The sequence below is a fragment of the Mariniluteicoccus endophyticus genome (assembly GCF_054780035.1).
The window spans coordinates 55672-111452 of record NZ_BAAGXC010000020.1; the positions used below are offsets into that span (position 1 = coordinate 55672).

Sequence of the window (55781 nt, forward strand, 5' to 3'; positions counted from 1 at the left end):
GATGCCCCGGCTCGACGGCATCGCGGCCACCCGGCGCATCGCCGCCGAGCAGAGCAGCCGCGTCATCATTCTCACCACCTTCGACGACGAGGACTACGTCACCGAGGGGCTGGCGGCCGGCGCCTCCGGGTTCCTGCTCAAGGACACCCCGCCCGAGCAGCTGCTGGCGGCGATCCGCACCGTGCACGAGGGAGACGCGGTGATCTCGCCGCGCTCCACGGCCCGTCTGCTCGAGCGCGTACGCCCGGCCCTCGGTGGGGGCGCCGCCGCGGCGGCGGGCGCCCAGCCCGGGCTCTCCCCCGCCGACCGGCGCGTGCTGGCCGAGCTGACCCCGCGGGAGCAGGAGATCCTCGTGGCCGTGGCCCGCGGCTGGACCAACCTCGAGATCGCCGAGCGTCTGTTCATCTCGATGCCGACGGTCAAGACCCACGTCTCCCACGTGCTGGCCAAGACGGGATCCCGCGACCGTGTGCAGGCCGTGCTGTTCGCCTTCCGCACGGGCCTCGTCGCGCCCGCCGATCTGCTCGCGGCTCATCCCGAGGGCTGAGGCCGCAGACCATCCCCGCGCACGATGCCCGGCGTACGCACCGACCGAGAGGCTCGGGGCATGGACATCATCACGACCTCCGGCCTGACCAAGGCGTACGGGAGCACGCGCGTGGTCGACGCGCTCGACCTGCGCGTGCCCGAGGGCTGCGTCTACGGGTTCCTCGGCCCCAACGGTTCCGGCAAGTCGACCACCATGAAGATGCTGCTGTCGCTCGTGCAGCCCACCGCGGGCGAGGCGCATGTGCTCGGCGAGCCCATGACGCGGGCGACCCGTCGGCGCCTGCTCACGCACATCGGTTCGCTGATCGAGGCGCCCTCGGTGTACGGCCACCTGACCGGCACCGAGAACCTGCGCATCGCGCAGCTGCAGCAGGGCCTGTCCGACGACGACGTCGCCGCCGCCCTGCGTACGGTGCGGCTCGAGCAGCACGCCGACAAGCTCGTGAAGAACTACTCGCTCGGCATGAAGCAGCGCCTGGGCATCGCGCTGGCGCTGGCCGCCAGACCCCGTCTGCTGATCCTCGACGAGCCCACCAACGGCCTCGACCCGGCAGGCATCGACGAGATCCGCGAGCTGATCGTCGGGCTGGCCGGAGCCGGCGTGACCGTCATGGTCTCGTCCCACCAGCTCGCCGAGATCGAGAAGATGGCCCAGGTCATGGGGGTCATCGATCGCGGGCGTCTGGTGTTCCAGGGCACCCGCGACGAGCTGTTCGCCCGGGCCACCCCCGCCCTGCTCATCGACTCCCCGCAGGCCGAGCGCGCCCTGGGCCTGCTCGGCACCATGCCCGCCGAGCGGCGGGGCACCACCCTGCAGCTGGCCGGTCTCGACGGCGACGCGACCGCCGACGTGGTGGCCCACCTGGTCCGCCACGACGTGCCAATCCACGGCGTACGCCGCCAGCAGCAGAGCCTCGAGGACGTGTTCCTCGAGCTCACCGGTCGCGGGGGTGCGCTGTGACAGCCCTGCGCGTGGAGATGCTCAAGCTGCGCCGCCTGCGGGTCTGGCTCATCGCGGGCGTCGTCTCGCTGGCCACGGTGCTGTTCAGCTCGATCCAGCTGTTCGACAAGGAATACCGGGCCCACATCAACGACCCGCAGCGCTTCCACTGGGCCGGCATCCTCCTCGGCTACGCGATGATCAAGAGCATGCTCGCCCCGGTCTTCGCGGCCGTGGTGGCCTCCCGCGTGGTCGATGTCGAGCACCAGGGCAACGGCTGGTCGCGCTCCGCGCTCTCGGGGCTGCGTACGGGAGGGCTCTGCGGGGTGAAGCTCGCCGTCCTTATCCCCCTGCTGGTCGCGGTGAGCCTGGCCGAGCTGCTGGTGCTGTACGCCGGGTCCCGCGCCGCGGGGGCGACGACCCCGCTGCCGGCCGGGCCCTGGGCCTGGTTCGCCGCGGCATCCGTCGCGATCACCGTGCTGCTCGTCGCGGGCCACCTGTGGCTGGCGGCGCGCGTCGACAGCCAGCTGGTCGTGCTCGGCGTGGGCGTGCTGGGCGGATTCATCGGGGTCTTCGCCATGCTGATGCCCCCGTTGGTCGCGCGGCTCACCCCGTGGGGCCAGTACGCCGCCGCGCTCCCCTTCACGATGACCGCCGGCGCCGACAACAGCTACGGGTACGCGGCGCTGCCGATCCCCTGGGCCACGACGCTGGCCTTCCTGCTCGTCGCCGGCGTCCTCGTGTACGCCGGGCTCCGCCACCTCGACCACACGGAGGTCTGACCCATGAACGTCATCCGAGCCGAGATCCTCAAGCTGCGCCGCGCCTCGTCGTGGGTCGTCGTGGTGGTGATCCCCCTGCTCACCGTCGTCACGGGCACGACGAACACCGTCCTGAACCTCGGCCAGCTGTCGCGCGGGTGGGAGTCGCTGTGGGGGCAGATCACCCTGTTCTACGGGTTGATCTTCCTGGCCGCGGGCATCGCCGTGCTGTCCTCGAGCGCGTGGCGCATGGAGCACCGCGGCAACTGGCACCGGCTCGCGGCCGGGCCGGTGGCCTCGTGGCAGATGTTCGGCGCGAAGGTGGTGTCGGTGTGGCTGCTGGTGGCGGCCATGCAGGCCGTGCTGCTGGCGGCCACCTGGGCCTCTGGCGTGCTCGTCGTGGGGCTGCCCGCCGTGCCCCCGGCGGAGGTCACCGGCGGCGCCGCCGTGACCGCGCTGGCCGCGGTGGGGGTCGTGGCGCTGCACTGCCTGCTGTCGATGGTCATCCGCTCGCACGCGGCCCCCGTCGCGCTGGCCCTGCTGGGCTGCGTGGGCTCGGTCGGGCTGATGCTCGCCGGGCAGGTGACCCTGTGGCGCCTGCAGCCCTACGGCGCGCTGCAGCGGGCGGCCAGCATCGGCGGCAGCGCCCTGGAGGGCTCGCCCGCGCTCAGCTGGTCCGGGGTGGCCGAGCTGGTCGTGCCCGCGGCCGTGCTCGCCGTGGCCGCGGGCGCGGTGGCGGTGGCGTACCTGGAGAAGCGCGACGTCCGGGCCTGAGTCAGGCCGTCCGGCACCACTCCAGGAGCCGGTCGACAGGCCAGGTGTTGATCACCCGCTCGGCCGGCACGCCGAGGCGTACGGCGCGTTCGCACCCGTACTGCTGGAAGTCCAGCTGTCCGGGTGCGTGCGCGTCGGTGTCGATCGAGAAGTGGCAGCCCGACTCGATCGCCAGCTCGATGAGCTCGTCGGGCGGGTCGCAGCGCTCGGGGCGCGAGTTGATCTCGACCGCCACCTGGAACTGCGCGCAGGCGGCGAACACCACCTCGGCGTCGAACACCGACTGCGGGCGCGTACCCCGCTCGCCCTCCACGAGGCGCCCGGTGCAGTGGCCGAGCACGTTCACCGCGGGGTTGGCGATGGCGGTGACCATGCGATGGGTCATCGACTCGGAGTCCATGCGCAGCTTGGAGTGGACGGAGGCCACGACGACGTCGAGCGAGGCGAGCAGGTCGGCGTCCTGGTCGAGCGCACCCGTGTCGAGGATGTCGACCTCGATGCCCTTGAGCACGCGGAACCCCGGCATGACCGCGTTCAGGTCGCCCACGTACTGCATCTGCTCCATGAGCCGCTCGGCACTCAGGCCGCGCGCGACCTTCAGGCGCGGCGAGTGGTCGGTGATCGCGCAGTACTCGTGGCCGAGCTGCTGGGCGGTCAGCATCATCTCCTCCAGCGGCGAGCCGCCGTCGGACCACGTCGAGTGGCAGTGCAGGTCACCGCGGAGCTTCTCGCGCATCGCCTCGCCGCCGGTCGCCAGCGGCTGCTTCGCGGCCCGCAGCTCGGCCAGGTAGTCGGGTACGCGACCCTCCAGCGCCTGCGTCACCACCGCGATCGTCTTAGGGCCGAGCCCCGGCAAGGAGCTCCAGTCCCCGGCGCGCTGGTGGTCGTCGCGGATGCCGCACGTCATGCTCGACAGCTGGTCGGCCGCCCTGCGGTAGGCCTTGATCCGGTGGGTGTCGGCACGGGTGCGCTCGAGCAGGAAGGCGATCTCACGGAGGGCGTTGACGGGATCCACAGCCGGATCCTAGCGGCGAAGTACGCTGAGCCCATGTCACCGGAGGTCCCCGGCCCACGCTCGCCGCACCTGTCGTCACGCCAGCGCGCCGCGATCACGAAGCGGCTGCGCGGTGTCGCGTCCCCGATGGCCACGGCGACCCTGGCCGAGATGGAGCGCCGCCACGACTGGTTCACCACGATGGACCCCGACAACCGCTCCTGGATCGGCGTCGTCGCCCGCGCCGGCATCGACGGGTTCGTCGGCTGGTTCGCCGACCCGGAGGCCGCCGCCGACGGCATCGACATCTTCGGCACCGCACCCCGCGCCCTCGCCCGCCACATCACCCTCCACCAGACCGTCGAGCTGGTGCGTACGACCATCGACGTGGTCGAGTCGAAGCTGCAGGAGCTCATGCCGCGTGGCGACCGGCCCATCCTGCAGGAGGCGATCCTCACCTATTCCCGCGAGGTCGCGTTCGCTGCGGCCGAGGTGTACGCCCGGGCCGCCGAGACCCGCGGCGCCTGGGACGCCCGCCTCGAGGCGCTCGTCGTCGACGCCATCGTGCGCGGCGAGACCGACGAAACCGTGCTCTCGCGCGCGTCGACGCTCGGCTGGACCACCGCGAGCGCCGTCGCCGTGATGGTCGGCACCGCTCCCCCGCAAGACGACCCCCGACTCGGCGAGACCCTGCGCCGACGGGCCCACAAGGTCGGCGTCGACCTCCTGTCCGCCGTCCAGGGCGACCGGCTCGTCGCCATCCTCGGTGGTGAGGCGCTGACCGAGGTCGATCCCCCTGCACTCGTCGCTCTGGCCGAGCACTTCGGTCCCGGCGCCGTCGTCGTCGGGCCCGTCGTCGACCACCTCGTCGACGCCGCCGGAAGCGCGCGCGCAGCCCTGTCCGGTGTGCGCGCCGCCGTCGCCTGGCCCGAGGCCCCGCGGCCCGTGTCCGCGTCCGACCTCCTGCCCGAACGTGCACTGTCCGGTGACGGACACGCCCGCCGCGAGCTCGCCCACGACGTGTACGGCCCGCTCGTCGACGCCGGTGGCGGCCTGCTCGAGACGCTGGTGTCGTTCCTCGACCACGGGTCTTCGGTCGAGGGCTCGGCACGCTCGCTGTTCGTGCACGCGAACACCGTGCGCTATCGCCTGCGCCGCATCCACGACGTCACGGGCTTCAACCCGTTCGACGCGCGCGACGCCTACGTCCTGCGCATCGCCCTCACTCTCGGGCGCCTCCTCGGCTCCCGCTGATCCCCGCCCCCGCCGCCGGTCTCCCAGCGAGGCCGCTGAAGGACCGACAGTGCGTGGACGGGACGACGGAGGGCGGCCGCCGTCTCACGCTGCGTCCGGTGCTCGAGACGGCATGGCCCCCGTCTCAGCCACGCAGAGGCCCCCACGGCGCAGATCCGGGTCGTACGACCACGTCACACGATTGTGGGAACCCCACAAATCCGCTGTTTTCTTTTCGTGATGTCCCGAAGCGAAACGGCGTCCGGAGCGCGGCAAGGTGGAGACGTGCTCGCAATCGTCTGCCCAGGTCAGGGCGCCCAGACCCCCGGTTTCCTCTCGCGCTGGTTGGAGGATCCCGTCCTGCGTGCCCGGCTCGAATGGCTGTCGGCTGTCGCCGGGATGGACCTCGTCAGGCACGGCACGGAGTCGGACGAGGACACCATCCGCGACACCGCCGTCGCCCAGCCGCTGCTGGTCGCTGCGGGTCTGGTGTCGGCGCTGGCGCTGTTCCCCCACCCGGCCGAGGCGTTCCGCATCGTCGGCGTGGGCGCGGGTCACTCGGTCGGCGAGATCACCGCGGCGGCGGCTGCGGGCGTGCTGAGCGCCGAGCAGGCGATGGTGCTGGTCCGCGAGCGCGGCAACCAGATGGCCGTGGCCTCGGCCGCGACGCCGACGTCGATGACGGCGGTCGTCGGCGGCGACCGCGACGAGGTGCTGGCCGCACTCGACAAGCACGGCCTCACCCCCGCCAACAACAACGGCTCCGGCCAGATCGTCGCCGCTGGCACGGTCGAACAGCTCGAGGCGCTGGCCGACGACGCACCGCGTCGCGCCCGCCTCTTCCCGCTGTCGGTCGCCGGCGCGTTCCACACCCACCACATGGCCCCGGCGGTCTCCCACCTGGAGCACCTGTCCCGTGCGATCAGCACGCACGACCCCCGCGTAAACCTCCTGTCGAACCGTGACGGCGTCGTCGTCCAGACCGGCCGCGACGTCCTCGACCGGATCGTCACCCAGGTCGCGAATCCGGTCCGCTGGGACCTGTGCATGGAGACGATGCTCGACCTCGGTGTGACGGGCCTGCTCGAGCTCCCGCCGGCGGGCACGCTCACCGGCATCGCGAAGCGGAACCTCAAGGGCGTCGAGACGTTCGCCCTCAAGACCCCCGACCAGCTCGACGAGGCCCGCGAGTTCGTCCGCACCCACGGGGAGCCGTCGACGCCCTCGGCGATGTACGCCACCCCCACGTGGCGCATGGTCGTCGCCCCGGGCAAGGGCCAGTTCACCCCCGCCGACGGCATCGAGACGGGCTCGGTCCTGGCCCCGGGTGCGGTCGTCGGCCACGTCGCGACGCTGCGCGACAGCCAGCCCGTCGCCACCCCGCACGGCGGCACCGTGATCGAGGTCCTCGTCTCCGCCGACGACCCTGTCTCCCCCGGCCAGCCGCTCGTGCGCCTCTATCCCGAGTCCGAGAACGCCCACGCCACGGAGGTGTCCCAGTGACGAAGTCCATCCAGGCGTCGACCGGCGCCCCGTTCAGCCGCGTCCTCGCGTTCGGCTCCCACCGTCCCGCACGGGTGGTGACCAACGAGGAGATGTGCACGATGATCGACTCCACCCCGGAGTGGATCGAGCAGCGCACCGGCATCGTCGAGCGCCGCTGGGCGACCGAAGGCGAGACGGGCACGACGATGGCACTGTCGGCCGCCCGCCAGGCACTCGGGCGCGCCGGCCTCGAAGCCTCCCAGATCGACACCGTCATCTGCGCGACCGTCACCCATCCCCGCGTCACCCCGGGCATGGCCCCCGTGCTCGCGAGCGAGCTGGGCGCGACGGGTGCGGCGGCGTACGACGTGTCGGCGGCCTGCGCCGGGTTCTCCTACGGGCTGGCCCAGGCCGACTCTCTCGTACGTACCGGCGCCTCCACCCATGTGCTGGTCATCGGCGTCGAGCACCTCACCCGCATCACCGACTTCACCGACCGCGGCACCGCCTTCCTGTTCGGCGACGGCGCCGGGGCGGCCGTCGTCGGCCCGTCCGACACCCCGGGCATCGGCCCGGTCGTGTGGGGCTCCGACGGCGAGGCCGCCGACGTGATCCACACGCCGCGCTACGACGAGTACGACGGCGAGGGCCTTCCGAAGCTGGTCATGGCCGGCCAGCCGGTGTTCAAGTGGGCGTCCACCTACGTGGCCCGCCAGACGATGACCATGCTCGAGCGCGCAGGACTGACCCCCGACGACCTCGACGTGTTCATCCCCCACCAGGCGAACAACCGCATCATCGACGCGATGATGCGTACGCTCCGCCTGCCCGAGACCGTGCTGGTCGCTCGCGACATCCGTCACCAGGGCAACACCTCGGCGGCCTCGATCCCGCTGGCCGTCGAACGCCTCCACGCCGACGGCTACGAGACCTCCGGGAAGATCGGCCTGGTCGTCGGCTTCGGCGCGGGCCTGGTCTTCGCTGGCCAGGTGCTCGTCCTGCCCTGAGCACCCTAGATCCCCCGAACACCCCTGAATCCCTACCAAAGAGAAAACAACACAAGGAGAATCCCATGGCCGCCACCGAAGAGATCCGCACCCAGCTCGCCGAGATCGTCCACGAGGTCTGCAACGTCCCGGTCGAGGACGTCCAGATGGACAAGTCCTTCATCGACGACCTCGACGCCGACTCGCTGGCCATGAGCGAGATCATCTACGCCGCCGAGGACAAGTTCGGCGTCTCCATCCCCGACGAGGAGGCCAAGAACCTCAAGACCGTCGGCGACGCCGTGGCCTTCATCGAGAACGCCCAGGGCTGAGCCACCCCCACACCCCACCAGCACCACGGCCCCGCCCGCCGGCGACACCGGCGGGCGGGTGCCGACCCACACCCACGAACCTGGAGCAGGACATGACCCGCACCGTTGTCATCACCGGTATCGGCGCCACGACGCCCCTCGGCGGCGACGCCGCCACCACCTGGGAGGGCCTGGCCGTTGGCCGGTCCGGCGTCGTCACCATCACCGAGGACTGGGCGGCCGACCTGCCCACCCGATTCGCCGCGCGCTGCCCCGCCGACCCGCAGGACGTCATCCCGCGCGTCGAGGCCCGCCGCATGGACCGTTCGTCGCAGCTCGCCGTCGTCGCCGCCCTCGAGGCCTGGTCCGACGCCGGCCTCCAGCTCGGTGACGACAACGACCTCGACCCCGACCGCACCGCCGTCTCGATCGGCACCGGCATCGGCGGTCTCAGCACCATCATCGACAACTGGGACACGCTCAAGGAGCGCGGCGTACGCCGGGTCTCCCCGTTCACCATCCCGATGCTGATGGCGAACGCCCCCGCGTCCAACGTGGGCCTGCGCATCGGCGCCCGCGCCGGCGTGCACACCCCTGTCTCGGCCTGCGCGTCCTCGAACGAGGCACTGGCCCAGGCGCTCGAGATCATCCGCGGCGGACGCGCCGACGTCGTCGTGGCCGGCGGAACCGAGGGTGTCGTCCACCCGCTGCCCATCGCCGCCTTCGGCCAGATGCAGGCGCTGTCGCGCCGCAACGACGAGCCCGAGCGCGCCTCCCGACCGTGGGACACCGGCCGTGACGGGTTCGTCCTCGGTGAGGGCGCGGCCTGCTTCGTGCTGGAGAGCCTCGAGCACGCCCGTGCCCGGGGCACCCGCATCTACGGAACGTTCGCCGGGGCCGGGCTGTCGGCCGACAGCCACGACATGGTCCAGCCCGACCCCTCGGGCCGTGGCCAGGCGTCGGCGATGCGCCGCTGCCTCGAGGACGCGGGCCTGTCGCCCGACCAGATCGACCACGTGAACGCGCACGCCACGTCGACCCCGCAGGGCGACATCACCGAGGCCGGCTCCATCCGCCAGGCCCTCGGCGACGCGCCTCGCGCCGTCGTCACCGGCACCAAGTCGATGACCGGCCACCTCCTCGGCGCGGCGGGCGCCATGGAATCGCTCGCCACGGTCCTCGCGCTCCACCACCGCTCGGCGCCGCCGACGATCAACCTCGACGACCCCGAGCCCGACCTCGGCATCGACATCGCCGCCAACACGGCCCGCCCGCTCGGTGAGGGTGACCTCGCCGCGCTGAACAACTCCTTCGGCTTCGGCGGCCCCAACGTCTGCCTCGCCTTCACCAACGCCAACGCCACCGAGGGGACCAAGTGACGGCCACCGCCTCCCGCCCCGACCAGGCCACCGACACGGCCAAGAAGGCGAAGCTCCCCCGCGAGCTCGACCCGCGCAACCCCAACACCCGGCTCGCCGCCCTCCTGGACGAGGGGTCGGTCGAGCTCATCACCGCCGACGACGGCTCGGGCATGCTCGCCGCCACGGGCACGATCGGCGGCAACCCGGTCGTCGCGTTCTGCTCCGACGCGACCGTCATGGGCGGCGCCATGGGCGTCGACGGCTGCGAGGTCGTCGTGCGGGCATACGAGAGGGCCCTGGCCGATGGCGTACCCGTGCTGGGCATCTGGCACTCCGGCGGCGCGCGCCTCGCCGAGGGCGTCCTGTCGCTCGACGGCGTCGGCAAGATCTTCAAGGTCATGACCGATACGTCGGGGAAGATCCCGCAGATCTCCATCGTGCTCGGCTTCGCCGCGGGTGGCGCCGCGTACGGTCCCGCACTGACCGACGTGGTGATCCTCGCCCCCGAGGGCCGCATCTTCGTCACCGGCCCCGACGTGGTGCGCTCGGTGACCGGCGAGGACGTCGACATGCTGCGTCTCGGCGGCCCCGACACCCATGGTCGCCGTTCCGGCGTGGTCCACCTCGTCGCCGACGACGAGGCCCAGGCCCTCACCCAGGGCCGCACGCTGGTGTCGCTGCTGTCCGACCAGGGGACCATCGGCGACGACGTCCCCGACGAGGACCTCGCGGCCTACCTGCCCACCTCACCCAAGCGGGCGTACGACGTCCACCCGCTGATCGAGGGCCTCCTCGACGACGGCTCGGTGCTCGAGCTCCACCAGCGGTGGGCACCGAACGTGACCGTCGCGCTGGGCCGCCTCGACGGTCGCACGGTCGGCGTCATCGCCAACAATCCGCTGCGCCTGGGTGGGTGCCTCGACTCGCTGTCGGCGGAGAAGGCCGCACGCTTCGTGCGCATGTGCGACACGTTCGGCGTGCCGCTGGTCGTGCTGGTGGACGTGCCGGGCTACCTCCCGGGCGTGGGCCAGGAGTGGGACGGGGTCGTACGCCGCGGAGCTAAGCTGCTGCACGCGTTCGCCGAGGCCGTCGTGCCGCGCGTGACGCTGGTGACCCGCAAGGCGTACGGCGGCGCGTACATCGCGATGAACTCGAAGTCGCTGGGCGCGACGCGGGTGCTGGCCTGGCCGGGCGCCGAGGTCGCCGTCATGGGGCCCGTCGCAGCGGTACGCATCCTCCACCGCCGCAAGCTGGCGGAGACGCCGGAGGACATCCGTCCGCAGGTGGAGGCCGACCTCGCCGCGGAGCACGAGCGCATCGCCGGCGGTGTCGAGAAAGCCGTGGAAATCGGTGTGGTCGACGAGATCGTCGCCCCCAACCGTACGCGGTCCGCGATCGCGCGGGCAGTCGCGGCGGCCGACCGCGGCGAGCGCGGGCGGCACACGAACATCCCGCTGTGACCCACGGCCGCGGAGGGAGGTCAGACGACCTCGTGCAGCCAGCGGACGGGTACGCCGTCCCCGGCGTGGCGGAACACCTCGAGCTCGCTGTCCCATGGGCGGCCCAGGAGCTCGTCGATGGAGTCTTCGACGGACCTGCCACCCATCGCAGCGCCGACGACCGCCGCCTTCAGCCGGTCCTCATGGACGACGATGTCGCCGTGGGGGCCGGTGTCGGCGTGGAAGACGCCCAGGCTCGGGGTGTAGGACCAGCGCGAGCCGAGCGATCCGGCGTGGGCGTCCTCGGTGACCTCAAAGCGGATGCGCTGCCAGTCCTTCAGTGCGGACGCCAGAGACGCCCCCGTGCCGGCCGCGCCGTTCCACGAGAGCTCGAGACGGTAGGCGCTGCGCTCGGCCGGCTGCGGGAGCCAGTCGAAGTTCGGGCGCATGCCAAGGACGCCGCCGACTGCCCACTCGATGTGAGGGCACAGCGCTGACGGCGCAGAGTGGACGTACAGGACTCCACGTGTCGTGCTCATCGGTTCCTCCCCGGCGTTGAGTTTTGCCTTCCCCAGCATCCTCAACAGTGGGACTGAACCTCGTGCGCCCATTGTGCCTCACGAATCACACCAGCACCAGCCGGTCCTTCCCACGTGCGGGCTAGTGCGCCGCGGCGCCCGGCCAGTACGCATTGGGGTCGAGCCGCGCCCCGAAGATCGCCTGACCGACGCGGACGGTCGTCGCGCCGTACGCGATCGCGAGCTCGAAGTCGCCCGACATCCCCATCGACAGTTCGTCCCACCGACCGGCCGCGCGGTCGTTGTGCCGCAGTCGGTGCTGGAGGTCGGCCATGCGGGCGAAGCACGCCCCGACCTCCTCGGGGTCAGACGAGAACACCGCCAACGTCATCAGCCCGCGTACGCTCAGCGAGTCGAAGTCACCGAGCTGTTCGGCGAACCCCTCGACCTCCTCGACGGGCAGGCCGAACTTCTGCGGCTCCGCCGACGAGTTCACCTGCACCAGCACGTCGAGCGAACGGCCCTCGGCCTGGAGGCGCTTGTCGAGCTCGCGGGCGACCTTCAGCGAGTCAAGGGCATGGAACTCCGAGGCGAACCGCGCCAGAAACCGGGCCTTGTTCGTCTGGAGGTGGCCGATCACGGCCCAGCGGATGTCGGTGTCGGCGAGCTCCTCGGCTTTCTCCTGAGCCTCCTGAACCTTGTTCTCGCCGAAGACCTTCTCCCCCACCGCGTGCAGCGCGAGGATCTTGTCGGTGCCGTGGGTCTTCGACACCGGTAGCAGGCGCACCTCGCCGGAATCGCGACCCGCCTCGACGCACGCGGCGTCGACGCGCGAACGCACTGCGCGCAGGTTGGCGACCACGTCGGTCGTCGGGGTCGGCTGGGCGTCCGCGGACTCGGTCATGGGCCGATCCTAGGGCCAGCGCGCGCCCAGCGAGATCATGCCCAGACTGGCCAGGATGCCGAGCACGAGACCGAACCCGACGAACGTGCCGGTGATGTCCCGGTAGCCCTTCTCGTTGCCCGCCGAACGCTTGATGTCCTGGTAGGTCTTGCGCAGTTCCTCGGCCGAGGGCGCCTCGTAGGCCGTGCCGCCTCCGGCGTCGGCGATGTCGCGCAGTTGACGCGTGTTGACCGCGACCCGAGTACGCGAGTTGCCAGACTGGATGTAGCCGTGGTTGGTGCCGTACGCGATGGTGTGCACCGGAACGCCGCGCGACTTCGACTCCTCGGCGGCGGCGATCGGGTCGCGGCCGACGACGGACTCGCCGTCGGACAGCACCACCATGACGGCCGGGATCTTGCCCTTCGGGTCCCTGGGGTCGGGCGGCATCTGGGCCAGGGTGTCCAGGGCCGACCAGATGCCCTCGCCTATGGCGGTCGAACGTCGCAGCTGGAGCCGGTCGATGGCCGCCTTCACCGCACCCTTGTCGGTCGTGGGCGGCACCACGGGGTTGGCCGTCCCGGCGAACTCGACGAGCGCCACGTTGAAGCCGCTCGGCAGGGAGTCGACGAACTCCTTTGCCCCGACCTTCGCCGCCGCCAGGCGGTTCGGCGGGACGTCGTCGGCCTCCATCGAGAGCGACACGTCGAGCACGATCGCGATCGTGGCCCGTTCGCGGGGCACCAGCGTCTCGGCACGAGGACGCGCCCAAGCCAGCGTGAGCGACACGAGCGAAGCGAGCGCCAGGGCCACGGCGACGTGACGCACCCACGGGCGGTCGACGCTGCGGATCAGCGGACTCGTCGGCTTCCGGGCGCGGCGGAAGCCGAGTGCGAGGTAGGCCAGGGCCAGCAGCGGGACGACCAGCAACCACCACAGGCGTTGCGGGTCGCCGAAACTCGGCTGGGTCGCCAGTGGCGTCAGCCCGACCAGCAGGACAGGAAGGGTCATGGCCACCTCGCCGCCAGGGAGATCGCGCACAGCGCGGCGAGCACGGCGAAGCCGAAGCCGTAGCCGGCGTACACGTGGGTCGTCTCGCGCTCGGCCTTCTCGTAGCCCACCGACGAGCCGATGTTGGAGTAGACCTTCTTGAGCTGGTCGGGCGTGGCCGCCTTGAAGTATTCGCCACCGGTCTGCTGGGCGATGCGTTTCATCAGGTCGTGGTTGACGGGCACGAGCTCGCGCTTGCCCTCAAAGTCGACGTAGCCGTTCTCGGTGCCGTACGCGATCGTGTAGATCGGTCGCTTCACCTTCGCGGCCTCGGCCGCCCCCTGCTCGGCGGGACGCCCGATGGTGTTGGTCCCGTCGGACAGCAGGACGATCGCCCCGGGCGCGGGCTCGTCGGGCTTCGCCTTGTCGCGCGGGGCGGCGTCGAGCGCGTTGAGGGCCACCACGATCGCCTCGCCGATGGCCGTCGAGTCGCGCAGCGGTGCATTGTCGATGGCGTTGTTCACCGGTGCGCGGTCGACGGTCGGGGCAACGGCCATGGACGCGCTCCCCGACATGGTCACCAGGGCGACGTTGTATTTCTCGGGCAGCGAGTTCACGAAGTCCTTCGCCGCCTGCTTGGCCACGCTGATGCGGTCGGGCTTGACGTCCTTGGCCTGCATCGACTGCGACGTGTCGAGGACGACGACGATCGTCGCCCGCTCGCGCGGCACGTCGACGGTGCCCTTCGGCTTGGCGAAGGCGACGGTCAGCGTCACCAGCGACAGCAGCGACAGGGCGACCGCCAGGTGGCGGCGCCACTGCGACTGGGGCTTGACGACCACGCCGAGCATCGACGTGTTCGTGAACCGGATGCCGCGGCGGTTGCGTAGCCGCAGCAGGATCACGTAGAGGGCGACCAGCAGCGGCACGACCAGCAGGATGAGCAGGCGTACGGGCTTGTCGAAGGTCGGCAGCAGCGCCAGCGCGGTCATCGGCTCACCCCCTGAGGCGGTGCGTGGAGCATGCTGGCGACCCGCCTGTACGCCAGCACGAAACGTGCGATGTCGGCCACCCAGTCGCGGTCGGTACGCAGCTGGATGTGGCCCACGCCGGCGCGGCGCAGGGCCACGCGGACGCGTTCACGCTGGGCGGCGCTGGCGGCGTCCATGCGGGCACGGGCCGCCGCGTCTCCAGTATTGACGTAGCGTTCAAAATCGGTCTCGGGATCGCGGATCAGCATCTCGCCGACGTCGGGGAACTCGAGCTCGTGACGGTCGACGACCTCGATGGCGAGCACCTGGTTGCGCACGGAGAGGCGGCGCAGCGAGCGCTCCCACGCCGGCGGGACTTCGGGGTCGAGCTCGTGGTCGCCCGGCGTCAAGAAGTCGGACACGACGACACGCATGCCACGGCGCCGCTGCGTGCGCGTCAGCTGCTCGATGCCCTCCGGCAGGTCGATCTCGCCCGGCGCGTGGTCGGGGACGATCGGCTCCTCGAGCATCTGGCGCAGGAGCCCGTACAACGCCGTACGCCCCGAGCGGGCCGGCAGGCGGCGGATGCCGTCGGGCCGCATGATCATGCCGCCGAAGCGGTCGCCCATGCGCTGGGACAGGAAGCCGATCGTCGCGATGGCCGCGATGCCGAGGTCGCGCTTGGTGACGCCGTCGGTGCCCCAGTTCATCGACGGGGTCACGTCCAGCATCGCCCAGACCTCGAGCTCGCGGTCGGCCATGGTGTCGCGCACATGCGGGATTGTCGTACGCGCGGTCACCGCCCAGTCCATCTTGCGCACGTCGTCCTGCCCGGGCTGGTACATGCGGGCGTCGTTCGTGTCGGAGCCCGGGCCGGGCAACAGGCCCTGATGGTCGCCGTGCAGGAAACCCTCGAGACGGCGCACGATCGTCAGCTCAAGACGGCGCAGCGCCGCCTCGGGGGCGAGCTGGTGCAGCGGCAGCGTCGCCCCGCTGGGGGCGGCGACGATCGACTGCGCGGGCTCGTGGACGTGCGAGCTGGGCTGCTGCGTCATGCGCGCCCGCTCAGCCGCGGAACTCGGGCTGGCGCTGCTCGGGCCCCGGCTGCTGGGGTCCGTTGTTGTTCCACACCGGCGTGGGCGGCGGGACCATCGCGAGGATGCGCTCGACGACCTGGACCGGGTTGATGTTGTCGGCCACAGCGTCGAAGCCCAACACCAGGCGGTGAGCCATGACGTCCTTGGCGACGGCCTGGACGTCGGTCGGCAGCACGTAGTCACGACCGTGGATGAGCGCCAGGGCCCGGGACGCAGCCACCAGGCCCAGCGTCGCACGCGGCGAGCAGCCGATCTGGATGACCGACGTGAGGTCGGGCATGTTGAACTCGGCCGGCGTGCGGGTGGCGAGAACCAGCCGCACGATGTATTCGGCGACGAGGTTGTGGACGAACACGTCGGAGGCCATCTGCTGCAGCTGCAGCACCAGGTCGGGGTTGAGAACCGGGCGGGCCTCGGGCGGCGTCACTGACATGCGGCGCAGGATCTCGAACTCCTCGTTGCCGCGCGGGTAGGGCACGTCGACCTTCACCAAGAAGCGGTCGCGCTGGGCCTCGGGCAGCGGGTAGACGCCCTCCGACTCGACCGGGTTCTGGGTCGCGATCACGATGAACGGCTTCGGCGCCGGGTAGGTCTGGCCACCGATGGAGACCTGCTTCTCGGCCATGAGCTCGAGCATCGCCGACTGGACCTTGGCCGGGGCGCGGTTGATCTCGTCGGCGAGGACGAAGTTCACGAAGACCGGGCCGAGCTCGATGTCGAACTTCTCCTGGCTCGCCGAGTAGATGCGCGTGCCGACGATGTCGGAAGGGACGAGGTCGGGGGTGAACTGGACGCGGGCGAAGTCACCGCCGACGACCGTCGCGAACGAGCGGACGGCGAGGGTCTTCGCGACGCCCGGCACGCCCTCCAGCAGACAGTGTCCCTTCGCGAGGAGGGCGACCATGAGCTGTTCGACCATGTGCTCCTGGCCCACGATGACCCGCTGGACCTGCGCGATCGCCTCGCCGAGGAGACGCGAGGCCTCCTGCGGGTCGAGGGACCGCCGCGATTCGGGTTCGCTCACGCAAATTCTCCTGTGGCTCGGTGGTTGCGGGCCCACCCTACCCAAGGACTCGGGTCGCACCAGCACTGCACGCCTTGCTGCGGCCATCCGGGCGTGTCCGCGATGGGGCACAATGGGCGTACGCCTGCACCAGCGGGCGACCTGCGCCGAGCAGGGCCGCACGACCAAGGAACGCATGAGCGCACAGGACACGAGCCCGGACGCCGGCTTCGGCGTACCCGTGACCCCGCTCCTGCCCGAGGACCCGCCGCGCATCGGCGACTACTGGCTCGACGGCGTCCACCACCGCCGAGTTTCCGGCGCCGCCTACCTGGCCCACGGCGACGGCGCCCCCCACCTCACGCGCGACACCGTCGCCGAGTCCGGGGCGTACGTGCTGCTGGTGCAGCTATCCCGTGGCGCCGCGGGCGACAAGGCGGCGCGCGACCGGTTCTCGGGCCTGGTCAACGCCATGCACATCGACGACGTGGCGGCCCGCGGCGGCCACGAGCAGGACCAGGGCCGTCTCGGGCGCAAGTTCCGACCCGAGACCGACGACCCCGTTCACCCCGACGACGACGTCCCCCTCGCGCCGTGGGTCGCGCTCGCGCTGGACGGTCCCGGCGAGCGGATTCCCGAGGCCGCCGTCGGCCTCCTCACCGAGGTCGACCTCACGCTCACCGAGCAGCACGGCACGCCGTCGGGCCCGGACTTCCGACTCCACTGGGCCGAGATGGGCCGTCCCGGCCTCAACCGGGTCTGGCCGCTGCCCTGGCCTGGCCGCTACGACAGGGCCGGCTGGATGTCGATCCTCGTGTCGTGGCTGCTGATGATGCTCCTGGCCACGCTGTTCGTGCTGCTGGCGGTGTGGGTCTTCCACGACGAGCCGCCGCAGAGCCCGCCGCCACAGGGCGGCCAGGGCAGCGGCACCTCGACGTCCAGCTCGACTGCCAGCTCGAGCTCCTCGTCGAGCGCGTCCCCGTCGCCCCAGTCGGGTTCGCCGTCGCCCCAGTCGGGTTCGCCGTCCCCCCAGTCGGCCTCCCCCACCCCCACGAGCGGCTCGCCCACCCCAGAGTCCAGCGGCAGGCCCAACGGCGGCTCGCCCACTCCCCCGTCGAAGATGTGATCGACCCGATGGACTCCATCCCCCAGCTCGTGGTCTCCGACCTCGACGGCACCTTCCTGATGCCCGACGGCACCGTCAGCGACACCAGCCGCGACGTGCTCGCCCGGGCGCGCGACGCCGGGCTGCGCGTCGTCTTTGCCACCGGCCGGCCCCCGCGGTGGCTGCAGGTCCTCGAGGGCCTGCCGATGGTCGACCCGTACGTGGTGGCGAGCAACGGGGCCCTGCTGTGGGACCTGGCCGCCGGCGAGGCCGTACGCCGCCACGATGTGCCGGGCGAGATCGCGCTCGAGGTCGTGGCCGAGTTGCTCAGCGCCCTCGGCGACGTCACCTTCGCCGTCGAGCAGGGCCTGCGGTTCGGATTCGAGCCTGCGTACCAGTGGGGCCTGACGCGCGCCGAGACCGAGGGCGACCAGCGCTTCTTCTGTGCCCCCGTCGACGAGTTGTGTGCCGAGCCGTTCGTCAAGCTCCTGGTCCAGTGCCGCTCGCGTGACGCCGAGACCCTCGCAGCCCTCGCCGCGCCAGTGGTCGGCGACCGACTGACCGTCACCCACAGCGCGTTCGACGGTCTCGGCCTGCTCGAGGTCAGCGCACCGGGCGTCACGAAGGCCGCCATGCTCGACGAGTACGCCACCTCTCTCGGCATCGCCCCCTCGTCGGTCGCGGCGTTCGGCGACATGCCCAACGACCTCGACATGCTGCGCTGGGCGGGTCACCCCCACGTCATGGAGGTGGCCCACCCCGCGCTGGACGGCCTCGAGGCGGTCCGCATCGGTTCCAACGCTTCGTCGGCCGTGGCCGCTACCATCGCAACGTGGCTGACGTGAGGTCCCTCCTCCAGCGACGGCACCTGCGGGTGCTGTGGCTCCTGGTGCCGCTGGCGGCTTCCCTGTTCGGGGCGAGCAACTGGGGTGCCCACAACTGGTGGAACCCACCGATGGAAGACCTCATGGTCTACCGGCGGGCCGCCTCGGCACTGCTGGCGGGCCGTGACCCCTACGAGCTGGTCAACTCGTTCCCGTTCATCTACCCGCCATTCGCCGCGATCCTGTCACTTGTCCTGGCGCCGATGTCCGAGTCGTTCATGAAGATCGCCTGGGCGTGGGTCAACGTCGTCGCCCTGTCGATGGTGCTGCGTCGGCTGGGGCTCGACGGCTGGAGGCTCGCCGTCGTCTGCGCCGCCATCCTGTCGACGCTCGCCCCGTTCACCTACACGCTGGCCCTCGGCCAGCTCGGCATCGTGCTCATGGCCATGTGCCTCCTCGACGCCCTCGACGGCGACCCGCGCGCGGCGACCTGGGCGCGGTCTCGCCCCCGCTGGCTGCCCACCGGCGTCCTCGTCGGCCTGGCCGCCGGCATCAAGCTCACTCCCGCGGTGTTCCTGATCCTGTTCTGGCTCGTCGGTCGGCGCCGCGACGCGGTCGTGGGCGTCCTCACCTTCCTCACCACGGTCGCCATCGGCTTCATCGGGCTGTTCGGCCCGGCGCTCGGCTACTGGACCCGCCTGACCCAGGGCGACTCCGGCGCCAACCCCGACGCCTTCGGCTGGCTGTTCAACCAATCGATCCTGTCCGGCTGGCAGCGCTTCTACACCGTCGACCGATCCGCCGGCGGCCTGGTCATCTCTGTGGTCGTGGTTCTGGTCGCGCTCGTCGCCGCCTTGCGCTGCGTACGCCACGGAAACCCGTGGCTCGCCGTCGGCGTCCTCGGCCTCGCCTCGTCGCTCGCCAACCCGATCGCTTGGGTCCACCACATGACCTGGATCGTCCCGCTCGCGATCGGCGCCTGGCAGGGTGGCGCACCGGCGGTCGTCCGCGGGCTGGCGTTCCTGTCGGCGGCGTGGTGGCACTGGGAGCCGTTCGCCCGCCTCCCCGGCGCCCCCTGGGCCCAGGCCGAGCAGTACGCGTACTCGGTCAACGACAAGCTCCTCGCCGCTGGCGGCGCGATCGTGTGCGGGCTGATGGTGCTGCTCGCCGCAGTCTGGCCGTGGCGTACGCCGGCGGCGCCGGGGCCCAGGCCCGTCGGCGAGCTCGCCTCGCCCGCCGAGGTGCCGCTGGTCGTCGACGAGCGCGACAGCGACCACGCCTGAGACGGTGCGCCGTGTGGGGCTTGAACCCACGACCCAGGGATTATGAGTGCTCCCGGTTTAACCCTTGTGCGACAGGCCCATATGCCGGGGATTCACCCATCCTTGAAACGTCGAGTCCCCGTCTGTTAATCAGGGCCCGCGTCGGGCGTGTCGCTGCCCCGTTTGTAACGATTCTGCGCCCGCGGATCACAGACGTCGAGTCGGCCCTGACAGACCTCGTACGCGAGTCGCATACGACGTCCGCGGGCCGCGGATCCGAGCCCGGCGAGGCCGTGATCTTCGTCGTCCACCATGACGAGCATGACCCACACGACCCCGCCGACCGACCACCTCGACCCCCGCTGGCAGACCGCGCTAGAGGCGTACCGAGCCCACCTCGACGACGCCGGCCGCAAGCCCCAGACCTGGCAGACCCACACCGCCTACCTACGGAACCTCGCACGCACCCACCACGACCCCTGGCACGTCACCGCAGCCGACCTCACCGCGTGGGAGAGCTCGGCCGGGTACCGCACCACCCGAGCCCTGCGCGCCGCCGTGCGGAGCTTCTACGCGTGGGCGCACCGGACTGGGCAGACCGCGACAAACCCCGCGCTCGAGGCGTTCCCCGCCGACCGGCTCGCCGGCGTACGCGCCCACGCCCGCAACGCCGACCGTCTCGCGTACGAGCTCCCGCCCCGGTGGGCCGGCCACGTCGACACCTACGCCGTGTTCCTGGCCGCGGCCGGCCGACGCCCGGGCACGATCCGACAGCACCGCGCCCACCTAGGCATGCTCGCCGCGATCCACCCCGACCCGACCACGATCACCGAACGCGACCTACTCGCCTACCTCGCGGGCAAGGACTGGGCGCCCGAGACCCGCAAGGCCGCGCGGTCGGTCCTGCGGTCGTTCTTCGCGTGGGCGGCCGGGCGTGGCGGGCTGCTCGACGTCGACCCGGCGGCCGAGCTCCCCTCGGTCCGCGTGCCCGCCGGCGTACCGCACCCGACCCCCACCGACGTCCTCGAGGCCGCGCTCGAGCGCGCCGACGACAAGGGACGGCTGATGCTGCTACTCGGCGCGTACGCCGGTCTGCGGCGTGCGGAGATCGCCGCCGTCCATCCGGCCCGCGACGTGACCGACGGGGCGCTACGCGTCGTCGGGAAGGGCGGACGCGCGCGCCTGGTGCCGCTGCACCCGCGGGTCGCGGCGGCGATCGACGACGAGCTCGCACGCCGCCGGCAGGGCACGCCGGGGACGGGGTTCCGGTACGCGGCCGCGGCCACCGCAGACGGCTACCTGTTCCCCGGCGTCGGGCCCGGCACGCACGTCCAGCCGGGCGCGGTCGGGAAGACGCTCGCGGACCTGCTCGGGGAGCACTGGACAGCCCACGGGCTGCGACACCGGTTCGCCACGCGCGCGTACGCCGGGACACGCGACCTGCGGGCCGTGCAGACGCTCCTAGGGCACTCGCAGCCCGAGACGACCGCCCGCTACACCGCGGTCCCTGACGGGGCGCTCACGGCCGCCGTGCTGGCCGTCTGACCGGGGCGCCGACATGCGACAGCCGACCGCGCCCACCTGGGCCACCGACAGCCACCACGACGACGAGGCCGGCGGGTGGATCCACACCGCAGACCTACCCGCCGGCGACGTCACCGTCCAGCTCACCGCATGGGCCGACGACCACGACCTGGCCCTCGACACGATCACCGTCACCGTGGACGGCACGATCCCCGCCGACCCCGTCGGCCTGCTGCGGGTGGCCGACGCGCTCGCACGCGCCGCCTGCCACCTGCACTAGTTGGCGGGCCCGAAGTTGTAGTTCTGGACCCGGATGCCCCCGAGCACTTCGGCGCCACGAGCCAGGCAGCAGACGGCGGCGAACTGGGGTACCAGTTCCGGCTTCTCAGTGAGGAACTGCTGAACTCGTGCAGCGACGTCTTCTGAAGCCACGGTCCCGCCGTTGAACTCGACGCGACCGCCCTCCGCGATCTGCTGCCGAAGCTGCGCCGCCAGGACTTCGGTAGCCAGCTCGCGGCCACGGTACTCGTCGACGGTGACGTCCACGGTGATGGTGACGCGCTGGGAGATCTGTTCGTTGGCCATTTCGTTCCCTCTCGTGGGGGCGGGCGCGTTTCGCCCGTAATCGGTCCCTGTAGCTCGAATTGTGTCGAAAGAGAGAGAGAACGGACAGGCCCGGGGTGTCCGGGGAGCGCGTCGACGTATAAAAAACCGGGTCAGGTCCGACGAGATCCGACGTTCGACGACCCGCAGTCGAGGCAGACCGGTCGCTGCGCTGCGCCGTTGCAGTGGGCGCAGACGGATCGCAGGTTGTCAGGGTGGTCGTTGCCGCCGTCGTCGGCCGGGGTGATGTGGTGGACAACCGTCGCGGTGCCGGTGCAGCCGTCGCCGTTGAGCTGGCACGCGTGGTTGTCGCGGTCGAGGATCAGCCGTCGGAGTGTGCGCCATCGTCGGGTGCCGTGGCAGGTGAGCCAGGGGCCGGGGTTGGCGAGGACGTCGTCGAGGGTGTGTTCGGGGATGGTGAGGGGGCGCGGGGCGGGGTGGACTTCGGGTCGGGGGGTGGTGCGGTCGCGTCCGGGGCCGTAGGTCTTGCGGCAGGTCGGGCAGTACGCCTGTCGGGTGGTGCCGGTGGTGCCGTCGCTGCGCTGGTACTTGTAGGCGTACACGTTGGCGGCGGGGGTGTTGCAGCGCGGGCAGTTGCGGAAGGTGTGCACGGGGTTTCCTCTCGGGTCAGGTGAACAGTCGTAGGCCGCGGAGCTGTCGCGTGGTGCCGGCGATGAGGCTGGCCGGGGCGAGTAGTTGGTCGAGGTCGACGGGGCGGATCGTGAGGTCGTCGGGGAGATGGTCACGGAGCCATGCGGCTTGGTGGGGGTGGGTGAGCACGGGGCCGATGATGGTGAGGCGGTGGCCGCGGTGGGTGCCGGCGGGGTCGCGGCATGCGGCGGGTGCGGGGCGGGCGTGCGCGAGGCGTACGCGCACGGCGGCGAGGGCGTCGCCCCAGACGCGCTGGCTGGGCGCGTAGATCGTGCGGAGGGCGTCGCGGGTGGGGACGGCGTAGAACCCGCAGGAACAGCCGGGGTGGGGTGGTGCGTGGTCGGGGTTGCGCGTGCACTCGGCGGTGTGGGTGGTGTTCCAGTAGGGCCGGGCGCGCGTGGTGGCGGCGAGGGTTGAACGGGAGCCCCATCCGTCGGTGCGGAGTGCTTCGAGGCGCCAGCCGGTGAACGTCTCACGCATGCTGTGTCCTCGTCGTGGTGGGTGTGCCTGGGCCCCGGGCAAGGCGTGCGACCGTTCACGTCCTGCCCGGGGCCTCGAGGTCTTCCGCTAGTGGCCGAGCGAGTCGGCTACGTATCGGGAGTAGGCCGCGGCTTCGCGGGCGGCCTGGGTGTGGGTGGCGCCCATGCGCTGCAGCATGGCGGCGTGGGCGCGCTCGAGGTCGAGGTCGAGCGCGGCCGCGCGGTGGCGGAACTGCACGCCTTGCATGCCGGACGTCTTGAGCCGGGAGTGCACGACGCGTTCCGCTGGGCCGACGACGTTGATCGCGGCTTCGACGAGGTCGCGGACGTGCTCGGGCACGCGGCCGGGGTTGGCCTCGAGCAGGCCGTGCAGGTAGGCCGCAGGGGCGGCGACGGCGCACCGGGTGACGGTGGCGTGGTCGTCGGGCTTGACGTACAGCAGGAGCGCGGCGACGGCGGCGGTCACGATCGGCGCGGTCGGGCCGCCCTCGACGCGGGTGGCGGGCTCGGGCGGCAGGGTCAGCCCGTAGAAGTCGACGTAGCTGGTCACGAGACCGTCACCACCTGCACCGCGCCGGCGACGAGGTTCCGGCCACGGCCGTAGCGCAGGAACGCGATCAGCTTGCCGAGTCGGTCGGGCTCGGTCGCGACGAGGTCGAACGGCTCGGTTGCCTGCACGAGGACGGCGCCGGCCGCGATCACGTACGCCGTGCCGGCCGGGCATCCAGCGGTGGGCAGGATCTCGGGCCGGTCGCCGGCGGCGACGTTGTCGGCGGCGTACGCGCGGACGATCTTGGGCCGGTCCTCGGGGTCGCAGACGATCAGGTCGGGCACGCCCCACGCGCCGCCGGCGGCGGCCTCGGCGGCGGCGAAGTCAGGCGCGGTCGGCGCACCGTCCGCGATGTCGGCCAGGATCGCGGTCTCGAGCTTCACGTCGACCTGGGCGCGAAACAGCGCCTCGAGGTGCGAGGCGATGCCGGGCGCGTAGTCGAGCTGGGCCGCCTCGTTCACGAGCAGCGCGGCGGTGTGCCAGCCCGACGTGTCGCCGTCAACGGTCACCGCGACGGACTGCAGCTCGGTCCCACGCGGCGGGTCGAGGACCGCGTCGGGCAGGGTGCCGGTGTGCGGCACCATGTCCCGGGCGGTCATCTCCTTGACGGCATAGCGGGCGAGGAACTGCGCGCGGGCGGGCACCCGGCCGGGCGTCACGCCGGTCCCGATCGCGCCGGAGAGGTCGGCCCACGCGGCGGCCCGCAGGTTGGCGACGAGCTCGCGGTGCTGGCGGTAGCGCGCGAGCCGGTCCGCGGCCGCGTCGCGGTCCCTCGAGGCGTGCGAGCCGGCGGCCGTGATGAGGTCGTGGCCGTAGGCGTGCTGGCCGTCGGCGTACGGGTCGGTGCTCGCCGCGATCTGCTCGAGGGCCGCGACGGCTTCCGCGGCCTGGATCGCCCGGTTCGTCCGCTCGGGGCGGCCGATCCCGGGCGCGGTCACCGACTCGGCCAGGGCACGGGCCCCGGACGTCAGCTCACGCGCGGATGCCGCGTCGACGGAATCGCTGGTGACGGTGGTGAGCTCTTCACGCTTGCTGGTGCTCATGGTTTCTTCCTTCGTGGATCGTCTGGTTTCGGTGCGTCGGCCGGGACCACCCAGCGCTCCGCGATCTTGTCTGAACCGGGGATGCGCTTGACGAGGTGCCGGGCGGATCCCTTGGCGTACCCGTGGATCTCTTCCCACTCAGCCAAACTGATGTACGGCGCTGCCCCCAACACTTCGGCCCGAAGTCGTGCGCTACCACACGACTTGAGCCGGGCAGCAGCTTCGAACAGCGGGGCGACGTTGGTCCGCGGGTCGCGCTCGAGCTGGGCGAACGCCTCACTTCGTAGGGCGTCGACCACCACCTGGACCGGCAGATACACCCCGCACACGTCGATGACAGGTCCGCTCACGGCAACCACCCCGGACGATGCGGGAAGATCTCCCGCGGACGAGGCAGCGTCGCCAGGCGCAGGTTCGCCCACCCACGCGCCGCAGCCGCGACCAGCCGTAGATCGTCCGAGCTCGTCCACACCGGCTCGAGGGCTTCGACCGCCTCGAGCACGCGATCGACGTCGTCGACACCGGCGAGTTCGCAGCACGCACGGCACAGCAGACGAGGCGGCGACGGGACGTCACGGTTCACCTTCACGCCGGCGGCGACCCGCGGCCGCGAGCCGACAAGCACCGCGCCGCAGTGCCAGCAGACGCCGCCGCCGGTCCTCACCGACCACTTCCCGGCCCCGCTCACTGCAGCCCCTTCCGCAGTTCACGACAAAGACGGCCGGGGTCAGGCGGGGGCGTCTGTAGCTCGAACTCGTGCGGCAGGTCGACGCCCTTGTGGATCGCCCGGTCGTGCTGGGCCCGCTCACGGTTGCAGATCCCACACCGCGGGCCGGTCGTCGACGACTTCCCGCCGCTGGGCGTGGCGGTCCGGTTCTGCGCCCAAGTCATGGCGAGCGGCGTGCGGGCCTTCGGATCGGCCGCGGCGGCGTACCCGGCCGCGAGCGCGGCGGGGACGCTCAGCCCGTCGTTGACGAGCTGGCGCAACGCCTTGCACGTGCCGGCCTGGTCCCATACGGGGTCATGGCCCTGTCGGTCCCGTTCGGTGCAGACGAGGAACGCGAGGGCGCGGATCTCCTGATCGAGGACGTCCATCATCATTCACCGCCCCTGGCGGAGTGCTGCGCGTCCCGGACAAGGCCGACGCCGGCGGCGCGCGCGTGCGCGCCCCCTTGATGATGAATCTCTTGTAGTTCCTCTCTTGGGTTGGCACTGGTACCACCTTGACGGCGGTCAATTGCCATGTTGACGGGGTCGGATTGCCATGTTGACGTGCCAGTCTGACCGGCACCCGTACCCACTTGATCGCCCGGGGTTTGCCCGACACCCGTGCCACCTTGACGGTCACTCGTCTGTCCGGCATCCACGCCGCCTTGACGCGGGATCGACAGCCGGTACTTCGTCGCCTGCGGTGTGGCTGCCCCGCGGCCCCGTCCTCGGGCGACTACCTCGAGCCACCCCCCGTCGACCAACGAGCCCAGCGCTCGGCCGGCCACTTCGGGTGAGACGTCGACGCGACGCCCAGCGGTGGCGTACGACAAGAAGAATTCACCCGTTCTGCCGTTCGCGTACCGCGCCACCACACCGGCGACCGCGTAGACCGTGGACACCGCGACGACCTTTGCCGGGTTGCCCTTCGCGGTGGTGCGCGCGGTTGGCCAGGGCGGGCGTGGGGTCTCGCAACCGCAGTGGGGGTCACGGGTGCCGGGAGTGAGGGCGAGCCCGCACGCCGCACAGGGGGCGTCGACCAGCCGGCGCAGCCACTCGAGTGGGCGGGTCGTCATGTTGCCACCCCCCGGCGCGTGACCGGCCACCTGTCGGGGGTCCGCCCTATGGTGGAACCGCAGTCGTCGTACTGCGGTGTGCGGGGAATCCTCATGGGCGCCCGGGATGGGGTGGAAGCCTCCCGGGCGCTTCGCGTGTTCGGAGTCACGAGGCCGCCCCCAGACGCTTGCTCGGGGGTGCGGGCGTCGACTTCTTCGCTGCGCGGGCCTTCTTGGCTGCCAGGCTCATGCGGAGCATATGGGCCCGCATGAGCTGGTCGACTCGGTACTCGATCTCGTCGGACGACAGGTCGGGATGCTGCTCGCGGATCTCGGCCTCGAGCTTGGCGCGCCGCCCGCGGCGCGCTGCTGCAGTGGCTGCCGTGCGGTCGGGGGTGTTCGCCCACCTCACGCGGGCAGCGATCTCACCGGCGATGGACTGGTTCGAGCGTGTTGACTTGGTTCCCACTGGATGCTCTTTTCGGGCAGGTCTCAGCGGTGACGCCCCGCAGGTCACGTCACCCCAAGCCCCGTTGCATCCAGCAGCCCAACGAGAGGCCCGGCACTTCCCCGCTGCCGCGGGGCGCCGATCACGTACAAGGGTACGCACAAAGGTGTGCGAGTCAACCGGCGCCGATTTTGGCTAGGCGTGCATGGCTGCCTCAAGGTAAGCCGCAGCGTGGTCGTCAACGGATGGTGCACGACCGTCGCGCGTGAGGCGAGCGACCAGTCGATCGATGGCGGCTCGCGAGAGTCGCAAGCGCGTGTGGGCCGGGCCGTGCTCCACCATCACGGCGGGGACCAAGACGACGTGTTCCAGTCGAAGCATCCGTACCTGGGTGGCGCCGCGCAATCCGCTGGCGACGCACTTCGGACACCGCCACGCCAGCAGGTGCCCGTCGATCCACACGAGCTCTTGACCGTCGAGCGTTTCCGGCCGAAGATCCACGTCCGCGAACGCGGGCGACGTGTCCAACCGGCCCAGATGGTGCCCCTCGGGACAGAGCAGCGTGACCCGCTGGGTGGTTCGGTGCTCGGTGCCGCGCTGCTCGAGGCCCGTCATAGCCGGTCCCCGATCCCCATACGACGGTGCGCGTCACGGGCCCTCTCGTCTGCGGCGGACGCGGCATAGCGGCCGACCATCTCCCGCGAGCGCCACCCGGCCAGCCGCATGAGGTCGTTCTCTTGCCCGCCCTCGGCCAACCAGAGGTGCGCGAACGTGTGGCGGAAGCGGTGAGGGTGGACGTTCGGCACGCCGGCGTCTGCTGCTCGGCGCTCGAGCATCTGGCGTACGCCCGAATCGGACATGGGGCCCTTCTTGCCGAGCCACAGCGCGTCCCGGTCCGCCTGGGGGTGGGACCGGCGGAACCGCAGATAGCGGCGCAGCGCGTCGGCCGTCTTCGCGCCGAACGGGCACGCACGACCGCGTCCGCCCTTGCCCACGACGTGGGCCACCATCTGGTCGGAGTCGACGTCGTCGAGGGTCAACCCGGCCAGTTCGCCGGCTCGCATGCCGGTGTCGATGAACAGGCGCATGATCGCGAGGTCTCGACGGTTCTCGAAGGTGTTGCCCTTGCACGTCGCGAGCAGCTTCGTGAGGTCTTCCACCGACAGCACGGGCACCGGTTGCTCGGGGACGTGGGGCGCCTGCATGCGCTCCATGGGCGATCGCGGGATCTCACCGTCGTCGGCCAGCCAGCGGAAGAGCTGCTGCAGGGACCGGTAGTGCTTGGCGACGGTGGCCGGGGCGACCTTGGCCTGCATGTCGGCTAGATAGTGCTCGACGTGCTCGCGGGCGACGGCGTTCGCCCCGGTCGGCATGCCCTGGGCCACGAGGTAGGCGACGAAGGTGCGGGCGACGTTCAGGTACGAGTTGATAGTGCCGGCGGACCGGCCCTTGGCCCGAAGGTGAATCTGCCAGTCGGGCAGCAGCGCCGCGAGGTCGTCCGGGGCGACCGGGACGACCTTCGCGGGGGTCTTTTGAGTGCTCACGAGAGTGAGGATACTCGGCTGTTCGACCTCTGTGCGGGAGTGAGTACTCGCGTATTCCCTTGTCGTGCGCCGTGTGGGGCTTGAACCCACGACCCAGGGATTATGAGTCCCCTGCTCTGACCGGCTGAGCTAACGGCGCCTGCGCTGCATCGTAGCCCGGCCAGCCACCCGGCGGGTGTCAGCGCGAGCGGTAGACCTGTCCCGGCGCGGGCTGGCCGAGCAACTCGGACATCGTGACCAGCGTGTAGCCCTGCGCCTTCAGCCCGCGGATGATGCCCGGCGCGGCGTCGACGGTCGTGCCGTGGAGGTCGTGCATGAGCACGACCGCGCCGGGACGCACGTCGTGGAGCACGCGATCGGTGACGGTGGCGGCGTTGCGGTCGCGCCAATCGTAGGGGTCAACGCTCCACAGCGCCACGCCCATGCCCATGTCGGCGGAAGCCTGCTGGACGGTGGTCGAGGTGGCACCACCGGGCGGCCGCATCCACACCGGGCGCCGGCCCGTCAGGCGCTGGATCTTGTCGCTGGTCGGGTTCAGCTCGTTGCGCACACCCTGGTAGCTCATCGACGACAGCGTGCCGTGATGGGTGGTGTGGTTGCCGATCTCCATGCCCATCGACGCGGCGCGCGAGACCGTCGGGCCGCGCGAGTCGACCATGTCACCGACGACGAAGAAGGTGGCCTTCACGCCCTCGCGGCCCAGCGTGTCGAGCAGGCGCGACGTGTGGGACGACGGGCCGTCGTCGTAGGTAAGCGCCACGCACCTGGCCACGCGGCAGTCGACCCCGGTCACGATGCCGCGGTCGCTGCGCCAGGTGATCGTGCCGTGCTCGAAGCGCTGGTCGCAGATGCGTCCGCCACCCTCGGTGCGACACGCCTCGCCGCCCGTGGGATAGCCGTAGCGCCCGGCCTCCCAGCCCGAGTCGCGCCAGTGGTCGAAGATCGCCCCGAAGACGGGATGGGCGCCGGTCGCGGGCGAGTAGTAGATCGCGCCGCCCTGGAAGTACTGGAAGCAGCCGCTGTTGCGGATGATGCAACGCTCGCCCTCGACCGGATAGGCCAGCGGGGAGCGCTCCCAGCCCATCGACTCCCAGCGGTCCCGGATCAGGCCCCACACCGGGTGGGCGCCGCTGGCCGGGGACCAGTAGATCGAACCTCCCTGGAAGTGGTTGAAGCAGCCGCCGTCGCGGAACCCGCAGCGCTCGTCGGTGGTCGGGTAGCGCAATGGCGAGTTCTCCCAGCGCATCGTGCCCCAGCGCTCCTGGATGGCGCCGCGCACCCAGTGGGCGCCGGCGGCCTGCTGCCAGTACATGGCGCCCCGCTGGAAGTTCTGGTAGCAGCCACGGTCACGCAGGCCGCACACCTCCGGCCCGGTCGGGTCGCCCATCGCGCTGCGGGCCCCGGCACGCCAGGCGTCGCCGATCGCCCCGCCCACGTCGTAGGCGTGGGCCGCCGCCGGACAGACGAAGGTCAGGGCCAGGACGAGGGCGCACAGGACGCGCGCGAGGGTACGCATGGTTCCTCCGGGGGGTCGCGGTGCGGGAATCGTAGCGTCCGCAGGCTCCCCGGGCGGTGACGCCGACGTGATTCTCAGCCGAGGAGGTCGGCCAGGCCCTCCAGCCACCGTGCGACGCCCTCGGGCCCGTCGACCTCGACGTCGGCCAGCGCGGCGAGCGCGTCCTGCTCGGGAGAGGCCGAACGCACGAGCACGCCCGGAACGCCCCGGCCACGCAGCTCGCGGACCTTCTCGAACGCGGGCACGTCCCCCAGGTCGTCGCCGGCGTACACCACCGCGCGTACGCCGCGCTCGGCGACGAGCGCCTCGAGCGCCTGACCCTTGTCCATGCCCGCCGCCCGGACCTCCAGCACGTGGCGGCCGGGCTCCAGGTGCAGGCCGAGCCGCTGCGCGGCCTCGGCGACCGGGCCCTGCACGTCGCGCTGCGCCGCCGCTGGGTCGGGTGCTGTGCGCGTGTGGACGGCCAGGGCGCGCCCCTTGTCCTCGAGGTAGAGCCCTGGGTGCCCGGCGTCCACCAGCAGGCCGGGCAGCTCGGCGCGCAGCCGCGCGATCGCCTCCGGCGGCTCCGGCTCGGTGTAGGTGTCGGTCGCCGCGTCCCACCGCTCGACGCCGTACTGGCCCAGCACGACCAGGTGGTCCAGGGCCTCAGCCCGGTCGAGACCACCGAGCCGCACGGCGGTGCGGGTGGGGCGACCGGTGATGATGGCCAGCGTCCCAACGAGGCGTCCCAGCCGACCCAGCACGTCGATGGTCGCCGGCAGCGCGTACGCCTGATCCGGGTCGTCGACGATCGGTGCGGTCACGCCGTCGAAGTCAAGGGCCACCATCGCGTGGTCGGGGTCGGCCACCAGTGCCCGGACCGCGGCGCGTCCCTCGTCGGTGCGGGCAAGGTCTGCGTACGCATCGCTCATGCCGCCCACCCTAGGAGGCGGGGTGTCCCGAGAAATGTCGACCTCTAGACTTGGCCCCCGGAGGCGATCCCATGTCCAAGACCAGCAAGCCCGAGAACAAGCGCGCATCCTTCGTCGTGGTGGCCAACCGGCTGCCCGTCGACCGGGTGGAGCTCCCGGACGGGAGCGTCGACTGGCGCACGTCCCCCGGCGGTCTGGTGACCGCGCTCGAGCCGGTGATGAAGGCCCAAGAGGGCGCCTGGGTCGGCTGGCACGGCGCAGCCGACGAGACTCTGGAGCCGTTCACCGACGACGGGATCTACCTAGTCCCGGTGCCGCTGTCGGCCGAGGATGTCACCGACTACTACGAGGGCTTCTCCAACGCCACGCTGTGGCCGCTCTACCACGACGGCGTGGCCTTCCCCGAGTTCCACCGCGAGTGGTGGGACGCGTACGTGAATGTCAACCGCCGGTTCGCCGAGAGCGCCGCCGAGGCTGCCGACCAAGGCGCCACGGTGTGGGTTCAGGACTACCAGCTCCAGCTTGTGCCGCAAATGCTGCGCGAGCTGCGCCCCGACGTGACCATCGGCTTCTTCCTGCACATCCCCTTCCCACCCGTCGAGCTGTTCGCCCAGCTGCCGTGGCGCCGCCAGATCATCGAGGGCCTGCTCGGCGCCGACCTCATCGGCTTCCAGCTGCCGGGTGGGGCCCAGAACTTCGTACGCCTCGTCCGCCAGCGCCTGCGCCACGAGACCCACCGCGACACCGTCAGGCTCCCCGACGGGCGCACGGCGGTGGCCCGGGCGTACCCCATCTCGATCAACGCCGACGGGTTCCAGAAGCTGGCGCAGAAGCCGGAGGTCAAGGAGCGCGCCGCGCAGATCCGGCGCGACCTCGGCGACCCGAAGCACGTTTTCCTCGGCATCGACCGCCTCGACTACACCAAGGGCATCAAGCAACGGCTGCGCGCCTTCGGCGAGCTCGTCGCCGAGGGACGTGTCGACGCCGAGGACGCGGTGTTCCTGCAGGTCGCCACCCCCTCCCGCGAGCGAGTGGAGGAATACAAGCGGCTGCGTGACGAGATCGACCGTCTCGTCGGCCAGATCAACGGAGACTCGGGCCGCATCGGGCGCCCGCCGATCACCTACCTGCACGCGTCGTTCCCGCGCGAGGAGATGGCCGCGATGTATTCGGCAGCCGACATCATGGTCGTCACTCCCCTGCGCGACGGCATGAACCTCGTCGCGAAGGAGTTCATCGCCTGCCGCTCCGGCAACGACGGCGCGTTGGTGCTCAGCGAGTTCACCGGCGCCGCGTACGAGCTGAAGCAGGCCTACAAGATCAACCCCTACGACATCAACGACATCAAGGACACCCTGGTGCAGGCGGTCGAGGACACCCCGGCGAACCACCGCCGTCGCATGAAGGCCCTGCGCAGGCAGGTCTTCGACAACGACATCGACCGGTGGGCGTCGCGCTTCCTCAACGACCTCGCCGCCAAGGGGTGAGGGGCGCAGAGAACGAGTGAGGGGCCGGAAGCGATGCTTCCGGCCCCTGTCTGCTCCTCCAACTGGACTCGAACCAGTAACCCTTCGATTAACAGTCGAATGCTCTGCCAATTGAGCTATGGAGGACCGCGTCCACGAGGTGGCGCGAGCAGAAACATTAGCAACTGCCCCGGGGCTCCGCAAGTCGGCCGATCCTCCCGGTGCCCGACGTGGTGCGCGCCCCGCCTTGGGGGGAGCTGATACCGTCCCGAGGTCGAGGCACGTGGTCGAGAGAGGGAAGCGATGACCTGGGTGAGAAGGATCGCGCTTGCGCTGGTCTATGCGATCCCGCCCCTTTTCGCGGCGGTGTACGCGGGCGCGACGGGCATCAAGGACGGCCAGTTCTACCCGTGGCGTCCAATCATGCTCGACCTGGACGTCTACATCCGCACCGGTGAGCGCGTCCTCGCCGGCCAGCCGTTCTACGCCGTCCCGGGCGACCAGTTCCCGTTCATCTACCCGCCGATCGCCGCGGTCATGTCCGCGCCGCTCGCGCTGCTCGACACCCACCCGATGCAGGTCGTCTGGCTGCTGCTGAACGCCCTCATCGTCATGGCGTGCGTCCATCGTCTGCGCTTCACGGGCTGGCAGCTGTCGCTCGTCTCCGTCGCGGCCCTGTGGCTCATCCAGCCCATTCGAGTCACGCTCGGCTTCGGCCAGGTCAACCTCGTGCTGCTGATGCTGGTGTTCCTCGACCTGATGCCCGGTCCGCGCCTGCTGGGCCGCAGGTTCCTCCCCGAGGGCTGGATGACCGGCGTCGCCACCGCCATCAAGCTCACCCCGCTCATCTTCAGCCTCTACCTGTTCTGCGTCGGCAAGGTCCGCGCGGGCCTCGTGTCGCTGGCCTCCACGGCCGCGGCGACCATCCTGGGCTTCATCCTGCTCCCGTCGTCGTCGGTCCAGTTCTGGAGCCGGCTCATCGCCGGCGACTCCGGCTTCAACGTCTCGATGAAGTACTACGCGAACCAGTCGATGATCGGCAACTACATCCGGTTCACCAAGCTCAACCCCGACAAGATCCCCCTCGAGGGCATGCTGCTGGCCTGCATCGTGGGCGGACTGGGGCTGCTCGCGGCGATCCTGTGGCACCGTCAGGGCCACCACGGCTTCGGCCTGTGCCTGGCCGCGTTCGCCGGCCTGTTCATGTCGCCGATCTCCTGGAGCCACCATTTCGTGTGGGTGCTGCCGCTGGTGATCATCCTGCTCCGTGACACGCGGCTGCCGGACTTCCTGCGCTTCGTCGGCCTCGGCTTCTGCCTGTGGGTGATGTGGGCACCGTTCGACGAGTTCATCGACGGACAGAACGAGTTCGAGTGGCCGCTGCCGATGCTGCTCATCGACGCCGGGTCGCTCATCATCGGCACCGCGTTCTTCATCCTCGCCGCCGGCATGGCCATCGCCCAGCGGCGTCGCCTCGGCATGACCTGGCTGCCGCTGACGTTCCGTGCCGAGGAGGCCGTCCCGGCCCCCGCCTCGGTCGGTCCCCCAGGCGAGCACGACACCCCCGGGCGCGACGCCGCGCGCGCCTGACCTGTCAGGAATACTCGGCGCGCAGCTCGGCCAGGCGGGCGTCGAGGAGGGCGTTCACCTCGTCGGTGTTCGGCGTGCCCCGGCCCCGGCGTACGCGCCACACGACCTCGTCGCCATCTGGAGCACGCCGAGCGCTCACCACTCCGCCCTCACGCGTGCCCTCGATGGGCACATGCTCCTCGAGCAGGATGGTCGCTTCCACCCTCTCACGAAAGATCTCCGGCAGCTGCCCGGGCGAGTCCAGACGTACGCTCCCCCGCCGGCCGTCGGACAGGGCCCACGTGAGCGACGACGCCTGGGCGTTGAACCCGCCGCGCTCGATCGTGTGCCACGGCACCACGACCCACTGGGGCGCCCCGTCGTTGTGGGCCAGCGCGTCGGTCTGGGCCACGCACCAGCCCGTCCCCGTCTCCTCGGCCCCCAGGACGCGGGCGGACGCGCGCAGGCCCACCGACACCCGGGCGCGCGTCAGGTCGCGCTCGTCCTGCGGGTCGAGGCGGGGGTGGCGGCGGAACAGTCCCATGGGACGAAGGATAGTGGGGTCGCCCCACCTATGCCGCGGTGCCGGCCTCGAGCAGCTCGGTCCCCAGGACCGCCCCGGAGCGCAGCCGCTCGATGCCGGACCGCTCACGTTTGCGCACCCAGGCCCGTGACCGGGACAACCGTGCGGCGACCTCGGTCACGGTGCACGGCTCGTCGCCGAGCAACCCGTGCCGAAGAGCCAGCACCTGACGCTCGTCCTCGGGCAGCGCGTCGAGGATCCCCGGTCGCGGCGCGAGGGCCTCGAGGACCGCGGCGAACGCGGCTTGGGCGCGTGGGTCGGGACGTTCGACGGTGCGGCCCTCCTCGTCGACGAGGCTGACCGGAGGGGAGTGCTCCAGCGCCGCCGCGACCGAGTCCACTGGGCGGCCGATCTCGGCGGCCACCTCCGCCGACGTCGCGGGCCGCCCCAGGTCGGCCGAGAGGCGCTCGGCGGTGACCAGCGCCAGCCGGCGCAGCTCGGCACCGTGCGTGGTGAGGTGGAGCTGGCCGCAGCGGCGGAGCACCGCCTTTCCGATGTGGGAACGGATCCAGCGCAGGGCATAGGTCGCGAACCGCCACTCGAGCGTGTGGTCAAACCGGTCGACGGCCATGACGAGCCCGACGGCCCCCTCCTGGAACAGCTCTTCCTCCGGCAGCGGCCAGCGGCGCACGGTGAGACGCACCTCGCGCCGCACGAGCCGCAGGTTGGCCTCGACGAACCGGCGGCGCGCCTCCTCGCCCCGGCGTACGACCTCCTCGAGTTCGGCGACCGTCGTCCCCGCCGGCACCGCACCGGTGTCGAGGAGGTGACGGGCATAGGTGGCGGCCTCCAGCCAGCGGCTGAGGTCGATCTCGTCGTCATGGGTGAGCAGCGGTTCGTCGAGGACCAGGTTCTCCATGGGTGGAAGCCTCGCCGCCGACCGGTCCTCCCCCGGGCCCGGCCGGCCGGTTGTGGGTGACGACCGACGGACAACACCGATCCTGTGGACGGCGTCACAGGGTCAGCGCTCGTTGGCCCCCAGCGTCGCGATCTGGAGGGCCTTGCGGGCCTGCTCGAGCGTCAGCAGCTCGGAGAACATCGAGTTGTACTCCGCCTGGTGGTCGACGGGGTTGGTGCGCTGGAGCCGGGACTTCAGGTCTGCGATGCGCCGGTTGGTCGTCAACAGCCGCAGCTTGGCCGCGTACGCCGCCGCGTACGCCTCGTCGGGGACGTGCAGGAACTGCTCGACGGCGAGTGCGACGACGAGCTGGGGCACTGTCTCGCCGGGCGCGGCCTCGCGTACGCGCTGGCTCCACTCGGCGTCGGAGTCCTGGCTCTGGGCGGCGCGGCAGGCGGCGAAGACGGCCGCGTACGCCGGGTGGGTGAAGTCGTCGGGGGTGATGTCGTACCAGGTGGCGGTGAACAGGTCGGGACGCTGGACCATGAGCTTGGCGGTGTCGCGCTCGACCTCCAGCCCGCGCTGGCGCGGGATCGGCATGGGCAGGTCGCCGCTGGGGCGCCGCTCCGGCTCGGGTGCGCGCACCTCGACGGACTCGGCGGCGCGGGCGCCGCGTCGGCTCGCGGCCGAGACCTCGCGGCGGACCTCGTCGAGGTCCATGCCGAGCATGCCGGCCAGCTCGCGGGCGTAGCCGGAGACCAGCGAGGTGTCGCGGATCGAGCCGACCAGGGGTGCCGCGGCACGCAGGGCCTGCAGGCGGCCGTCGGCGCGGTCGAGGTCGTAGCGCTGCAGCACGTTCGCCATCACGAAGCGGTACAGGGGGACGCGGCGGGCAACGAGCTCGCGGACCGCCGCGTCGCCGTGCTGGAGCCGGAGGTCGCACGGGTCGAGCCCGCTGGGCTCGACCGCGACGTAGGTCTGGGCGATGAAGTTCTGGTCGCCGTCGAAGACCTTCAGCGCGGCCTTCTGACCGGCGGCGTCGCCGTCGAAGGTGAAGATCACCTCGCCGTTGAACGCGTCGCCGCCCATGAGCCGCTGCAGCATGCGGGCGTGGTCGTCGCCGAAGGCGGTGCCGCAGCTCGCGACTGCGGTGTCGACCCCCGCCAGGTGGGCCGCCATGACGTCGGTGTAGCCCTCGACGACGACGGCCTGGGACTTCTTGCCGATCTGCTGACGCGCCAGGTCGAGGCCATAGAGCACGTGGGACTTCTTGTAGACCACGGTCTCGGGGGTGTTCATGTATTTCGCCGGGACGCGGTCGTCGTCGTAGATGCGTCGCCCGCCGAACCCGACAACCTGCTTCGACGCGTCACGGATCGGCCACAGCAGGCGGCCGCGGAAGAAGTCGTAACCGGCCTCGCGGATGAGGCCCGCCTTCACCAGGTCGCCGTCGGAGAAGCCCTTGCCGCGCAGCATGTTCATGAGCACGCGGCCGCCGCGCGGGGCATAGCCGACGCCGAATTGCTCGGCCGCCTCACGGTCAAAGCCGCGCTGGTCGAGGAACTGTCGCCCCACGAGGGCGTCAGGGGTGGCGAGCTGGGCGGCGTAGAACTCGGCGGCGAGCTGGTTGACCTCGAGGATCCTCGTACGCAAGCCCGGCTCGACGCGCGGGCCGCCGTCGCCGTCCTCGTAGCGCAGCACGACGCCGACGCGGTCGGCGAGGTTCTCGACGGCCTCGACGAACGAGAGGTTGTCGTGCTTCTGCAAGAACGTGATGGCATCGCCGCCCTCGCCGCAGCCGAAGCAGTAGTAGAAGCCCTTGGCTGGTGTGACCTGGAAGCTCGGGGTCTTCTCGTCGTGGAACGGGCACAGGCCCTTCAACGACCCACTGCCGGCGTTCTTGAGCGCCACGACCGAGCCGACGACCTCGTCGATGCGTGCGCGCGAGCGCACCTCCGCGATGTCCTCGTCCCTGATCCGGCCTGCCACGTGGGCAGTGTACGCGGGCTAAGGTGATGCGTCGTGACGACTGCTCTCGACCACCGCCTGGCCATCGCGCTGGTGGGTCTCGTCCTGCTCGCCGTGGCGGTCTCGGTGGTGACGCGGCTGCGGCTGGAGAGGCAGGTGGTCGTCGCCGCCCTCCGCGCGACCGTCCAGCTGGCTGTCGTCTCGCTGCTCATCACCGCCGCGCTGACCCATCTGGTGTGGGCGGCGGCGTTCGTCGCGCTCATGTTCGCCGTGGCCGTGTGGACGTCGGCTACCCGCTGCGACGTACGCCGGTGCTGGCCCTGGGTGGCGGTTGCCATGGCCGCCGGCATCCTGCCGGTGCTCGCGCTCGTGTTCGTGTCGGGCACCTCACCGCTCAACGGTGCCGCGCTGGTGCCGATCGCGGGCATCATCATCGGCAACACCATGACCGGTCACACGCTGCTCGCCCGACGCGAGTTCGCCGCGCTGCGCGACGCCATCGGCGAGTACGAGGCCGCCCTGTCGATCGGGCTGACCCGCACCCAGGCCATGGCCGAGATCACCGCCCCCGTCCGCGCCGAGGCGCTGGTGCCCAACCTCGACTCGACCCGCACCGTCGGTCTGGTGACGCTGCCCGGCGCGTTCGTCGGCGTCCTCCTCGGCGGGGGCGACCCGCTGCAGGCCGGCGCCGCCCAGCTGCTGGTGCTGCTCGGCATCCTCGCCACCCAGTTCGTCTGCGTCGCCGTCGCCCACCGGCTCGTCGCCGCCGGGAAGATCCTCCCGGCGGACCTGCGCGACCAGCTGCACCCCTGAGAGGATCGCCGGCAGACCGCAGGAGGACCTGTCGGTCGGCTGGCTGGAGAGGGAGATCCCGGCTGGTAGGCGATCCCCGTGGCCTGCGGGTCAACTGAACGGGATCAGTGCCGATCGATGCCCTGCGGCAGCTGGTCCTCGGGCCAGTCGAGGACGCGTACGGCTGTGTCGAACGCGTAGCGGTCGGTCATGCCGCCGATCCAGGTCACTGCCGCCCGCACGGCCTCCGGCGTGCCGGGATCGGCCGCGACGTCCCACGGCATCTGGGCGGGATGGGCCCCGAAGTGCTCGACGAGCGCCTGGAGGATCTTCACCACGGCCTTCGCCTGGCCCACGGCCTCGGGCCTTGTGTAGATGCGCTCGTAGTTGAACGTCCGCAGCCCCGCGAGGGCCCGGAACACGTCGGGGTCCATGCAGACCTCACCCTGGTCGCGTACGCCGCGGATGACCGCCCGCACGAACGTGTGGAGCTGTTCTCGGCGTGTACGCCCGCACACCTGCGCGACCTCCTCCGGGAGGTCGGAGGCCTTCACGATGCCGGCATGGATGGCGTCCTCGAGGTCGTGGGCGCAGTAGGCGATGCGGTCGGCCCACGACACGATCTCGCCCTCGATGGTCATGGGGGCGGGACGCGACCACGAGTGGTTGCGGATGCCGTCCAGGGTCTCGACGCACAGGTTCAGCGGCGTGAGCACCACGTCGGCACCCCACGGCCCGTGGTCGTAGCCCTCGGGGATGAACGCGTCGAAGGCGTCCTCCGACGCGTGCCCGCCGGGGCCGTGGCCGCAGTCGTGGCCCAGCGCGATCGCGTCAGCCAGCGCGACGTTGACGCCGATGCCGCGGGCAATGGATGAGGCGACCTGGGCGACCTCGAGTGCGTGCGTCAGGCGTGTCCGCTCGTGGTCGCTGGGATGGACGACGACCTGCGTCTTGCCGGCCAGGCGCCGGAAGGCCGTCGAGTGGACGATGCGGTCGCGGTCACGCTCGAAGCAGGTGCGCTCGAGGTCGGGCTCCTCCTTGCGGGCACGGTTCCCGGCACCCCGCGCGAGCGTGGCTCCCGGGGTCAGCGTGGCCGCCTCGCGCTCCTCGCGCTCCTCCCGCCCGAGCACCTGGCCGAGGCGTACAGAGGTGTGGGAGTCGCGGTGGGCGCGGACCGCGTCCCCAGTCCGGGCGTGACCGGACGTGGTGGTGGCCCACTGCTGGGCACGGGGCAGCAGGGCGTCGAACTGGTCGGGCACGGTGCCCACACTAGGCGGTGCCGGGCCGAGCGTGCATCAGCCGCCGGAGGCGTCGCTCTCGGCGGCCGACAGGTCGCTGTCGAGGCCGCACGTGTCGTCGAGCCAGCCCTCGGGCATCACGATCCTGTGGCGCGGCGAGCCCTGTCGGCCGCGGGGGCGGCCGAGCTCGCGCACGGGGTAGGGCTGATCGGCGTCGAGCTGGGCGAGCCAGCCGTCGAGCTCGTCGAGGCTCGAGACCATCGCCAGACCACGGCGCAGGTCGCCGCCGACGGGGAAACCCTTGAAGTACCAGGCCATGTGCTTGCGCAGGTCGGTCAGCCCGCGCTGCTCCCCCATGACCCCGGCCAGCAGCTCGCCGTGGCGGCGCACGATCGCGGCCACCTCGCCGAGCGTGGGCAGGGCGCGCGCGTCCGAGCCGGCGAAGCGGTCGGCCAGGTCGCGGAACAGCCAGGGCCGACCGAGGCAGCCGCGGCCGACGACGACGCCCCCGCAGCCGGTGTGCTCGACCATGCGTACTGCGTCCTCGGCCTCCCAGATGTCGCCGTTGCCCAGTACGGGGATGTCGACGGCCTCGACCAGCTCGGCGATGGAGTCCCAGTCGGCGTGGCCCGCGTACGCCTGCTCGACCGTGCGCCCGTGCAACGCGATCGCCGCGCAGCCAGACTCTTGGGCGATGCGGCCGGCGTCGAGGAACGTGAGGTGGTCGGCGTCGATGCCCTTTCGGGTCTTCATGGTGACCGGGACGCCGTAGCGGTCGCCGGCCTTCACCGTGGCCTCCAGGATCGCTCGGAGCCGATCGCGCTTCCACGGGAGGACGCCGCCACCGCCCTTGCGGGTCACCTTCGGAACGGGACAGCCGAAGTTCAGGTCGACGTGGGCCACGCCGAACTCGTTGCACAGGATCTCGGTGGCCTCGCCCATGACCTTCGGGTCGACGCCGTAGAGCTGTACGCTGCGTACGGTCTCGCCCGGGTCGAAGGCCAGCATGGCCAACGACTTGTGGTCGCGCTCGACCAGTCCGCGGGAGGTGATCATCTCACACACGTACAGCCCGGCCCCCTGCTCGCGGCAGAGCTGGCGGTAGGCGGCGTTGGTCACGCCGGCCATCGGAGCGAGAACCACCGGGGTGTCGACGACGACCGCGTCGGGCCGCGAGGGCGCGGACAGTCGCAGCGGCGGCGTCAGCATGGTGGAGGTCGTCGGGAGCACCGGACGAGTGTACGCGCAACCCCCGCGCGGGTTAACTGCTCGCATCCTTTGTCGACACATTGTTGAACAATCCGGTCATCTCTTGTTTGTTCACGAGAAACCTCCGCCTCCCCTTCCGTTCGGCAGGGAGGGACATGCTCACAGGGTGAGCACGGGAGTTTCCACCCGGCGGCGCCGGTCAGGTGGCCCCCGCATCGACCTGCGCGAGGCGCTGCTGGCGGTCGCCCTGCTGGCCCCCAACCTGCTACTCCTGACACTGTTCACCTATCGCCCGCTGATCGACAACATCCGGCTGTCGTTCTTCGACTGGAACATCTCCTCGGCGTACGCCACGCCCATCGGCATCGAGAACTACGTGGAGTGGGCCTCCCGACCCGACACGTGGCAGGTCGTCGGCAACACCGCGATCTTCACCCTCGCGACCGTCGCCGGCTCCATGGCTCTGGGACTGGCCCTGGCGATGCTGCTCGACCAGAAGCTCATAGGTCGCTCGGCCGTCCGTTCGCTGGTCTTCGCCCCGTTCGTCATCTCGGGCGCGGCGATCGGCGTCGCCTTCCAGTTCGTCTTCGACCCGTCCTTCGGCCTCGTCCAGGACATCCTCGGCCGGCTGGGCCAGAAGGCTCCGGACTTCTACCAGAACAGTTCGTGGGCCCTGTTCATGGTGACCGCGACCTACATCTGGAAGAACGTCGGCTACGTGTTCGTCATCTACCTCGCCGCGCTGCAGGGCCGCCGGGCCGAGCTCGACGAGGCCGCCGAGATCGACGGAACCTCCGCCGTACGCCGCTTCTTCCGCGTCACGCTGCCCCAGCTGAGACCCACGACGTTCTTCCTGTCGGTCACGGTGCTGCTCAACTCGGTCCAGGTCTTCGACATCATCAACGTGATGACCCGTGGCGGCCCCTTCGGCACCGGCACGACGACGATGGTCTATCAGGTTTATCAGGAGACCTTCGTCAACACCCGCGCCGGCTACGGCGCCACGGTCGCGACGATCATGTTCCTCGTCCTGCTGGTCATCACACTCGTGCAGGTCCGCCTGCAGGACAGGGAGTCGTGACATGAACGATCGCGGAGCCCTCGGCAAGGCCCTGGGCTACCTGGGCATGCTCGTCACCATCGCGATGGTGGTGGTGCCGCTCTACTTCATCGTCATCACGAGCCTCAAGCGCCGCGAGGACATCTACACCCACCCCGTCACCTGGTTCCCCGACCCGGTGACGTGGGAGAACTACTCCACGGTGTTCACCGAGGTGCCGTTCACCTCCTACCTGATGAACTCGCTCATCATCACGCTCACCCTCACCGCGGCCAAGGTGGTGCTCGGCGTCATGTCGGCGTACGCGCTGTCGTTCCTGCGTTTCCCCGGCCGGACCGTGGTCTTCATCGTCATCATCTCGGCGCTGATGGTGCCCAACCAGATCACCGTGATCTCCAACTACGCGCTGGTCTCCCAGCTCGGCTGGCGCAACACGTTCGTCGGCATCATCATCCCGCTGGCCGGCGTCGCGTTCGGCACCTTCCTGATGCGCAACCACTTCCTGTCGCTGCCCCACGAGGTCATCGAGGCCGCCCGCATGGATGGCGCCGGACCGATGAAGATGCTGTTCCGGGTCGTGCTGCCCATGTCGTGGCCCACGCTCATCGCCTTCACGCTCATCACGCTCGTCAACGAATGGAACGAGTACCTCTGGCCGTTCCTGATGTCGAACGACGAGAAGGTCGCGCCGCTGCCGGTCGGCCTGACCCTGCTGAAGAACAACGAGGGCCTCACCAACTGGGGCCCCGTCATGGCGGGCACCGTCCTGACCATGCTGCCGATCCTGATCGTGTTCCTGCTGCTGCAGCGACACATGATCAAGGGCCTCACCTCCGGTGCGGTCAAGGGCTGACCGCGCCGGAGAGCCACACATCCCTGACCGAAGTCCCCACGAACCCGAAGTCCCCACGAACCCGAAGTCCCCACGAACCCGAGACCAGGAGCATCACACATGAAGATCGACCGCAGGCACTTCCTCACCCTCGCCGGTGGCGCCGTGACCGCCGCCACCGTCACCGCGTGCGCCGGCACGGGTGGCTCGCCCGCCCCCGCCCAGAAGGGTGAGGCCGGCGTCATCAAGTTCTGGTCCAACCACCCCGGCAAGTCCAAGGACCTCGAGCAGAAGCTCATCGACGCCTTCGTCGCCGCGAACCCCGGCACGAAGGTCGAGCTCGTCGACGGCGGCGCCAACTACGAAGAGTTGGCCCAGAAGTTCAACGCCGCGCTGACCGGCGGCGACCTGCCCGACGTGATCGTCGCCTCCGACGTCACCTGGTTCAACTTCGCCCTCAACAAGGCCATCACCCCGCTCGACGACCTGTGGAAGTCGGAGGGCATCAAGTCCGACGACTACGTCGACACGCTGCGTGACGACTACCTGTTCAACGGCAAGCACTACGCCATGCCGTACTCCCGCTCCACGTGCCTCATGTACTACAACAAGGACATGTGGGCGAAGGCCGGCCTCGGCGACCAGGGCCCGAAGACGTGGCAGGAGTTCGACCAGTTCGCGGCCAAGCTGCAGGCCGCCGAGCCGAACGTCGCCCCGCTCGGCATCCCAGACGGCTCGAACTACCTTGACTGGTACTTCCAGGGCATGATCTGGACCTTCGGCGGCAAGTACTCCGACAAATGGGACATGAGGTTCACCACGCCCGAGTCGATCGAGGCGGGCAAGTTCCTGCAGTCGATGACGCAGGCCAAGAAGATCAAGATCTCCAAGGACTCCGTCAACGAGTTCGCCACAGGCCTCAACGCCGCGCTGCTCGAGTCGACCGGTTCGCTCGGCGGCCTGAAGAAGACAGCCAAGGTCAACTTCGGCACCGCATACCTCCCCGGCCCGAAGCCCGGCTGCCCCACCGGCGGCGCCGGCCTGGCGATCCCGGCGAACATCTCCGACGAGCGCAAGAAGCTCGCCGTGAAGTTCATCGAGTTCATGACCAACCCGGCCAACACCTCGACCTTCACGCAGGCCACGGGCTACATGCCGGTCCGCAAGTCGGCGCTGGAGGACCCCTCGGAGAAGAAGTACCTCGATTCCGAGCCGCGCGCCATGACGGCCATCAAGCAGCTCGCCGAGAACACGGCCCCGCAGGACTACGCACGGGTGTTCGTCCAGGGCGGCGGCAAGCGCATCGGTGAGGGCCTCGACAAGATCACCACGGGTGGCCAGGACGTCGCCGCGGTCTTCAAGGCCCTGGCCGACGAGACCCAGAAGATCATCGAGCGCGACATCAAGCCCAAGCTCTGACCCAGCACCACCACCGGGTACGCCGGCTCCGCTGGGGCCGGCGTACCCCCACCACCGAGCAGAAGGAGCGCCATGGCGTCAGTGACCTTCGACGGCGCGACCCGTCGTTTCGACCAGCAGTCCCGTCCCGCGGTCGACTCGCTCGACCTCGAGATCGCCGACGGGGAGTTCCTCGTCCTCGTCGGCCCGTCGGGCTGTGGCAAGTCGACGAGCCTGCGCATGCTCGCTGGCCTCGAACCCACCGACGAGGGACGCATCGTCATCGGCGACCGCGACGTCACCGGCGTACGCCCCCGCGACCGCGACGTCGCCATGGTCTTCCAGAGCTACGCGCTCTACCCGAACATGACCGCCCGCCAGAACATGGCGTTCGCCCTCGAGAACCAGCGTTTGAAGAAGGCCGAGATCGGCGAGCGCGTCGAGGAGGCCTCGAAGATCCTCCAGCTCGACGACCTGCTCGACCGCAAGCCCGCGAAAATGTCCGGCGGCCAGCGCCAGCGCGTCGCGATGGGGCGTGCCATCGTGCGCCAGCCCGCCGTGTTCTGCATGGACGAGCCGCTGTCGAACCTCGACGCCAAGCTGCGCGTCTCGACGCGCTCCGAGATCGCCGCGCTCCAGCGCCGGCTGGGCACCACCACCGTCTACGTCACCCACGACCAGACCGAGGCCATGACGATGGGTGACCGCGTCGCCGTGCTGCTCGACGGCCAGCTGCAGCAGGTGGCCTCCCCCGACACCCTCTACGACCGTCCCGCGAACACGTTCGTCGCCGGCTTCATCGGTTCGCCGGCGATCACACTGATCGACGACGTCCCCGTCTCCGGGGGATACGCCAGCTTCGGCCACCGCGGCCACGCGCTCCAGCTGCCCGGCCGCGTCGAGGGTGGCCGCGTCACCGTCGGCGTACGTCCTGAGTCGTGGCAGCTCACGCCGGCCGAGGACCCCGAGGCACTCGAGCTGAAGGTCGACCTCGTCGAGTCGCTGGGCGCCGAGGTCTTCGCGTACGCCACCCCGCTGCACTCGCAGGACGGCGTGACGGTGCGTGCCGACCGCGTGACCATCCGCCTCGACAAGAGGCACAAGCCGGAGATCGACGACGTGCTGCACGTCAAGCCGGTCCACGGCGAGGTCCACTTCTTCGACGCCACCACGGGCGCGAACATCGCCCTCTGACGCCCAGGCGTACTGGGTGTACTCGGCCTCAGGCTCGAGCACGACACCACCGAACAACGACACACCTCTCTCGGCGGCCAGCCCCCGATCACCTTGGCGGCGTGGGCGGCGGGTCATCCCTTCACGTCAACCACCCAAATGTCATGAACGTCCCTGTTACCGACACCTAGGTCGCCCGGTCGGCGCGGAGCCACGGGCCCAGCAGCCGCGTCGACAGCGGCAACAGGAAATAGGTCATCAGGGGCGTCATGATGCAGATCGACACGAGCACGCGTGCCCAGATCGGCCACGTCGGCACGAGCCAGGACAGCAGGTAGTTCATCACCAGCGACAGAGGCAGGAACGGCAGGAAGATCGACACCGACTGCTTCCAGCGCGGCGGGGCGGGCGTCATCGCCTCGCGGACGACGACCGACGACGGCTCGTCGAACCAGCCCTCGATGCCGGTGCGGTGCTCGCGGTGGGCGTCCTCGATGTAGGGCGTGGCCATCTCGAGCCAGTGGGCGCGCTGGTCGGACTGCTCCCACGTGGCCAGCGACGCCTCGTCGGCGAAGCGGTAGACCATGTGCCACATGGTGGAGTCGGGGCGCGTACGCATCCAGCCGGAGCCGAGATAGCCGGGGAACGCGCGGGCGAGCTCCTGGCCGGCGCGGGCCCAGGCGTTCGCGTACTCGGAGCGGTCGAGCGGAACCTCGCGGGCGATGGAGACGGTGATGGGATCGGACACGGCCGTCGAGGTTATCCCTCGACGGCCGTCCCGGTCATCTCGAAGTCGTTCAGCAGCCGATGAGGCGCTGCGCGAGGTAACCCTCGACCTGGTCGAGCGCCACGCGCTCCTGGCCCATCGTGTCGCGGTCGCGGACGGTCACCGCGTCGTCCTCGAGCGTGTCGAAGTCGACGGTGATGCAGAACGGCGTGCCGATCTCGTCCTGGCGACGGTAGCGGCGGCCGATGGCCTGCGCGTCGTCGAAGTCGACGTTCCAGGTCTTGCGCAGCCGGGCGGCGAGATCCCTCGCCTTGGGCGAGAGCTGCTCGTTGCGCGACAGCGGCAGCACGGCGGCCTTCACCGGGGCGAGGCGGTGGTCGAGCTTGAGGACCGTACGCATGTCGGTGCCGCCCTTGGCGTTGGGCACCTCCTCCTCGGCGTACGCGTCGACCATGAAGGCCATCAGCGAGCGCGTGAGGCCGGCCGCGGGCTCGATCACGAACGGCGTCCAGCGCTCACCGGCCTGCTGGTCGAAGTACTGCAACTGCTTCTCCTTGCCGGAGTGCTCGCCGTGCGTGCGCAGGTCGAAGTCGGTGCGGTTGGCGATGCCCTCGAGCTCGCCCCACTCCGAGCCCTGGAACTGGAAACGGTACTCGATGTCGACGGTGCGCTTCGAGTAGTGCGACAGCTTCTCCTGCGGGTGCTCGTAGTGGCGCAGGTTGTCGCGCTCGATGCCGAGGTCGACGTACCAGTCGGTGCGGGCGTCGATCCAGTACTGGTGCCAGCCCTCGTCGGTGCCGGGCTTGACGAAGAACTCCATCTCCATCTGCTCGAACTCGCGGGTGCGGAAGATGAAGTTGCCGGGCGTGATCTCGTTGCGGAAGGACTTGCCGATCTGGCCGATGCCGAACGGCGGCTTCATGCGGGCCGAGGTCATGACGTTGGCGAAGTTCACGAAGATGCCCTGGGCCGTCTCGGGGCGCAGGTAGTGCAGGCCCGACTCGTCCTCGACCGGGCCGAGGTAGGTCTTCAGCAGGCCGTTGAACTGGCGCGGCTCGCTCCACTGCTCCTTGGCGCCGCAGTTGGCGCAGGCGATGAGGTTCAGGTCGACCGAGTCGGGATCGGTGATGCCCTTCTTCTCCGCGTACTCCTCCTGGAGGTGGTCCTCGCGGAAGCGCTTGTGGCACGACTTGCACTCGACCAGCGGGTCGACGAACGCCTTGATGTGGCCCGAGGCCTCCCAGACCTTCGGCGGCAGGATGACCGAGGAGTCGAGGCCGACGATGTCGTCGCGCGAGGTGACCATGGTGCGCCACCACTGGCGCTTGATGTTCTCCTTCAGCTCGACACCGTAGGGGCCGTAGTCCCAGGCCGACCGCGTACCGCCGTAGATCTCTCCGCACGGGAACACGAACCCGCGCTCCTTGCAGAGGGTGATGACTTTGTCGAGCTTCGACTGGGGGGCCATGGTTCTCCTCGTGATCGTGGGCGTACGCCGGGGCGTCGCCCCACGGGCACCCGGCTGGCGCCCGCGTGGTCAGGGGGAAGGCTATCGGACGCGCGGCAGGTTCTCCCCCACCTCGGCGGGATCGTCGTACGCCGACGGCTCGTCGATCGAGCGCGAGAGGAACGGCACGAGCGTCATCTTCGACTCGTAGCCGCCCAGCGCCCGACGATAGGCCCCCACGTTGTCCCAGTGGGTGACGAGCGCCCACAGCTCAGGGTCGTCGAGGTTGCGAACGTGGTCGAGCGACTTCAGTCCGGGCTTGGTGCGCAGCAGCTCGAGGGCAGGCGCGGCCGAGGCCTCGTAGGCCAAGGCCTGAGACTCCGGCACACGGAAACGGTTCACGACGATCATGGGCGAAGACTACGAGACCGCGTCTCCGACAAGACGTTAATGAACTTGACTTTCATCTACAGGGGGCGTACCAATGTCTGTCATGCGACAGATCCCGCGCGCGCTCGGCGCAGCCCTCACGGTCCCGGCACTCCTCCTCGCTTCGGCCTGTGGGGGCAGCGGAACGCAACCCGGCGGCGGCACCCAGCCTGGTCAGCTGAAGGTCGTCACCGCCTTCTACCCCCTGCAGTACGCCGCCGAGCGTGTCGCGGGGTCTGACGCGAAGATCGAGAACCTGACCCAGCCCGGCGCCGAGGCCCATGACCTCGAGCTCTCGCCCAAGCAGATCGCCGCCCTCAGCGATGCCGACGTGGTCGTGTACCTCAAGGGCTTCCAGCCGGCGGTCGACAAGGCGATCGAGCAGGCGAAGCCGAAGAAGGTCGTCGACATGGCGTCGGTGGTCAAGATGCACCCGACCACGAAGTCCGGAGAGCACGACCACGAGCACGGGGACGAGCACGGCGAGGATGAGACGGCGACCCCGGGCGCCACCGACGAGCACGGGGGTGAGGAGCACGAGGAGCACGACCACGGCGGCGTCGACCCGCACGCCTGGCTCGACCCGAACAACATGGGCCAGCTGACCCACGCCGTCGGCGCGGCGTTCGGCGAGGCCCGCCCCGAGAAGAGGGACGCGTTCACCCAGAACGCCGAGGCGGCCGAGAAAGACCTGAAGTCCCTCGACGACTCGTTCAAGGCGGCCCTCAAGAACTGCAAGCGCCGCGAGTTCGTGACCTCCCACCAGGCGTTCGGCTACCTGGCCGAGGCATACGGCCTGAAGCAGATCGGCATCCGCGGGCTGAGCCCCGACGAGGAGCCGTCGCCCGCCCGCATCGCCGAGGTCCAGAAGCTCGCCAAGGAGCACGGCGTGACCACGATCTTCTACGAGCAGCTGGTCTCCCCCGCCGTCTCGGAGTCGCTCGCCCGCGACCTCCAGCTCAAGACCGACGTGCTCGACCCACTCGAGGGTTTGACCGACAAGTCCAAGGGCAAGAACTATGTAGAGGTGATGCAGTCCAACCTCAAGTCGCTGCAGGCGGCCAACGAGTGCGCCTGACGCAAGCCAATCGTGAGACCCCGCCCGGGCCCGCCGCATCGTTCGACAACGTCTGCGTGAGCCTCGGCGGGGTGCTCGTGCTCTCTGGAGTGTCCACCCACGTCGGGGCGGGCGAATCCGTCGCGCTCATGGGCGCCAACGGCTCCGGCAAGTCCACGATGATCCGGGCCCTGCTCGGGCTGGTGCCCAGCCAGGGCTCGATCGAGCTCTTCGGGACCCCGCACCGACGCTTCCGCAACTGGTCGCGCGTCGGCTACGTGCCCCAGCGCTCGTCGGGCTCCCTGGCCATCGCGACCGTCCGCGAGGTCGTCGCGTCCGGCCGGCTGCCGAAGCGTACGCCGTTCCTGCCCCCGTCGGCCGCCGACCGCCGTGCCGTCGACGAGGCGCTGGAGCGTGTCGGCCTGGCCGGCCGGCGCCGAGAGGAGATGGCCAACCTGTCCGGCGGCCAGCAGCAGCGCGTGCTCATCGCCCGGGCACTGGCCGGCGAGCCCGACCTGATGATCCTCGACGAGCCCATGGCTGGCGTCGACCTCGCCACCCAGGAACAGCTCACCCAGGTGCTGTCCGGGTTGAAAGACGGCGGCCTGGCGATGCTCGTCGTGCTGCACGAGCTCGGCCCGCTGAACCGCCTCATGGACCGTGCCGTGGTCCTGCGCGACGGTCGGATCATCCACGACGGCGCTCCCCTGCGCGAGCACGAGGACGGCCACGAGCACATCGACGACCCCGACCCCCACGTCCTCCTCGACGACCCCTTCCCCCCGACCGGCAGGCAGTGATGATCGAGCTGTTGAACTACCCCTTCATGCGCAGGGCGCTGGTCGCCGCTGTGGTGACCGGACTGATGGCTCCGGCGATCGGCACCTACATCGTGCAGCGCCGACTGTCGCTCCTGGGTGACGGGCTCGGCCACGTCGCCATCGCTGGCGTGGGCCTCGCACTGATGACCGGTTCCGCCCCGACGCCCATGGCAGTCGTCACTTGCGTGATCGGTGCCGTGATCGTCGAGCTGCTGCGCCAGCACGGCAAGGCCTCGGGTGACGTCGGGCTGGCGATCCTGTTCTACGGCGGCCTCGCCTCCGGCGTCCTCATGGCCGGTGTCGCTGGACAGGGGGCGGGCGCGCTGTCGCAGTACCTGTTCGGGTCGATCACCACCGTCAGCGACTCCGATGTCGTCCTGGTCCTCGTGCTGGGCGCACTCGTGCTCGTCCCGTGCGTGGGGCTGCTGCCCCAGCTGTTCGCTATCTGCGCCGACGAGGAGTACGCCGAGGTCCTCGGCCTGCGGGTGCGCGTCTACAATCTGCTGGTGGTCGTGCTCGCCGCCGTCACCGTCACCATCGCCATGCGTACCGTCGGCCTGCTGCTCGTCAGCGCCCTCATGGTCATCCCGGTGGCCGCCGCCAACAACATCGTCCGCGGCTTCACCGCGTCGCTGTTCACTGCCATGGCTATCGGCGCACTCGTCGCCGCCGGCGGCGCAGCCGGATCGTTCTACGCCGATGCCGCGCCCGGCGGCCTGATCGTGGTGATCGCCATCGCAGTGTTCGTCGCCTCGTGGCCCATTAGTCTTCTTCGAGACAGGCGGAGGTCGGCGCTGCTGCACGCCGGCCATCCCCACATGACTGCAGCACAGACGCGTGAAGGGAGCCGTCCATGACCGGCCTCAACCTCCCCGGCGGCCAGCCGCCCCAACGGCGTACGCGCCAGCGGGCCGCGGTGGCCGCGATCATGGCCGAGCAGACCGATTTCCGGACCGCGCAGCAGATCCATGACCTGCTGCGCGCCAACGGCGACCAGATCGGCCTGACCACCGTCTACCGCACGCTTCAGAACATGGTCGAGTCCGGTGAGGTCGACGTGATCCGCACCGAGACGGAGGCCGCTTACCGCCGCTGCGCCAGCGAGGAGCACCACCACCACCTCGTGTGCCGACAGTGCGGTCACACCGTGGAGATCTCCGGCCCAGCCGTCGAGAATTGGGCCCACAAGATCGCCGAGGAGAACGGCTTCCGCGACGTCGGCCACGAGCTCGAGATCTTCGGCACCTGCAGCAACTGCTGACTCACCGCAGCCGCGCGGCGAGCTCTTGTCCCCGACGCCACAGCTCGTCGGCACGCTCCCTGAGCTCGCCCGCACGACGTGCCAGCTCGGCCAGCTCGTCCTCCTGACGGTTCAGATCGCCCACGTAGCGCTGGTACAGCCCAGACTCCGAGGCGAGGTTGGCCATGTTCTGCCGGATGCGCTCCTGCGTCCCGGCGATCTCCTCACGCCGCCGCTCGGTGCCCTCCTGGCTGCGCTGGACCTCCGCCCGCTCCGCCGTCAGGTCAGCGATCTGCTCGAGAAGGTCCCGACGACGCGGGTCGATCGAGCCCGACGTGAGGCAGTGGCGCAGCACCGCCTCGTCCGCGAGCGTCGCCTGGGTGTCGGAGTGCCTGACCCGGCGTACACCCACGCGCAGCCGCGCCTCCTCCCGCGCCGCCGCGCGGGCCTGGACCGGCAGAGTCGCCTCGTCGTCGCCCTGCACGTACGGGTCGCGGCCCGCCAGCAGGACGCCGAGGCGCCAGTGCTCGCCCACCTGCTGGGGGGCCGGTCCCTCGACGACGACCTTCGTCCCCGGAAGCTGACGCAGCACGACCATCACGAGCCGGTCGCCAGCCGCCGTCGACGACAGCGTCAGCCCGACCGGGTCGGTCTGCGTGGTCGTCGTGCGCAGGAGCCCGTTCACGACCGAGGTCTCGACCTCGTGCTCGGCCGGCGACGTCGCGTGGTGGACCTTCACCGCCAGGTCGCGCGCGTACGTGATGATCTGGTCGCCGCCGGGCAGCAGGTCGTCCAGCTGGGCCGTGCCCGCGTACGATCCCCCGTCCAGCACGGTCACCGGTCCCGACGTCAGCTGGAGGTCTGAGTCGTTGCGCAGGAGCAGGCCGCGCATCGGGTGCTCGGAGTCGACGTCACAGTCGTAGACCGACAGGCGGCTCATGGGCAGGCGGTGCTGGATGATCGGCAGCATCGCCGACGAGTGGCGCGGGATGGTGACCGGCTCACGGACCGTGTAAGCCACGTCGAGCCCGACCTCGGCGGTGTCGACCTCGGGCTCGACGGTGTGCGCCTCGGCCGCCATCCACTTCCCAGCGGCGCGCATGGCCGCCCGCGGGGCGGCCGCCGGAGCGGCCCCCACCTCAAAGTTCGGCACGTCGAGGTAGTCATAGCTGCTCGGCACGACGCTGCGGGTGACGGCTGGGTCGACCCGGGGACGGTCGACGTGGCGCGGCGTGGCCAGGTTGGTGACGAAGCTCATCGGGTGGCCGGCGACCACGGAGACGGTCACATCGGCGAGGTCCATGCTGGTCGGGTTGTCGACGATGGCCCAGCCCTGCAGGTCGGCGTACCCGTCGTCGCCAAGCGTGAGGCGGTAGGCGGTCTTCCACACTGGCATCGGACGGACGTACGCGAGTTCGACCTCGCGCTCGCCGTCGCCGCGCAGGCGAACGGTCACCTCGCGCTCCTCCGTGCGGCGGTGACCCGCGATGGCCGTGAGCGCCGCCTCCAGGTCGGCGGCGACGCGCTCGTCGGTGAAGCGCAGCGACCGGATCTCGCCCAGCTCGATGCGGCGCAGCCCGTCGGCGGAGTTGAGGACGAGGTGGGAGCGCTCGGGCCCGCGCGGGTCGGCGATGGTGTCGACCGCAAGGATCCGGCCGGTGACGTCCTCGCTGGTGCGTACGCGGACCTCCTCACCGCGGGCCTGGCGCAGGACGGCGACGAGCGAATCGGACTGGGACAGGTCGAGCGAATAACTGGCGAGCACGCGCGACAGCGGATCCTCCGCCGGGAACCCGACCGTCGGCGCCGCACCACCCGGATCGGCCACGACGACGCTCTGGAGCAGGTCGTCTATCGCCTCCGGCGCAACCGACAGCCTCATCTCCTCGTCGCCGCTCACGGTGCCGCGATGGATGAAGTAGCCGACACCGTTTCGTTGGACGACCACCTCCCGGACCGACAGGGTGTGCGAGTCGTGGTTCTGCTGCTCGGGCGCCATGACGCCATCGTCGCACCGGGGAGGTCCGTACCAGCGTGGCGGTGCAGTCCCTGTTCGAGGCGCACGCCGACGCCGACCCCGCCCCGCACCGCCAGAGGAGACCACCATGTTCCTGCAGATCGACGACCTGATGCCGAGGCCGGCCCACGGGGGACCTGCCTGCCTTCACGCCGCCGAGTGATGACGACGATCCTCGGCGGACGCGTCACGGGCCTCCCGATCGGCCCGCACCGCAACGTGGAGCTCGGTCAGCCGACGGTGTGAGGCTACCGGTCCGGCCTGCTCGATCCCGCGTCCGGCGGCATCTGGGGCGAGCGGCGGCACCGCCTGTTCGACGACGTGCGGGGAATCGGGCTCGAGACCGTAGTCACGAGGGACGTCTTTGACACCGCGCCCGACAACGTGACACTTGTCGCCGCGCCACGGCCCTGTGTTCCCTCGCTCGAGGGGTACGAGTGCTGACGGCGTCCCCGGCGGAGCCGCTCAACGCTCCAGGTGGGCCATCGAGCGCAGGCCGCGCTCCAGGTGCCACTGCGTGAACGCCGACACCAGGCCCGAGCCCTCGTGGACCACTGCGGCTTCGACGTCGCGGGTAGCGGGCCAGTCACCGGTCAGGAGCGCAGCCAGGTAGGCCAGCGTCTCGGGGCGCGGGAAGACCGATCCACTGGGGCGGCAGGTCGAGCAGACCACGCCTCCGGCGGCCGGGTTGAACCAGCGGTGGGGACCCTCCACCCCGCAGCGCGCGCAGTCGGTGAACGTCGGCGCGTAGCCCGCGGTGGCCAAGGAGCGCAGCAGGTAGGAGTCGAGGATCGTCGCCGTCGCGCGCGGACCATCGCTCGTGCCCTCGTTGAGGACGCGCAGCGCGCCCACGAGCAGGCGGTACTGCTGGACGGCGGGCTCGTTCTCCTCCGCCACCAGTCGGTCGGCGGTCTCGAGCATCACCTGACCGGCGGTGTAGCGGCCGAAGTCGTGGGCCAGCGGTTCCCCGTACGCGCGGATCGACTCGACCTGCGCGACGATCTCGAGGCTCCGGCCGCTGGCGAGCTGGATGTCCACGTGGCTGAACGGTTCGAGGCGGGCGCCGAACTTCGACGAGGTGCGGCGTACGCCACGGGCCGCCGCGCGGAGCTTGCCGTGCCGGTGCGAGAGCAGGGTGATGATGCGGTCCGCCTCACCCAGCTTGTGGGTGCGCAGGACCACCGCCTGGTCGCGATAGGTGGGCACCCAACGATTCTGCCTCAGCGGCGGGACGTCGCACCGAGGACGCGCTGGGCGACGGTCCACGTGCCGGTGACGGCGAGGACCAGCAGGGCGGTCTCGAGCGCGTACGGCACGCCCGCGCCGTTCAGCGCCGCGCCACCCAAGGCGATCACGAGACGGTCGGTGCGGGTGACCAGCCCCCTGGCGGCCGGCAGGTCGAGCGCCTCGGCGCGGGCCCGGGCGTACGAGGTCACCTGACCGGCGACGAGCGCCCAAACCGCGACGCCCACCCATCCCCGGGGGCCGGTGCCCGCGAGGAAGACCGCCAGACCGCCCAGGACGGCGCCGTCGGCGACGCGATCGAGGGTCGAGTCGAGGAACGCACCCTCGGGCGAGGTGCGGCCCGTACGGCGCGCGACCTCGCCGTCGAGCATGTCGAGCGGTGCGACGAGCGCGACCGCGATGGCGCCCTGCCACAGCCAGCCCTGCGGGAAGCACACGACCGACACGACCACCACCCAGACCGTCCCGCACCAGGTCAGCACATCGGGGCGTACGCCGGTGCGGGCCAGCGCCGCGCCCAGCGGGACGACGACCGGGTCGGCCATCCCACGGACCCGATCCAACGCCATGGGTCCGACCTTACGGCAGCGGGACCGACAGGATGCGGTCGTCGCCAGGGCGTGGTTCGCCGCGGAATGTGTTGCTGGTGACGACCCACAGGCGCCCGTCCGAGGACGCGCTCACATGACGGATGCGCCCGTGCCCCTGCAGGACCGCTCGCTGCTCGCCCGTCGCGAGGTCGACCCGCCACACCTTCTCGCCGCGCAGGGCGGCGACGTAGGCGATGTCACCGACGATCGCCATCCCGCTGGGGGACGCGTCCTCGGGCGTCCAGACCTTGACGGGGTTGACGTAGCGGGCGTCGTCGGCCATCCCCTCGACCACGGGCCAGCCGTAGTTCTGCCCCGGTCTGATCTCGTTCAGCTCGTCCCACGTGTTCTGGCCGAACTCGGTGGCGTACAGTTTGTCGCCGCGCCACGCGAGGCCCTGGACGTTGCGGTGGCCCATCGACCAGACGCGGTCCCCGCGGGGGTTGCCCGGCGATGGAGCGCCGTCGGCGGTGACGCGCAGGATCTTGCCCGCCGGGTCGGCCGGGTCCTGCGATCGCGGTTTGTCGCCCGCCTCCCCCGTCGCCACGTAGAGCTGGCCGTCCGGTCCGAACGCGATGCGGCCGCCGTTGTGGGTGGGCCCCTTCGCCAGTCCGTCAACGATCACACGGTCGGGCACCAGATGGCCCCCGTCGAGCCGCAGCCGGACCACGCGGTTGTCCGTGGCGCTGGTGTGGTGCACGTAGACCAAGTGGTCCTCGGCGAATGCCGGTGAGACCGCGATGCCGTGCAGGCCGCCCTCCCCCTCGGTCTGGACCCCCGGCACCGTGCCGACGTCGGTCGTCCTGCCGTTCGCGATCTGGAGCACGCGTCCGCTGTCGCGCAGCGTCACGAGCGCCGACCCGTCCGGAAGGAGGGCCACTCCCCAGGGGACCTGAAGGTCGCGGGCGATCTCCACCGGCTCATCGGCCGTGGGCTCCTTCGACGCTGCGGTCGCCGACGGAGGCCGTCCCGGGGCCGAGGGGGTCGCCGCCGGGCCTGTGGTGGTCACCGGGCCCGCGGTGGTCGCCGCCGGTGACGACGAACCGCGCTCTGGCGCGGTCGTGCACGCGGCGAGCAGCACCGCGCCTGCAAGGGTCGCGGACAGCAGGAGACGTGGTGCCGACATGTCTCCATCATCGCAAGGTCCCTGGGCCTGGCGCTGACCGGTCCGCTCTCCAAGCGAGCTCTCTCACGCCCCCTCTGTTCTCCGATCGAGCGCCAGCGAGACGAGGAGCGTGCCGAATCATCCAAGAGTTGGTGCCACTCGCCCAGAATCAGATGGTTCGGGGCAGCTTTTCGCTGATTTGGCACGGGCTCCTCGTCTCGGCCGTGACCGGCCTCGCGGAGCGGGGATGCGGTGGCCTCCCCCGGGGAACGGCGACGAGGGGCGCGCTCGAAGGGCGGGAGATCCACGACGGCTAGGCTGGGTGGGTGAGCAAGCGCAGCACGCCCCGCCCACCCAAGCGCGGGCCAGTCCCCGAGCCCAGCGGCGCCCGGCCGCCGCAGATCCCGGCCGACGTCCTGCCCAAGCACGTGGCGATCGTCATGGACGGTAACGGCCGCT

At 70.7% G+C, this 55781-nt stretch carries 58 protein-coding genes, 2 tRNA genes and 1 pseudogene (2 of these 61 only partly in view); 27 read left to right on the forward strand and 34 right to left on the reverse strand.

Going from position 1 to position 55781, the window contains the following annotated elements; all coding sequences use genetic code 11:
• The 4 genes in view from ACYVGD_RS09575 to ACYVGD_RS09590 are tightly spaced (at most 60 nt apart) and all read left to right on the forward strand, a layout consistent with a single transcriptional unit that may run on beyond the window.
• Positions 1-547 carry the 3' portion of a response regulator gene (locus ACYVGD_RS09575; protein ID WP_460743184.1) on the forward strand. 167 nt of this gene lie to the left of the window's left edge, so only the last 547 of its 714 coding nucleotides appear in the window; its start codon lies off the left edge, out of view; its stop codon occupies positions 545-547.
• 60 nt (positions 548-607) lie between these two features.
• Positions 608-1510, forward strand: a complete 903-nt coding sequence (locus ACYVGD_RS09580) for an ABC transporter ATP-binding protein (protein ID WP_460743186.1) — start codon at positions 608-610, stop codon at positions 1508-1510.
• Positions 1507-2271: an ABC transporter permease gene (locus ACYVGD_RS09585; RefSeq protein WP_460743188.1), complete on the forward strand. Its 765-nt coding sequence runs from the start codon at positions 1507-1509 to the stop codon at positions 2269-2271. Before ACYVGD_RS09580 ends, ACYVGD_RS09585 begins: the two co-directional genes overlap by 4 nt.
• Positions 2272-2274: 3 nt before the next feature.
• Complete coding sequence (locus ACYVGD_RS09590) at positions 2275-3024, forward strand: ABC transporter permease (protein WP_460743190.1); 750 nt, start codon at positions 2275-2277, stop codon at positions 3022-3024.
• Position 3025: 1 nt separating this feature from the next.
• Here ACYVGD_RS09590 and ACYVGD_RS09595 read toward each other — a convergent pair whose 3' ends face one another.
• A complete protein-coding gene (locus ACYVGD_RS09595; protein WP_460743192.1) occupies positions 3026-4039 on the reverse strand; it encodes a PHP domain-containing protein in 1014 nt (337 codons plus the stop codon).
• 126 nt (positions 4040-4165) lie between these two features.
• On the opposite strand from ACYVGD_RS09595, the gene ACYVGD_RS09600 reads away from it, so the two are divergent.
• The 6 genes from ACYVGD_RS09600 to ACYVGD_RS09625 all read left to right on the forward strand — a co-directional run bounded on the left by ACYVGD_RS09600 (position 4166) and on the right by ACYVGD_RS09625 (position 10854).
• Complete coding sequence (locus tag ACYVGD_RS09600) at positions 4166-5272, forward strand: PucR family transcriptional regulator (RefSeq protein WP_460743399.1); 1107 nt, start codon at positions 4166-4168, stop codon at positions 5270-5272.
• A gap of 264 nt (positions 5273-5536) precedes the next feature.
• Entirely contained in the window at positions 5537-6754 is a 1218-nt protein-coding gene (locus tag ACYVGD_RS09605) for an acyltransferase domain-containing protein (RefSeq protein ID WP_460743194.1), read from the forward strand.
• Positions 6751-7743 carry a beta-ketoacyl-ACP synthase III gene (locus ACYVGD_RS09610; protein WP_460743196.1) on the forward strand — a complete coding sequence of 331 codons (993 nt, stop codon included), beginning with the start codon at positions 6751-6753 and terminating at the stop codon, positions 7741-7743. Before ACYVGD_RS09605 ends, ACYVGD_RS09610 begins: the two co-directional genes overlap by 4 nt.
• Before the next feature lie 65 nt (positions 7744-7808).
• Complete coding sequence (locus tag ACYVGD_RS09615; RefSeq protein ID WP_460743198.1) at positions 7809-8054, forward strand: acyl carrier protein; 246 nt, start codon at positions 7809-7811, stop codon at positions 8052-8054.
• 92 nt (positions 8055-8146) lie between these two features.
• A complete protein-coding gene (locus ACYVGD_RS09620) occupies positions 8147-9412 on the forward strand; it encodes a beta-ketoacyl-[acyl-carrier-protein] synthase family protein (RefSeq protein WP_460743200.1) in 1266 nt (421 codons plus the stop codon).
• Complete coding sequence (locus tag ACYVGD_RS09625) at positions 9409-10854, forward strand: acyl-CoA carboxylase subunit beta (protein WP_460743202.1); 1446 nt, start codon at positions 9409-9411, stop codon at positions 10852-10854. Before ACYVGD_RS09620 ends, ACYVGD_RS09625 begins: the two co-directional genes overlap by 4 nt.
• A 20-nt stretch (positions 10855-10874) precedes the next feature.
• On the opposite strand, the gene ACYVGD_RS09630 is transcribed toward ACYVGD_RS09625, so the two are convergent.
• The 6 genes and pseudogenes from ACYVGD_RS09630 to ACYVGD_RS09655 all read right to left on the reverse strand — a co-directional run.
• Positions 10875-11372 (reverse strand): DUF3145 domain-containing protein, encoded by a 498-nt coding sequence (locus ACYVGD_RS09630; protein ID WP_460743204.1) that lies wholly within the window; start codon positions 11370-11372, stop codon positions 10875-10877.
• 121 nt (positions 11373-11493) lie between these two features.
• Entirely contained in the window at positions 11494-12255 is a 762-nt protein-coding gene (locus ACYVGD_RS09635; RefSeq protein ID WP_460743206.1) for a YggS family pyridoxal phosphate-dependent enzyme, read from the reverse strand.
• A 9-nt stretch (positions 12256-12264) separates the two neighbouring features.
• Positions 12265-13245, reverse strand: coding sequence for a VWA domain-containing protein (locus tag ACYVGD_RS09640; protein WP_460743208.1), 981 nt, complete (start codon positions 13243-13245; stop codon positions 12265-12267).
• Positions 13242-14216: a VWA domain-containing protein gene (locus ACYVGD_RS09645; RefSeq protein WP_460743210.1), complete on the reverse strand. Its 975-nt coding sequence runs from the start codon at positions 14214-14216 to the stop codon at positions 13242-13244. Before ACYVGD_RS09645 ends, ACYVGD_RS09640 begins: the two co-directional genes overlap by 4 nt.
• Positions 14213-15250 (reverse strand): DUF58 domain-containing protein, encoded by a 1038-nt coding sequence (locus ACYVGD_RS09650; protein WP_460743212.1) that lies wholly within the window; start codon positions 15248-15250, stop codon positions 14213-14215. Before ACYVGD_RS09650 ends, ACYVGD_RS09645 begins: the two co-directional genes overlap by 4 nt.
• 10 nt (positions 15251-15260) lie before the next feature.
• Positions 15261-16277, reverse strand: a pseudogene (locus ACYVGD_RS09655) (AAA family ATPase); the annotation flags it as partial.
• A gap of 151 nt (positions 16278-16428) precedes the next feature.
• Here ACYVGD_RS09655 and ACYVGD_RS09660 point away from each other — a divergent pair.
• The 5 genes from ACYVGD_RS09660 (at position 16429) to ACYVGD_RS09680 (ending at position 21290) form a co-directional block, all read left to right on the forward strand.
• Positions 16429-17421, forward strand: a complete 993-nt coding sequence (locus ACYVGD_RS09660) for a hypothetical protein (protein WP_460743214.1) — start codon at positions 16429-16431, stop codon at positions 17419-17421.
• 8 nt (positions 17422-17429) lie between these two features.
• Positions 17430-18245 (forward strand): HAD family hydrolase, encoded by an 816-nt coding sequence (locus ACYVGD_RS09665; RefSeq protein ID WP_460743216.1) that lies wholly within the window; start codon positions 17430-17432, stop codon positions 18243-18245.
• Positions 18233-19507, forward strand: coding sequence for a glycosyltransferase 87 family protein (locus tag ACYVGD_RS09670; RefSeq protein WP_460743218.1), 1275 nt, complete (start codon positions 18233-18235; stop codon positions 19505-19507). Before ACYVGD_RS09665 ends, ACYVGD_RS09670 begins: the two co-directional genes overlap by 13 nt.
• A gap of 300 nt (positions 19508-19807) precedes the next feature.
• Positions 19808-21031 carry a tyrosine-type recombinase/integrase gene (locus tag ACYVGD_RS09675; protein WP_460743220.1) on the forward strand — a complete coding sequence of 408 codons (1224 nt, stop codon included), beginning with the start codon at positions 19808-19810 and terminating at the stop codon, positions 21029-21031.
• 13 nt (positions 21032-21044) lie between these two features.
• Positions 21045-21290: a hypothetical protein gene (locus tag ACYVGD_RS09680; RefSeq protein ID WP_460743222.1), complete on the forward strand. Its 246-nt coding sequence runs from the start codon at positions 21045-21047 to the stop codon at positions 21288-21290.
• Here ACYVGD_RS09680 and ACYVGD_RS09685 read toward each other — a convergent pair.
• From ACYVGD_RS09685 to otsB, 14 genes are all read right to left on the reverse strand, one after another.
• Positions 21287-21595, reverse strand: coding sequence for a hypothetical protein (locus tag ACYVGD_RS09685; protein ID WP_460743224.1), 309 nt, complete (start codon positions 21593-21595; stop codon positions 21287-21289). The genes ACYVGD_RS09680 and ACYVGD_RS09685 overlap by 4 nt on opposite strands.
• Positions 21596-21726: 131 nt before the next feature.
• Positions 21727-22224: an HNH endonuclease gene (locus ACYVGD_RS09690; protein ID WP_460743226.1), complete on the reverse strand. Its 498-nt coding sequence runs from the start codon at positions 22222-22224 to the stop codon at positions 21727-21729.
• A 16-nt stretch (positions 22225-22240) separates the two neighbouring features.
• Positions 22241-22744, reverse strand: coding sequence for a hypothetical protein (locus tag ACYVGD_RS09695; RefSeq protein ID WP_460743228.1), 504 nt, complete (start codon positions 22742-22744; stop codon positions 22241-22243).
• Positions 22745-22831: 87 nt separating this feature from the next.
• Positions 22832-23293, reverse strand: coding sequence for a hypothetical protein (locus ACYVGD_RS09700; protein WP_460743230.1), 462 nt, complete (start codon positions 23291-23293; stop codon positions 22832-22834).
• Positions 23290-24336 (reverse strand): hypothetical protein, encoded by a 1047-nt coding sequence (locus tag ACYVGD_RS09705; protein ID WP_460743232.1) that lies wholly within the window; start codon positions 24334-24336, stop codon positions 23290-23292. Before ACYVGD_RS09705 ends, ACYVGD_RS09700 begins: the two co-directional genes overlap by 4 nt.
• Entirely contained in the window at positions 24333-24686 is a 354-nt protein-coding gene (locus ACYVGD_RS09710; RefSeq protein ID WP_460743234.1) for a hypothetical protein, read from the reverse strand. The genes ACYVGD_RS09705 and ACYVGD_RS09710 overlap by 4 nt, the downstream gene beginning before the upstream one ends.
• Positions 24683-25024, reverse strand: coding sequence for a hypothetical protein (locus tag ACYVGD_RS09715; RefSeq protein WP_460743236.1), 342 nt, complete (start codon positions 25022-25024; stop codon positions 24683-24685). Before ACYVGD_RS09715 ends, ACYVGD_RS09710 begins: the two co-directional genes overlap by 4 nt.
• Positions 25021-25437 (reverse strand): hypothetical protein, encoded by a 417-nt coding sequence (locus tag ACYVGD_RS09720; RefSeq protein ID WP_460743238.1) that lies wholly within the window; start codon positions 25435-25437, stop codon positions 25021-25023. Before ACYVGD_RS09720 ends, ACYVGD_RS09715 begins: the two co-directional genes overlap by 4 nt.
• Positions 25438-26265: 828 nt before the next feature.
• A complete protein-coding gene (locus tag ACYVGD_RS09725) occupies positions 26266-26568 on the reverse strand; it encodes a hypothetical protein (protein ID WP_460743240.1) in 303 nt (100 codons plus the stop codon).
• A gap of 174 nt (positions 26569-26742) precedes the next feature.
• On the reverse strand, positions 26743-27162 hold the full coding sequence (locus ACYVGD_RS09730; protein ID WP_460743242.1) for a hypothetical protein: 420 nt from the start codon (positions 27160-27162) through the stop codon (positions 26743-26745).
• The gene (locus ACYVGD_RS09735) at positions 27159-28091 is read right to left on the reverse strand and encodes a tyrosine-type recombinase/integrase (protein ID WP_460743244.1); all 933 of its coding nucleotides are present in this window, start codon (positions 28089-28091) and stop codon (positions 27159-27161) included. Before ACYVGD_RS09735 ends, ACYVGD_RS09730 begins: the two co-directional genes overlap by 4 nt.
• A gap of 65 nt (positions 28092-28156) precedes the next feature.
• Positions 28157-28230, reverse strand: a tRNA-Ile gene (locus tag ACYVGD_RS09740).
• Positions 28231-28269: 39 nt separating this feature from the next.
• Entirely contained in the window at positions 28270-29607 is a 1338-nt protein-coding gene (locus ACYVGD_RS09745; protein WP_460743246.1) for a polysaccharide deacetylase family protein, read from the reverse strand.
• 74 nt (positions 29608-29681) lie between these two features.
• Positions 29682-30518 carry a trehalose-phosphatase gene (gene otsB, locus ACYVGD_RS09750; RefSeq protein WP_460743248.1) on the reverse strand — a complete coding sequence of 279 codons (837 nt, stop codon included), beginning with the start codon at positions 30516-30518 and terminating at the stop codon, positions 29682-29684.
• Positions 30519-30589: 71 nt separating this feature from the next.
• Here otsB and ACYVGD_RS09755 point away from each other — a divergent pair, with 71 nt between their 5' ends.
• Entirely contained in the window at positions 30590-32005 is a 1416-nt protein-coding gene (locus ACYVGD_RS09755) for an alpha,alpha-trehalose-phosphate synthase (UDP-forming) (protein WP_460743250.1), read from the forward strand.
• Positions 32006-32058: 53 nt separating this feature from the next.
• On the opposite strand, the gene ACYVGD_RS09760 is transcribed toward ACYVGD_RS09755, so the two are convergent.
• Positions 32059-32131 (reverse strand) — tRNA-Asn (locus ACYVGD_RS09760).
• Between the two features lie 156 nt (positions 32132-32287).
• On the opposite strand from ACYVGD_RS09760, the gene ACYVGD_RS09765 reads away from it, so the two are divergent.
• Positions 32288-33574 (forward strand): glycosyltransferase 87 family protein, encoded by a 1287-nt coding sequence (locus tag ACYVGD_RS09765; protein ID WP_460743252.1) that lies wholly within the window; start codon positions 32288-32290, stop codon positions 33572-33574.
• A gap of 4 nt (positions 33575-33578) precedes the next feature.
• Here ACYVGD_RS09765 and ACYVGD_RS09770 read toward each other — a convergent pair whose 3' ends face one another.
• The 3 genes from ACYVGD_RS09770 to dnaG form a co-directional block, all read right to left on the reverse strand.
• A complete protein-coding gene (locus ACYVGD_RS09770) occupies positions 33579-34097 on the reverse strand; it encodes a hypothetical protein (protein WP_460743254.1) in 519 nt (172 codons plus the stop codon).
• A 28-nt stretch (positions 34098-34125) separates the two neighbouring features.
• Positions 34126-34995: a sigma-70 family RNA polymerase sigma factor gene (locus ACYVGD_RS09775; protein WP_460743255.1), complete on the reverse strand. Its 870-nt coding sequence runs from the start codon at positions 34993-34995 to the stop codon at positions 34126-34128.
• A gap of 102 nt (positions 34996-35097) precedes the next feature.
• The gene (dnaG, locus tag ACYVGD_RS09780; protein WP_460743258.1) at positions 35098-36963 is read right to left on the reverse strand and encodes a DNA primase; all 1866 of its coding nucleotides are present in this window, start codon (positions 36961-36963) and stop codon (positions 35098-35100) included.
• Positions 36964-37032: 69 nt separating this feature from the next.
• On the opposite strand from dnaG, the gene ACYVGD_RS09785 reads away from it, so the two are divergent.
• Positions 37033-37755 carry an ABC transporter permease gene (locus tag ACYVGD_RS09785; protein WP_460743401.1) on the forward strand — a complete coding sequence of 241 codons (723 nt, stop codon included), beginning with the start codon at positions 37033-37035 and terminating at the stop codon, positions 37753-37755.
• 104 nt (positions 37756-37859) lie between these two features.
• Here ACYVGD_RS09785 and ACYVGD_RS09790 read toward each other — a convergent pair whose 3' ends face one another.
• Both ACYVGD_RS09790 and dusB read right to left on the reverse strand, forming a co-directional pair.
• Entirely contained in the window at positions 37860-38993 is a 1134-nt protein-coding gene (locus ACYVGD_RS09790) for an HD domain-containing protein (protein WP_460743260.1), read from the reverse strand.
• A gap of 36 nt (positions 38994-39029) precedes the next feature.
• Positions 39030-40181 (reverse strand): tRNA dihydrouridine synthase DusB, encoded by a 1152-nt coding sequence (dusB, locus tag ACYVGD_RS09795; protein ID WP_460743403.1) that lies wholly within the window; start codon positions 40179-40181, stop codon positions 39030-39032.
• 166 nt (positions 40182-40347) lie between these two features.
• On the opposite strand from dusB, the gene ACYVGD_RS09800 reads away from it, so the two are divergent.
• The 4 genes from ACYVGD_RS09800 (at position 40348) to ACYVGD_RS09815 (ending at position 44665) form a co-directional block, all read left to right on the forward strand.
• Positions 40348-41262 (forward strand): carbohydrate ABC transporter permease, encoded by a 915-nt coding sequence (locus tag ACYVGD_RS09800; protein WP_460743262.1) that lies wholly within the window; start codon positions 40348-40350, stop codon positions 41260-41262.
• A gap of 1 nt (position 41263) precedes the next feature.
• Positions 41264-42094 carry a carbohydrate ABC transporter permease gene (locus ACYVGD_RS09805; protein ID WP_460743264.1) on the forward strand — a complete coding sequence of 277 codons (831 nt, stop codon included), beginning with the start codon at positions 41264-41266 and terminating at the stop codon, positions 42092-42094.
• 99 nt (positions 42095-42193) lie between these two features.
• On the forward strand, positions 42194-43492 hold the full coding sequence (locus tag ACYVGD_RS09810) for an ABC transporter substrate-binding protein (protein WP_460743266.1): 1299 nt from the start codon (positions 42194-42196) through the stop codon (positions 43490-43492).
• Positions 43493-43564: 72 nt separating this feature from the next.
• Entirely contained in the window at positions 43565-44665 is a 1101-nt protein-coding gene (locus ACYVGD_RS09815; protein WP_460743268.1) for an ABC transporter ATP-binding protein, read from the forward strand.
• A 166-nt stretch (positions 44666-44831) separates the two neighbouring features.
• On the opposite strand, the gene ACYVGD_RS09820 is transcribed toward ACYVGD_RS09815, so the two are convergent.
• From ACYVGD_RS09820 to ACYVGD_RS09830, 3 genes are all read right to left on the reverse strand, one after another.
• Complete coding sequence (locus tag ACYVGD_RS09820; RefSeq protein ID WP_460743270.1) at positions 44832-45392, reverse strand: antibiotic biosynthesis monooxygenase; 561 nt, start codon at positions 45390-45392, stop codon at positions 44832-44834.
• Between the two features lie 49 nt (positions 45393-45441).
• A complete protein-coding gene (locus tag ACYVGD_RS09825) occupies positions 45442-46839 on the reverse strand; it encodes a glycine--tRNA ligase (RefSeq protein WP_460743272.1) in 1398 nt (465 codons plus the stop codon).
• Positions 46840-46920: 81 nt separating this feature from the next.
• Positions 46921-47229, reverse strand: coding sequence for an antibiotic biosynthesis monooxygenase family protein (locus tag ACYVGD_RS09830; RefSeq protein ID WP_460743273.1), 309 nt, complete (start codon positions 47227-47229; stop codon positions 46921-46923).
• Between the two features lie 82 nt (positions 47230-47311).
• Here ACYVGD_RS09830 and ACYVGD_RS09835 point away from each other — a divergent pair, with 82 nt between their 5' ends.
• From ACYVGD_RS09835 to ACYVGD_RS09850, 4 genes are read left to right on the forward strand one after another with little or no spacing between them, the layout of a single operon-like run.
• Positions 47312-48325 carry a metal ABC transporter substrate-binding protein gene (locus ACYVGD_RS09835; protein ID WP_460743275.1) on the forward strand — a complete coding sequence of 338 codons (1014 nt, stop codon included), beginning with the start codon at positions 47312-47314 and terminating at the stop codon, positions 48323-48325.
• A gap of 56 nt (positions 48326-48381) precedes the next feature.
• The gene (locus ACYVGD_RS09840; RefSeq protein ID WP_460743277.1) at positions 48382-49104 is read left to right on the forward strand and encodes a metal ABC transporter ATP-binding protein; all 723 of its coding nucleotides are present in this window, start codon (positions 48382-48384) and stop codon (positions 49102-49104) included.
• 11 nt (positions 49105-49115) lie between these two features.
• The gene (locus ACYVGD_RS09845; protein ID WP_460743279.1) at positions 49116-49982 is read left to right on the forward strand and encodes a metal ABC transporter permease; all 867 of its coding nucleotides are present in this window, start codon (positions 49116-49118) and stop codon (positions 49980-49982) included.
• Positions 49979-50386 carry a Fur family transcriptional regulator gene (locus ACYVGD_RS09850; RefSeq protein ID WP_460743281.1) on the forward strand — a complete coding sequence of 136 codons (408 nt, stop codon included), beginning with the start codon at positions 49979-49981 and terminating at the stop codon, positions 50384-50386. The genes ACYVGD_RS09845 and ACYVGD_RS09850 overlap by 4 nt, the downstream gene beginning before the upstream one ends.
• Before the next feature lies 1 nt (position 50387).
• On the opposite strand, the gene ACYVGD_RS09855 is transcribed toward ACYVGD_RS09850, so the two are convergent.
• The 4 genes from ACYVGD_RS09855 to ACYVGD_RS09870 form a co-directional block, all read right to left on the reverse strand.
• On the reverse strand, positions 50388-52364 hold the full coding sequence (locus tag ACYVGD_RS09855) for a hypothetical protein (RefSeq protein WP_460743283.1): 1977 nt from the start codon (positions 52362-52364) through the stop codon (positions 50388-50390).
• A 483-nt stretch (positions 52365-52847) separates the two neighbouring features.
• The gene (gene recO, locus ACYVGD_RS09860; RefSeq protein WP_460743285.1) at positions 52848-53588 is read right to left on the reverse strand and encodes a DNA repair protein RecO; all 741 of its coding nucleotides are present in this window, start codon (positions 53586-53588) and stop codon (positions 52848-52850) included.
• Positions 53589-53602: 14 nt separating this feature from the next.
• On the reverse strand, positions 53603-54196 hold the full coding sequence (gene pgsA / locus ACYVGD_RS09865) for a phosphatidylinositol phosphate synthase (protein ID WP_460743287.1): 594 nt from the start codon (positions 54194-54196) through the stop codon (positions 53603-53605).
• A gap of 10 nt (positions 54197-54206) precedes the next feature.
• Entirely contained in the window at positions 54207-55343 is a 1137-nt protein-coding gene (locus ACYVGD_RS09870; RefSeq protein ID WP_460743289.1) for a PQQ-dependent sugar dehydrogenase, read from the reverse strand.
• Positions 55344-55648: 305 nt separating this feature from the next.
• Here ACYVGD_RS09870 and ACYVGD_RS09875 point away from each other — a divergent pair, with 305 nt between their 5' ends.
• Positions 55649-55781: the 5' portion of an isoprenyl transferase gene (locus ACYVGD_RS09875; RefSeq protein WP_460743291.1), read on the forward strand. It continues 698 nt past the right edge of the window; the window shows 133 of its 831 coding nt (coding positions 1-133); its start codon is at positions 55649-55651; the stop codon falls past the right edge of the window.

Excerpts from the sequence above, each read along its gene's own strand:
- ACYVGD_RS09870 (WP_460743289.1), bottom strand. The coding sequence starts at position 55,343 with ATGTCGGCACCACGTCTCCTGCTGTCCGCGACCCTTGCAGGCGCGGTG.
- ACYVGD_RS09770 (WP_460743254.1), bottom strand. The coding sequence starts at position 34,097 with ATGGGACTGTTCCGCCGCCACCCCCGCCTCGACCCGCAGGACGAGCGC.
- ACYVGD_RS09835 (WP_460743275.1), top strand. The coding sequence starts at position 47,312 with ATGCGACAGATCCCGCGCGCGCTCGGCGCAGCCCTCACGGTCCCGGCA.
- ACYVGD_RS09635 (WP_460743206.1), bottom strand. The coding sequence starts at position 12,255 with ATGACCGAGTCCGCGGACGCCCAGCCGACCCCGACGACCGACGTGGTC.
- ACYVGD_RS09665 (WP_460743216.1), top strand. The coding sequence starts at position 17,430 with ATGGACTCCATCCCCCAGCTCGTGGTCTCCGACCTCGACGGCACCTTC.
- ACYVGD_RS09855 (WP_460743283.1), bottom strand. The coding sequence starts at position 52,364 with ATGGCGCCCGAGCAGCAGAACCACGACTCGCACACCCTGTCGGTCCGG.
- ACYVGD_RS09730 (WP_460743242.1), bottom strand. The coding sequence starts at position 27,162 with ATGACGGGCCTCGAGCAGCGCGGCACCGAGCACCGAACCACCCAGCGG.
- ACYVGD_RS09825 (WP_460743272.1), bottom strand. The coding sequence starts at position 46,839 with ATGGCCCCCCAGTCGAAGCTCGACAAAGTCATCACCCTCTGCAAGGAG.
- ACYVGD_RS09745 (WP_460743246.1), bottom strand. The coding sequence starts at position 29,607 with ATGCGTACCCTCGCGCGCGTCCTGTGCGCCCTCGTCCTGGCCCTGACC.
- ACYVGD_RS09590 (WP_460743190.1), top strand. The coding sequence starts at position 2,275 with ATGAACGTCATCCGAGCCGAGATCCTCAAGCTGCGCCGCGCCTCGTCG.
- ACYVGD_RS09620 (WP_460743200.1), top strand. The coding sequence starts at position 8,147 with ATGACCCGCACCGTTGTCATCACCGGTATCGGCGCCACGACGCCCCTC.
- ACYVGD_RS09830 (WP_460743273.1), bottom strand. The coding sequence starts at position 47,229 with ATGATCGTCGTGAACCGTTTCCGTGTGCCGGAGTCTCAGGCCTTGGCC.
- ACYVGD_RS09640 (WP_460743208.1), bottom strand. The coding sequence starts at position 13,245 with ATGACCCTTCCTGTCCTGCTGGTCGGGCTGACGCCACTGGCGACCCAG.
- ACYVGD_RS09630 (WP_460743204.1), bottom strand. The coding sequence starts at position 11,372 with ATGAGCACGACACGTGGAGTCCTGTACGTCCACTCTGCGCCGTCAGCG.
- ACYVGD_RS09755 (WP_460743250.1), top strand. The coding sequence starts at position 30,590 with ATGTCCAAGACCAGCAAGCCCGAGAACAAGCGCGCATCCTTCGTCGTG.
- ACYVGD_RS09645 (WP_460743210.1), bottom strand. The coding sequence starts at position 14,216 with ATGACCGCGCTGGCGCTGCTGCCGACCTTCGACAAGCCCGTACGCCTG.
- ACYVGD_RS09695 (WP_460743228.1), bottom strand. The coding sequence starts at position 22,744 with ATGCGTGAGACGTTCACCGGCTGGCGCCTCGAAGCACTCCGCACCGAC.
- otsB (WP_460743248.1), bottom strand. The coding sequence starts at position 30,518 with ATGAGCGATGCGTACGCAGACCTTGCCCGCACCGACGAGGGACGCGCC.
- ACYVGD_RS09810 (WP_460743266.1), top strand. The coding sequence starts at position 42,194 with ATGAAGATCGACCGCAGGCACTTCCTCACCCTCGCCGGTGGCGCCGTG.
- ACYVGD_RS09680 (WP_460743222.1), top strand. The coding sequence starts at position 21,045 with ATGCGACAGCCGACCGCGCCCACCTGGGCCACCGACAGCCACCACGAC.
- ACYVGD_RS09805 (WP_460743264.1), top strand. The coding sequence starts at position 41,264 with ATGAACGATCGCGGAGCCCTCGGCAAGGCCCTGGGCTACCTGGGCATG.
- ACYVGD_RS09765 (WP_460743252.1), top strand. The coding sequence starts at position 32,288 with ATGACCTGGGTGAGAAGGATCGCGCTTGCGCTGGTCTATGCGATCCCG.
- pgsA (WP_460743287.1), bottom strand. The coding sequence starts at position 54,196 with ATGGCGTTGGATCGGGTCCGTGGGATGGCCGACCCGGTCGTCGTCCCG.
- ACYVGD_RS09775 (WP_460743255.1), bottom strand. The coding sequence starts at position 34,995 with ATGGAGAACCTGGTCCTCGACGAACCGCTGCTCACCCATGACGACGAG.
- ACYVGD_RS09720 (WP_460743238.1), bottom strand. The coding sequence starts at position 25,437 with ATGATGATGGACGTCCTCGATCAGGAGATCCGCGCCCTCGCGTTCCTC.
- ACYVGD_RS09685 (WP_460743224.1), bottom strand. The coding sequence starts at position 21,595 with ATGGCCAACGAACAGATCTCCCAGCGCGTCACCATCACCGTGGACGTC.
- ACYVGD_RS09650 (WP_460743212.1), bottom strand. The coding sequence starts at position 15,250 with ATGACGCAGCAGCCCAGCTCGCACGTCCACGAGCCCGCGCAGTCGATC.
- ACYVGD_RS09660 (WP_460743214.1), top strand. The coding sequence starts at position 16,429 with ATGGGCGTACGCCTGCACCAGCGGGCGACCTGCGCCGAGCAGGGCCGC.
- ACYVGD_RS09580 (WP_460743186.1), top strand. The coding sequence starts at position 608 with ATGGACATCATCACGACCTCCGGCCTGACCAAGGCGTACGGGAGCACG.
- ACYVGD_RS09615 (WP_460743198.1), top strand. The coding sequence starts at position 7,809 with ATGGCCGCCACCGAAGAGATCCGCACCCAGCTCGCCGAGATCGTCCAC.
- ACYVGD_RS09815 (WP_460743268.1), top strand. The coding sequence starts at position 43,565 with ATGGCGTCAGTGACCTTCGACGGCGCGACCCGTCGTTTCGACCAGCAG.
- ACYVGD_RS09850 (WP_460743281.1), top strand. The coding sequence starts at position 49,979 with ATGACCGGCCTCAACCTCCCCGGCGGCCAGCCGCCCCAACGGCGTACG.
- dusB (WP_460743403.1), bottom strand. The coding sequence starts at position 40,181 with ATGCTGACGCCGCCGCTGCGACTGTCCGCGCCCTCGCGGCCCGACGCG.
- ACYVGD_RS09705 (WP_460743232.1), bottom strand. The coding sequence starts at position 24,336 with ATGAGCACCAGCAAGCGTGAAGAGCTCACCACCGTCACCAGCGATTCC.
- ACYVGD_RS09600 (WP_460743399.1), top strand. The coding sequence starts at position 4,166 with ATGGCCACGGCGACCCTGGCCGAGATGGAGCGCCGCCACGACTGGTTC.
- ACYVGD_RS09675 (WP_460743220.1), top strand. The coding sequence starts at position 19,808 with ATGACCCACACGACCCCGCCGACCGACCACCTCGACCCCCGCTGGCAG.